This window comes from Streptomyces albus subsp. chlorinus (genome assembly GCF_013302895.1).
Lineage (GTDB): Bacteria > Actinomycetota > Actinomycetes > Streptomycetales > Streptomycetaceae > Streptomyces > Streptomyces chlorinus.
Genome location: NZ_VJOK01000001.1, coordinates 5718109 through 5765850, shown reverse-complemented (window position 1 = coordinate 5765850; position 47742 = coordinate 5718109). Strand labels below are relative to the sequence as shown.

Below are 47742 nucleotides of genomic sequence, written 5' to 3'. Positions count from 1 at the left end.
TTCCACCCCTTCTCGGTCCTTCGCTCCTCCCCCGGCCCCCGGCCGGGGGAGGAGCCGCGACCGCCTCAGCCCCGTTCGGGACCCGTGGCCACCGGGCGGCGTGGGTCCGCGCTCCACTCGCTCCAGGAGCCGACGTAGAGGGCCGCGTCGATGCCCGCGAGGTGCAGGGCGAGGACTTCCTGGGCGGCCGAGACGCCCGAGCCGCAGTAGACGCCGACCTCCGTGCCCGCCGCCGCCCCGAGCGCCTCGAAGCGCTCCGCGAGGGCCTGCGGGGAGCGGAAGGTGCCCGCGTCGGTGAGGTTCTCCGTGGTGGGGGCGCAGACGGCGCCCGGGATGTGCCCGGCCACCGGGTCCAGCGGCTCGACCTCGCCGCGGTAGCGCTCCGCGGCGCGGGCGTCCAGGAGCACCCCGCGGCGGGCCAGGGCGGCGGCCTCGTCGGCGGCCAGGGTGGGCAGGCCGCCCGGCGAGGGGGTGAAGTCGCCGGGCTCTGGGTGCGGAGTCCCCGTGTCGAGTTCCTCGCCCTCGTGGTGGGCCTCCCATGCCGCCAGACCGCCGTCCAGCACGCGGACGTCCGGGTGCCCGGCCCAGCGCAGCAGCCACCAGCAGCGGGCCGCCGCCCAGCCACCGCCCGCTCCCCCGGCGTCGTAGACGACGACCGGGCGGCCGGCGGTCACACCCGCGCGGCGCATCGCGGCTCCGAGGACGCCGGGCGACGGCAGGGGGTGGCGGCCGGTGCCCTCGCCGGCCGGGCCGGCCAGCTCGCTCTCCAGGTCGATGTAGACGGCGCCGGGCAGGTGCCCCTTCTGGTACCGCGGCAGGCCGGGAGGGCCGCCCGGCTCGTAGCGCACGTCGAGCAGCACGGGCGGGGTGCCGGCGGCCAGCTCGCCCGCGAGTTCGGGTACGGAGATGATGGCTGTCATGGCGCCATCTTCGCGCAGTCGCGGCGCCGCCGGACCGGGGTGGGGGGCAGGGCACACGGATCGGGGATTCTCGGCCCGAAGCGGAGAAAAGCGGCGCGGCCGGGGAGCGCGGCACGACAGGTGGTGACAGCATCTGCACTGAGCGCGTAGTCCCCACGCCGCGGCAAGGACGCCGGGGCAGCACTTCCACCGCACGACCGCATCGATGATGGTCAAGGAGCGAAGCAGAATGACGGAGGCAGCGACTCGGCTACGGCACACACCCGGAGCGCCCGCGTGGGCGAGCCTGATGGTGCACGGGCTGGATGTCGGCAAGGAGTTCTACCAGGGCCTGTTCGGCTGGGAGTTCCGCGCCGGGCCGCAGCAGCTGGGCCCGTACGTGCGGGCCGTGGCGGGCGGCCACGAGGTGGCGGGGCTCGGGAAGAAGGCGGCGGGCAGACAGCTGCCGGTGGCGTGGCTGCCGTACATGGCGAGCGCCGACGCCGACGAGACGGCGGACAGCGTCCGTTCGTACGGCGGGACCGTGGCGGTGGGGCCGCTGGACGCGGAGACGGCCGGGCGGATGGCCATCGTCTCCGACCCACACGGCGCACCGTTCGGCATCTGGCAGGACACCCAGTACCCGGCCCTGGGGACGGCCCCGCCGGGAACGCGGGGGGCGCCGGTCTGGTTCGAGCTGGTCACCCGGGAGACGGCCCTGGTGGTCAAGTTCTACCAGGCGGTGTTCGGTTACGACGCGGAGGTCGTCGAGGCGCCGGGCCTCGACTACCTGACACTGTGCACGGACGGCCGCCCGGTGGCCGGTATCCACGGGGTGGGGGACGCGCTGCCACGACACCGGGGGCCGCACTGGCGCACCTACTTCGCCGTCGAGGACCCGGATGCGGTGGCCCGGCGCGCGGGCGAGTTGGGCGGGCACGTGGTGCGGCCGCCGAACGACTCGCCGTACGGGCGCCTGGCGACGCTGGCGGACCCGGAGGGCGCGCACTTCAGTGTGATCCGGCCCGTGGCGCCGCGGTCGTGACTCCACGGCTGGGCGGCACCGGCGGCCCCGGCGGCGCGGCGGGCTCGTCGACGGGCAGCACGTCGGGCGAGAGCGCCCCGGCGCCCGCCGCGGCCGCCGTGAGGCGCCTGCGGTGGTGGCGGCGGCACAGCACCTCGTAGCCGACCTCGCCGGTGGGCTCGCCCACGTCGCCGACGACGACCTGCGCTCCCTCGACCACCATCCGGCCGCCGACCGTCCGCGCGTTGTGGGTGGCGCGCGCCCCGCACCAGCACAGCGCCTCGACCTGGAGGGTCTCCAGCCGGTCGGCCAGCTCCATCAGCCGCTGCGAGCCCGGGAAGAGACGGGTGCGGAAGTCGGTGGCGATGCCGAACGCGTACACGTCGATGCCGAGTTCGTCCACGACACGGGCGAGCTGTTCGACCTGCTCGGGCGAGAGGAACTGGGCCTCGTCGACGATGACGTAGTCGGTGCGCCCGCCGGCGGTCAGGTGCCGCACCAGGTGCTGCTGGAAGTTGAGGTCCTCGGCCACCTCGACGGCCTCGGCCACCAGACCGAGCCGGGAGGAGAGCCTGCCGGTGCCCGCACGGTCGTCCCGGGTGAAGATCATGCCCTGCAGTCCGCGTGCCGAGCGGTTGTGCTCGATCTGAAGGGCGAGCGTGCTCTTCCCGCAGTCCATCGTTCCGGAGAAGAACACCAGCTCTGGCATGGCGGTTCGAGGCCTTTCCACGTCGGGGGGAACACGAGCGGGGGGGGGGGTAGGGGGCGGCGGGGAGGGGGACGGCGAGCCGTCAGGTGCGGACCTCCAGGAGCGGCACGAGCTGTTCGGCGGGGGTCGCCGAACCGTGCATCCCGATCAGCTCGGACTCCTTGGGCTCGCGCCGGGTGGCGACGACCGCCACATCGTCGCGCATCGCGGCGACGACATCGCCGAGCCGGCCGCGCACGCGCGGCTCCACGGCGGGGCCGAACCAGCCCAGTTCGACGGCCTCCTCGCGGGTGGCCACCCACGCCTGGTCCGCGAGCACCTCGCGCCAGACGGCGTACACGTCACCGGCCGCGCCCGGGACGGCGTAGACGTGCCGCATCCGGCCCTCGCCGCCGAGCTGGGCGACCCCGGCGCTCAGTTCCCAGTCCTCGTCGAAGTCGAAGCGGGCTCCGGGGTGTGCGGGGATGTCCACCATGCCGTGGTCGGCGGTGATGTACAGCGCCGCGCGGGGCGGCAGTTGCTCGGCGAGGCGCTGCGCGAGCCGGTCCACGTACATCAACTGGCCGCGCCAGGCGTCCGAGTCCATGCCGTAGCGGTGCCCGTTGCCGTCCAGCTCCGCGTAGTAGGTGTAGACGAGGGCGCGGTCGGAGGCGGCGAGGCGTTCGGCGGCCAGGTCCATGCGGTCCTCGGCGGCCATCCGGCCCAGGAAGGTGCCGCCGGACAGGGCGATCTTGGTGAGCGGGGTGTGCTCGAAGTGCGGTGCCGTCACCTGGCAGGTGCCGATGCCCGCGGCCGCGGCCTGCTGGAAGACGGTGGGGTAGGGCTGCCACACGTGCGGGTCGGTCCACGGCTGCCAGCGCAGCTGGTTCATGATCTGCCCGGTGGCCGGGTCCAGCGCCGTGTAGCCGGGCAGCCCGTGTTCGCCGGGGACGCGTCCGGTGCCGACGGAGGCCAGCGAGGTGGCCGTGGTGGAGGGGAAACCGGAGGTGATCGGGCGGCCCGTGCCGCCCGCGGAACTCGGCAGCAGCGAGGTGAGGAACGGCGCCTCGTCGGGGTGGGCTCTTACCGCCTCCCAGCCCATGCCGTCCACCAGGAAGACGCAGGCGCGGTCGGCGGGTTCCAGGGGCAGTCCCGCCGTCATGCCGGGGACGCCGAGCCCGGCGGCGACGGAGGGCAGCAGGTCGGACAGGGAGCCGGAGCCGTAGCGCGGCACCGGCGCGGTGCGCGGGTCGAGCGGGGTGTCCGACGGGGCGGTCCCGTGCGGGGCCGTACCGAGCGGGTGGGGGGTGTTCTCCGGCGTCACTGCGAGGGTCCGACCCGGGTGCCGGCGGTGGCCTCGGACAGTGCCTGGGCGAAGGCGAGGGTCTGACGGACGGTGTCGGGGCCGTCCCCGGCCTCGCTGACCCGCAGGGAGAGGTCGTCGGCGGTGGCGGAGCCCGTGTAGCCGTGGTCGGCCTCGCAGTTGGGGTCGCCGCAGGTGGCCGGCTCCATGTCGAGCCGCGAGACGGCGCCCCAGCCGATGGTCAGGACCACTTCGCGGGGCAGGGTGCCGGGCGTGTAGGACTCCGGGTTGGCCACCACGCGGGAGAGGACGACGGAGGAGATCCGCTCCAGTTTGACCGACTCGGTGGAGGTGGTGGCGTACGGCGACGGCGAGGTGCCGTCCGCCGCCTGCTCGTCGGTGTGGCTGACGAGGAAGCGGGTGCGGGTGAGCACCAGGACCGTGACATGGCGGCGCACCTCGTTGGAGTCGAACGTCGTCTCCTGGTGCACGAGGTAGGAGGCCACAGGCTCCCCGCCCACCGCCGCCTCGACGGCCTCGGCCACGAGAGCCGGGTAGTAGCCGCTGCGTTCGATCGCCTCGCGCAGCCCCTGGGTCGTCGTACCGGTCTTCGCCATGACAGCCATCCTACGGGGCCGCACGGCGGCTCAGCCCCTGCCCGTTCCCCCGGGTACGCCCCCCTGCCCGCCGCGCCCGCCGTCAGTACGCCGGGAGCCTGCGGGCGCCCAGGTCGGGGCGGTGTCCCGGGTCGGCGACGCGGACGGCGGCGCCCAGCACGGTCACACCGCGTGGGGCGACCACCACCGGATCGAGTTCCACGGCGACCACCTGGGGATGGTCGTCCATCAGCAGCGAGACGCGCAGCAGCACCTCTTCGAGGGCCGCCGTGTCGGAGGGCTCGGCGCCGCGCCAGCCGAACAGCAGCGGCGCCGAGCGGATCGCGCGCACCAGTTCCGCGGCCTCCTTGTCGGTGACGGGCACCAGCCGGTGCGCCGTGTCGCCGAGCAGGTCGGACGGGGTGCCCGCGAGGCCGAAGGAGAGGACGGCGCCGATGGCGGGGTCCAAGGTGCCCCGGATGACGGTTCCGACACCGCGCGGGGCCATCGCCTGGACGACGGGGCGCAGCTCGCCGGGGGCGCCGAGCGCCCCGGTCAGCTCCGCGTAGGCGCGGCGCAGCCCCGCCTCACCGGCGATGTCCAGCCGCACGCCGCCCAGATCGGCGCGGTGCCGCAGGTGGGGCGCCGTGGTCTTGAGCGCGACGGGGTATCCGAGGATGCGGGCCGCCTCGGCGGCCGTGTCGGCGTCGGGCGCGGGCAGGGTGGGCTGGACCGCGATGCCGTAGCAGCGCAGCAGCCGCGCGGTCTCCTCGTCGGTGAGGGTGCGGCCGCGTTCGGGGGAGGCAGGCGTCGCGGCGGCCAGCAGCCGGTCTGCGGCGGACTCGTCGACCTCCAGGTCGGGAACCTTGCCGGGGGTGGCGGCCTCCGCGCGCCACCGGGAGTAGCGCACCGCTTCGGCCAGGGCCCGCGAGGCGCGCTCGGGTGTCGGGTAGGAGGGCAGGCCCCGGGCGGCGAGCGCCTTCTGCAGCCCCTCCATCGCCAGATGGACGACGGCCACCGGTTTGCGCGCGGCCTTCTCCCCGGCCGCGACGGCGTCGGTGGCCTCCCGCAGCGCGTCGGCGAGGGCCTCGACCTGGCCGTCGGGCGGGGTGTCCGGGCGGTGGGTGCCGACGCCGCCGGGCAGTTCGGCGGGGACGGTGGGGATGACGGTGACGAGCACGGCGTCGGTGGCCGCGTCGGCGAGGGCCTCGCGCAGCGCCCGGCCGAAGTCGCCCGGCGCGGCCGAGCCGGGCAGCGCCGTCACCGGGCGGGGGCGCAGCCCGTCGTGCAGGCACGCGTCGTAGGTCAGCAGGCTCATCGCCTCCGTGTTGCCCACGATGCCCACGTGCGGTCCCGCGGGCGGCGGCTGCTCCGCGAGGAGCACCCCGGTGTCCAGCAGTTCGGTGAAGCTGTCGACCATGAGGACGCCCGCCTGGCGCAGCAGCGCGTAGACGGTGGCGTCCGGGGTGCGGGAGGCGGGCGCGGCGTGCCCGGGCGGCGGCGCGCTGCCCCGGTGCCGGGCTCCCTTGACGACCACGACGGGCTTGCGGGCCGCCGTGCGCCGGGCGAGGCGGGTGAACTTGCGCGGGTTCCCGATGGACTCCAGGTACATCAGGACGACATCGGTGTCCGGGTCCTCGTCCCAGTGCTGGAGAAGGTCGTTGCCGGAGACGTCGGCACGGTTGCCCGCGGAGACGAACGAGGAGGGGCCGACGCCGCGCCGGTCGAGCCCGTCGAGGAGGGCGACGCCGATGGCGCCCGACTGGGTGAAGACCCCGATGCGGCCCCGCGCGGGCATCCGGATGGCAGGGGTGGCGTTCAGCCGCACGTCCGCACCGGTGTTGACGAGTCCGAGCGCGCCCGGACCGATGAGCCGCATGCCGTAGGAGCGGGCGAGCCGCACCAGGGCGCGCTGCTCGGTGCGGCCGACCCCCTCGGAGAGGACGACGAGGCCCTGCACGGCGGCCTCCCCGCAGTCCCCGACGGCCGCGCGGAGCTGGTCGGCGGGAACGGCGAGCACGGCCAGGTCGACCCGCTCGGGGATCTGCCGCACCGACCGGAAGGCGGGCACCCCGGCCAGTTCCGCCGGGCCGTGCGGATCGAGCGCGTGGTTGACGGCGTAGACGCGCCCGGTGAAGCCTCCCGTGCGCAGGCTGCCCAGTGCCGCCCGCCCGGCCCCGCCCGGGGTGCGGCTGGCGCCGACGACGGCGACCGAGCCGGGGGCCAGCAGGCGGGCCACGGAGCGGGCCTCGGCACGCTGTTCGCGGGCCCGCATGACGGCGAGGGAGCGCTCGGTGGGCTCCAGGTCGAGGGTGAGGTGGACCGAGCCGTCCTCGAAGCTGCGCTTCTGGGAGTAGCCCGCGTCCGTGAACACCTTGATCATTTTGGTGTTGGCTGGCAGCACCTCCGCGGCGAACCGGCGGATGCCGCGTTCCCGGGCGACCGCGCCGATGTGTTCCAGGAGCGCGGAGGCCACTCCCCTGCCCTGCTGGTCGTCGCGGACCAGGAAGGCGACCTCCGCCTCGTCGGCGGGCTGGCCCGCGGGGCGGCCGAGGTGGTCGATGCGGTCGTAGCGGACGGTCGCGATGAACTCTCCGCCGATGATCGCCGCGAGACCGACCCGGTCCACGTAGTCGTGGTGGGTGAACCGGCGCACGTCGCGGTCGGACAGCCGCGGGTAGGGCGCGAAGAAGCGGTAGTACTTCGACTCGTCGGACACCTGTTCGTAGAAGCTGACCAGCCGTTCCGCGTCGTCGGGCGTGATCGGCCGGACCTGGGCGGTGCCCCCGTCGCGCAGCACGATGTCCGCTTCCCAGTGGGTGGGATAGGCGCGCTCCTCGGGGGTCGGCATGGGGCCAGCGTACGGCGGAGGGGCGTACGCGGGGGCGCGCGGTGCTCGCGTCGTATCGTCGCGGTGCACGCGGACACGCGTGCGAGACTGGTCTAGACAACCTCACCGACCCGAAGGGCAACACCATGGTTGAGCGCCGCGTCACCGTCGGCTGGGCCGAGGGGCTGCACGCCCGCCCCGCCTCCATCTTCGTCCGTGCCGCCTCCGCCTCCGGGGTCCCGGTCACCGTCCGGAAGGGCGAGGGCAACCCCGTCAACGCGGCCTCCATGCTCGGCGTCCTGGGGCTGGGCGCCGAGGGCGGCGAGGAGATCGTCCTGGCCTCCGAGGCCGACGGCGCCGAGGCGGCCCTCGACCGCCTGGCCAAGCTGGTCGCCGAGGGGCTGGAGGAGCTGCCCGAGACGGTCTGACCGGACGGTGCGTCCGGGCCGTCGCCGCGGACGCGTACGAGGGGGGCGCCGCACCTGATGGTGCGGCGCCCCCCTCGTCGTTCCCGGGCCGTTCCCGGGCGGAGAAAGGAGGGGCGAAGGGACCTGGTGGTCCCTTCGCCCCTCACAGAGGACCGCCGCGAGGACGCGAGCCCGGACAGCCGGTCAGATCTTGACGCCGTGCTGGCGCAGATAGGCGATCGGGTCCATGTCGGAGCCGTACTCCGGGCCGGTGCGGGCCTCGAAGTGCAGGTGCGGACCGGAGGAGTTGCCCGTCGAGCCGGACAGGCCGATCTGCTGGCCCGCCTTCACCGTCTGGCCGACGGACACGCCGATCGAGTTGAGGTGGCCGTACTGCGTGTACGTGCCGTCCTTGTGCTTGATGACGATGTTGTTGCCGTAGGCCCCGCCGTTGCCGGCCTCCACGACCTCACCGGCGGCCACGGACCGGACCGGCGTGTTCATGCCCGCGTGGAAATCGATACCGGTGTGGCTGCCGGACGACCACATGCCGCCGCCCTGCTTGTAGCCGGTGGAGACGTAGGAGCCCTCGACGGGCAGCACGTACTGGTCGAGCTTCGCGCGCTCGGCGTCCCTGGCGGCCTTCAGCTTCGCCTCGTGCGCCTTCTGCGCCTTCTCGGCGGCGGCCTTGCGCTTGGCCTCGTCGGCCTTCCGCTTGGCCTCGGCCTTGGCCCTGGCGGCCTGTTCCTTCGCCTCGGTCTCGGCCTTGGCCTGCTCGGCCGTGAGCACCTGGTCGTAGGCCTGTTCGTCCAGCGTGTCGGAGATCGGGGCGGCGAGGGCCTCCCGCACCTGGGGGCTGTGCTGGATGCCGCTCTGGTTCTGGCCGCCACCGCTCGCGGCGAAGGCCGGGGAGGCGATGGACCCGACGACGCCCACGGTGGCGAGGCCGGCTATACCCGCCGCTCCCGCCGAGGCCTTGCGAGCCTTGCTCGGACGCCTGTGCTTGCCGGTGGCACGGGTGAACGCCATACGGAGGCGTACTCCTTTCCTTCCTTCTCGCCTACCGGGTTAGCTGACGGGTTCGGAGCAGGAAGGTCTCCTACGGACCGCCTCGTGCGAGGCCGTCCGATTCACCCCATGGGACTCGGTTGGGTCCCCGGTCCCCCTCGGGCAGTTCCCCTCGGGGATTCGGCGATCGCTGCCCGTCGGCCGCGGGTGCGGTCACTTCTGACGGACAGCGCCAACGACGCTAGACGTGGCCAACTCCGAGCGGCAAACGAATCCCCGCGTTTGTCATCTTCGCCACACTCCAACTCGCCACAACCGCAGCGGAAACGGACATCAGGAAGGGCCCGGAAGGAGTAATTCCTCCTCCCGGGCCCCGGTTTCCCCCACCGCGGCCGGGGTTCCCGAGCCGTTTCCAGGCGGTCTTCCGGGCGCCCTGGAGACACCCGCGAGCCGCCCCCGGCGCCCTCCTCGCGGCCGTCGCCCGGCGGGGAACGTGCCTCAGGAGCCGGAGACGACCGTGACCTCGCCGAGGCCCAACTCGCGTACAGGTTCGGTGATCTGGGACGCGTCACCGACCAGCACCGTCACCAGCCGGTCGGCCGGGAACGCGCTGACGGCCGCCGCCGTGGCCTCCACCGTGCCGGTCTCGGCGAGTTGGGCGTAGAGCCGGCCCTGGTAGTCGTCCGGCAGGTGCTGCTCGACCTGGTCGGCCAGCGTCCCGGCGACCGCCGCCGCCGTCTCGTAGCGCAGCGGCGCCACGCCCACCAGGTTCCGCACCGCCACGTCCCGCTCCTCGTCGGTCAGCCCCTCGGCCGCCAGCACGCGCAGCACCTGCCACAGGTCGGCCAGCGCGGGACCGGTGACATCCGTGGCGACCGAGCCGCTGATGGCCAGCAGCGAAGCGCCCGTCCCGTCCTCCGCCGAACGAAGCACCTGGCCGAAGGCGCGGACACCGTAGGTGTAGCCCTTCTCCTCCCGCAGCACCCGGTCCAGCCGCGAGGTGAGGGTGCCGCCCAGGCAGTAGACGCCCAGCAGCTGGGCCGGCCACACGCGGTCGTGCCGGTCGGGACCGACGCGGCCGATCAGCAGCTGCGTCTGCACCGCGCCGGGCCGGTCCACGATGACGACCCGTCCGGTGTCGTCGGCGGTGATGGGCGGCATCGGGCGGGCCTCGGCGGCCGAACCCGTCCAGGCGCCCAGCGTCTCGGCGAGCGCGGCGTCCAGATCCACGCCCTCCAGGTCGCCGACCACCACGGCCGTGGCGGTCGCGGGGCGCACATGGGCCTCGTAGAAGGCGCGGACGGCCGCCGCGTCGATGCGCCGCACCGTCTCCTCGGTGCCCTGCCGGGGCCGCGACATCCGCGACGCGGCGGGGAAGAGCTGCCGCGACAGCTCCTTGGCCGCGCGGCGGGCCGGGTTGGCCAGCTCGTGCGGGATCTCGTCCAGCCGGTTGGCGACCAGCCGTTCGACCTCGCTGTCCGGGAAGGCGGGGGCGCGCAGCGCGTCGGCCAGCAGGCCCAGCGCCTTGGGCAGCCGGGAGACGGGGACCTCCAGCGAGACCCGCACCCCGGGGTGGTCGGCGTTCGCGTCGAGGGTGGCGCCGCAGCGCTCCAGCTCGGCGGCGAACTCCTCCGCCGTGTGCTTGTCGGTGCCCTCGCTCAGCGCGCGGGCCATGATGGTGGCGACCCCGTCCAGCCCCTCGGGCTCCGCGTCCAGGGGCGCGACCAGGTTGACCTCGACGGCGACGACCTGCTGGCCCGGACGGTGGCAGCGCAGCACCGTCAGCCCGTTGGGAAGTGTGCCGCGCCCGGGGGTGGGGAAGGCCCACGGCTTGGGGGTGCCGCTGGGCGGCTGCGGGTGGAACTCCATGCTCTTTCCTGCCGTTTCCGCGACGGCCGCGGGGTTCGTGCTCGCCGGTGTCTCGCTCACTGCCCGGCCTCCTCGTCGTCGTTCGCCAGCGGTTCGTACACGAGAACGGCGCGGTTGTCCGGGCGCAGCCGCTGGGCGGCCACCTCGCGCACCTCCTCGCGCGTGACCTCCAGCACCCGCTGGACGGCCGTCAGCGCCAGCTGCGGGTCACCGAAGAGCACGGCGAAGCGGCACAGTTCGTCGGCACGGCCCCCGACCGTCGCCAGCCGGTCCAGCCACTCGCGCTCCAGCTGGGCCTGGGCGCGCTCCATCTCCTCCTCGGTGGGGCCCTCCTCCGCGAAGCGGCGCAGCTCCTCGTCGACCGCCGCCTCGATGTCGGCGACCTCGGCGCCGCTGGACGCCTTCACATCCAGCCAGCCGAGCGAGGGGGCGCCCGCCAGCCGCAGCATCCCGAAGCCGGCGGCCACCGCCGAGCGGTCGTGCCGCACCAGCCGGGAGTAGAGGCGGGAGGACTCCCCACCGCCGAGCACGGTCAGCGCCAAGTCGGCCGCGTCCGCGCCGCGCGTGCCGTCGTGCGGCAGCCGGTAGGCGGCCATCAGCGCGCGGGAGGGCACGTCCTCCTCCACGACCTCGCGCTTCTCCTCGCCGATCAGCTCGGGCAGCGAGCCGTCGCGCGGCGGCTGCTTGCCCCCGTGGCCGGGGATGGAGCCGAAGTACTTCTCGACCCAGGCGAGGGTCTGCTCCGGGTCGATGTCACCGACGACGGACAGCACGGCGTTGTTGGGCGCGTAATACGTGCGGAAGAACTCCTGCGCGTCCTGGAGCGAGGCCGCGTCCAGGTCCGCCATGGAGCCGATCGGGGTGTGGTGGTAGGGGTGGCCCTCGGGGAAGACCAGCGCGGTCATCCGCTCGAAGGCCGTGCCGTACGGCACGTTGTCGTACCGCTGGCGGCGCTCGTTCTTGACGACGTCGCGCTGGTTCTCCAACGACTCCTCGTCCAGCGCGGCCAGCAGGGAGCCCATGCGGTCGGCCTCCAGCCACAGGGCCAGCTCCAGCTCGTGCGCCGGCATCGTCTCGAAGTAGTTGGTGCGCTCGAAACTCGTGGTGCCGTTGAGGGAGCCGCCCGCGCCCTGCACCAGCTCGAAGTGCCCGTTGCCCTTCACCTGGGCCGAGCCCTGGAACATCAGGTGCTCGAAGAGGTGCGCGAGGCCGGTGCGGCCCTTCACCTCGTGACGGGATCCGACGTCGTACCAGAGGCAGACAGCGGCGACGGGGGTCTGATGATCCTCGGAGAGCACCACACGCAGGCCGTTGGCCAGCCGATGCTCCGTCGCTGTCAGCCCACCGGTGGCCGGCGGGGGCGTGGCCGTGTGACCCATGGGCGTGGAGTCCCTTCCGCTCGCGGGGGTTTCCCGGCCCGGTGCCGGGAACTGCCGGCCGCCTGTTGCGCCTCACGCGACCGGCGGCCCTGTCACTGTATGCAACCACGCCGACAAGGTGCGAAGTTCCCGTACGGTCTACCGAGCAGCCGCCTGTCAGTAGGGCGGTCCACAATGAGGCACAGCGCAAGAGCGCCAACACGACAGCTCGCCAGTACGACAGCCACAGCGCAAGAGCGACAGCACAAGAGCGACAGCACGAAGCAGCGAAGGAGCCGCAGCCGCGATGGCCCGCCGCAGTAAGAGCCGTACACCGGCACCGGAGCCCGGAGAGGACTTCGAGGAGCGCATCCTCGACATCGACGTCGTCGACGAGATGCAGGCCTCCTACCTGGAGTACGCGTATTCGGTCATCTACTCGCGCGCTCTCCCCGACGCCCGCGACGGGATGAAGCCCGTGCAGCGCCGGATTCTCTACCAGATGCACGAGATGGGCCTGCGCCCCGAGCGGTCGTATGTGAAGTGCGCCCGCGTGGTGGGCGAGGTGATGGGAAAGCTCCACCCGCACGGTGACTCCGCCATCTACGACGCGCTGGTGCGCATGGCGCAGGACTTCTCCATGCGGCTGCCACTCGTGGACGGGCACGGCAACTTCGGCTCGCTGGGCAACGACGACCCGCCGGCGGCGATGCGCTACACCGAGTGCCGCTCCGCCCCGGCCGCGGGCCTGATGGTCGAGTCGATCGACGAGGACACGGTCGATTTCGGCGCCAACTACGACGGCAGCGAGCAGGAGCCCGTCACCCTCCCGGCCGCCTATCCGAACCTGCTGGTCAACGGCGCCTCCGGCATCGCGGTCGGCATGGCGACGAACATGGCGCCGCACAACCTGACCGAGGTCATCGCGGCGGCCCGCCACCTGATCAAGCATCCGGGTGCCGACCTGGAGACCCTGATGGGCTTCATCCCGGGCCCGGACCTGCCCACCGGCGGCAAGATCGTCGGCAGGGAGGGCATCCAGGACGCCTACCGCACCGGGCGCGGCTCCTTCAAGATCCGCGCGACGGTCTCGGTGGAGCAGGTCACCGCCCGCCGCAAGGGCCTGGTCGTCACGGAGCTGCCCTTCGCCGTCGGCCCGGAGAAGGTGATCTCCAAGATCAAGGACCTGGTCAACGCGAAGAAGCTCCAGGGCATCGCGGACGTGAAGGACCTGACCGACCGCGAGCACGGCCTGCGGCTGGTCATCGAGATCAAGAACGGCTTCAACCCCGAGGCCGTCCTCGGCCAGCTCTACAAGCTGACGCCGATGGAGGAGTCCTTCGGCATCAACAACGTCGCCCTGGTGGACGGCCAGCCGCTCACCCTCGGCCTCAAGGAGCTGCTGGAGGTCTACGTCGACCACCGGTTCGACGTGGTGCGGCGCCGCAGCGAGTTCCGGCGCGGCAAGCGGCGCGACCGGCTGCACCTCGTCGAGGGCCTGCTGGTGGCGCTCGTCGACATCGACGAGGTCATCCGCATCATCCGGTCGAGTGAGAACGCCGCCGAGGCCAAGGCCGCGCTGATGTCCCGCTTCCAGCTCAGCGAGATCCAGACCCAGTACATTCTCGACACCCCGCTGCGGCGGCTGACGAAGTTCGACCGCATCGAGCTGGAGGACGAGCGGGACAACCTCAAGGCGGAGATCGAGAAGCTGACCAGCATCCTGGAGTCGGACGCGGAGCTGCGCAAGCTGGTCTCCTCCGAACTGTCCGCCGTCGCCAAGAAGTACGGCACCCCGCGCCGCACCGAGATCCTGGACTCCGCCGAGGCACCGCTGGCCTCGGTTCCGCTGGAGGTCGCCGACGACCCGTGCCGGGTGCTGCTCTCCTCCACCGGGCTGCTGGCGCGCACCGCCAACGGCGGCATGGACTTCACCGAGCCCGCCAAGCGCGCCAAGCACGACGTGATCGTCTCCGCCGTGCCCGCCACCACCCGCGGCGAGATCGGCGCGGTCACCTCCCAGGGGCGTCTCCTGCGGATCCAGGTCGTGGACCTCCCCCAGCTCCCCGAGTCGGCCTCCGCGCCCAGTCTCTCGGGCGGGGCACCGGTGTCGGAGTTCCTCTCCCTGGAGAACGACGAGACACTGATCTGCCTCACCACGCTGGACGAGTCCTCGCCGGGCCTGGCGATCGGCACCGAGCACGGCGTCGTCAAGCGCGTGGTGCCCGACTACCCGGCGAACCGGAGCGAGTTGGAGGTCATCACCCTCAAGGAGGGCGACCGTATCGTCGGCGCCGTCGAGCTGCGCACCGGCGAGGAGGATCTGGTCTTCATCACCGACGAGGCCCAGCTGCTGCGGTATCCGGCGGGCCAGGTGCGTCCGCAGGGCCGCCCGGCCGGCGGCATGACCGGCATCAAGGTCGGCCAGGACGCGAAGGTGATCTTCTTCGGCGCGGTCGACCCGGCCTCCGACGCCGCCGTCTTCACGGCCGCCGGAGCGGAGGGAACGCTCGACGACGCGCTGAGCACGGCCAAGCTCACGCCCTTCGACCAGTACCCGCGCAAGGGGCGCGCGACCGGCGGCGTGCGCTGCCAGCGCTTCCTCAAGGGCGAGGACAGGCTGCGACTGGCCTGGGCGGGCCCGACCCCCGCGATGGCCGCCACCAAGTCCGGCTCCCCGGCCGACCTGCCCGAGGTCGATCCCCGCAGGGACGGCTCGGGGCTCCCGCTGAAGAAACAGGTCGCCGCGGTGGCCGGTCCCGTGTAGTCCGGCACGGCCGGGCCACCGGCGCGGCCACTGGCGCGGCGCGGGCCGCGGACGGTACGGGCACCGGACGGTACGGGCAGGGTCCCGGGCAGGCGGCACGTCCGCCCGGGGCCCTGTCTTTGCGACCGGTGGGCCGGTGAGCCGACGGACCGGTGAACTGGCGGGCCCGTGAGCCGGCAGGCGGTGGATCGGTGAAGACCGGTCAGCGCGGTGCGGCGGGTCCCGGGGGGTGCGGCAGGTCCGGGACGGTGGCGCTACGGCTGGGGCCCGGAGCCCGGCGCGGCAGAGTCGGAACCGGGTGCGGCGGAACCGGAACCGGAGCCGGACACGGCGGGGTGGACGGGAGCGCGGGTGTCGTCGTACGGATCCTCGCCGTATCCGTACGGATCGTCGATCCTGGAAGCGGCGTACGACTGGTGGGGCTCGTACCTGTCGTCCGGGTCGCATGTGTCATACGGGTCATACGGGTCGGGCGCTCCGTCCGCGTCGCGCGTCCCGTACGGCCCGGACCCGGCGGTTCCGGTCCCGTCGGTGCCCGGCTCCGCGCCGCCCTCCGGGGCCTCGGCGGCATCGTGGCCGGCCCGGTCGCCGTCCCCCTCCGGGGCGTGAGCCACGTAACGGAGCACTCCCCACATCGCCCGCTCGTCCGGCGCCCCGGCATCCGCGTGCACGTTTGTGTCCGTGTCCGTGTCCGCGTCCGTGTCCGAGCCCGCCACGCAGGCGCGGAGTCCTTCGCGCAGGGCCGCGCCGTCCACCCCTGAGCCGATCATCACCAGGTCGGTGCGCCGCTCCTGCGAGCGGGGCCGCCGCTCCGGGGCGAACCGGAGGAAGCCGCCGACAGCGTGCATCTCGTACACGTTGTCGGGGTCGGCGGCGCCGAAGTCGACATAGCCCTTCATCCGGTAGAGCCCCTCGGGCCTGCTGTCCAGGAAGTCGAGGAAACGGCGCGGGTCCATGGGCTCGGCGGCGGTGAACTCCACGGCCTCGTAGGCGGCGTGCAGGTGCTGCGCGTGATCCGCACCGTCACGTCCGCGGGCCTCGCCCGCACTGCCCCCTTCACCCTCTTCGTCCCCGTACAGCAGCGTGTCGAACGACAGCTGCTCGACGGGCGGCCGTGCCCGGTGTACGCGGTCGAAGAGCAACTGCGGATCGACACGGCCGAACGTGGCGGGCACCACGGGGGTCCCGGGGGCGAGCCGTTCCAGTTCGGCACGCAACGCCTCCTGCCGCTCCGCGGGGACGCGGTCGGCCTTGTTGAGCACGAGCAGATCGGCGGCGCCGACATGGCGCTCCAGCTCCGGATGGCGCTCGCGCACGGCCTCGAACTCCGCGGCGTCCACGACCTCCACCAGACCGCCGTAGACGATGTGCGGGCTGCCGCTGGCCAGCACCATCCGGATCAGCGTCTCGGGCTCGGCCACCCCGCTCGCCTCGATCACGATGACGTCCATACCGGCCGAGGGCCGGGCGAGCACCTCCAGCACCTCGTCCATGTCACTGGTGTCGACGGCACAGCACAGACAGCCGTCCGAGAGGGAGACCATCGAGTCCACCTGGCCCGAGACCGCCATGGCGTCGATCTCGATACTGCCGAAGTCGTTGACGACGGCACCGATACGGGTGCCTCTGGCCCGGCGGAGCAGGTGGTTGAGGAGAGTGGTCTTCCCCGAACCGAGGAATCCGGCGAGTACGACCACCGGGATCCGGCCGCCCACCGCGCCTCGCCGCTCGCTGCCCGCCACGCCGCTGTCCACGCTCCGCGCTCCTCCTGCCCGGGACCCGGCGGCGTCCGACACCCCCGCCGGCTTCCGTTCCGACTCTTCCGGTCCGTCCGGCCGATCCGGCCGATCCGGTGCGCCTGATCTCCTCGCCCACCTGGCCGCACAGCCCGCCGTACCCACTGAACCGGCCCGCAGCCCGGAGCGGCCGGCCGAGCGTGCCGGTCACTCGCGCCTGCTGTCCGCTCCCGCCATCCGCTCCTGACGGCAGGGCCGTCGGCCGGACCGGACAGCCGTACCAGTCGGCGGGGCCGGACGGTCACCGATCGTCCCCGTAGAGCGAGGGCACCGGGCCGCCGGCGCGGATCCCGCCGTTCCGTCACCGGCGCGGTGTCCGCCGGACGGGTGCCGATCGTACCGAACATCGCGATTCCGGTTTCCGCCTGTACGAGCCAGCGGCGCTCCGGGGTCGTGCGGGCCGGCCGGTGTCGTCGCGTCGCGCACGGGGTGGCGACGCAGGTTAGGCTCACCTGCGTGAGCACGTGCGCGACAGCCTCCCGGGCGCTGGCCGAATCCCTCGCCGGGACGGCGGCGACAGCCCGCACCTGGCTGCTGATCGAGCAGCCCGGCCCCTGGGGGCAAGGCGCTGACCCAGAGCCGTCTCGACCCGGAACTCGGCAGGGCACTCGACGCGGCGGCGGGTGCGCACGGTGGGCGGGTCGCACTGATCCGCCGCCCCGGACGCCACCCGGACCGCTCCCCCGCAACGGGCTCCACGGGCACGGGCTCCCCCGCCGACGGTCACCGCGTCTACCTGGCCCGTACGGTTCCCGGCGACAGCTGGGTCCGCACGGCCGTCCTGCCCGGCGACGGCGGGCTGGAGGCGCTGCGCGCACTCGACTTCGCCCTCCTGGACGACCCCGCGCGGAGCGTCGGGAACGGCACGGCACCGGACGGCCCGCGCTGGGAGCCGTACCGAGGCGACCCGCTCGCCCTGGTGTGCACCAACGGCAAACGGGACCGCTGCTGCGCCCTGCTCGGCAGACCACTCGCGGACGAACTCGCCGCGTCCGGCGGGGCGAACGTCTGGGAGATCACCCACATCGGTGGCCACCGCTTCGCCCCGACCCTGCTGGTGCTGCCGCACGGCTACGCGTACGGCCGTCTCGGCGCCGTCGCCGTCAAGGCCGTACTCGACGCGGTACGCGACGGCCATGTGACGCTGGAGGGCTGCCGCGGCCGGTCGGCCTGGGACCGGCCGGGACAGGCGGCGGACCTCGCGGTACGGGAGCGTACGGGCGAGACGCGGGCCGACGCGGTGAGGGTGGTGGCCTCGCACGAGGAGCCGGAGACCGGACACCGGTACGTGACGGTCGCGCACCAGGACGGACGGCGCTGGCACGTCGTCCTCACCGAGACGGCCGACGGCCCCGCGCTCCCCGCGAGCTGCGGAGCCGCTCCCGCCAGTCCCGTACGGCTGGAGGTAGAGCAACTCACGCGCGCGGAGACGACGCTGCCCGGCTGAGCCCTCGTGCCCTCCCGACCGCCGGACCTCCCGACCGCCGGACCTCCCGACCTCGCGGCGAGGGGCCGGAGCGGCTGGAACGAGACCCGGCTGACGGTCACCGGTGGGGGCGTGCGGACATCCGTCGCGGGGCTCGTGCGGCACCACGGTGGCTGGATACGGTCCGGCTGGGTCTCCCCTTGGGAAGACCGCCCCCGTCCCCTCCCCGCCCCGAGGTCGCCCGTGTCCCCCTCCGGCACGCCGCCGTCCCCCGACATGCCGACGTCCACCACCGCCACGTCCACCACCGCTGCGGCGTCCACCGTCGCTGCGGCGTCGTCCGTCGCCAAGGCGCCGTCGGCCGCTTCGGCGTGGTCCGCCGACGGCCCCACAGCCCAGGGCGGCGCCGTCCGCCATCCCCGCGGCCGGCGTCCTTCCCGGCTCCCCCTCCCCGGCTGGCCGCGACGCGTGTCCTCACAGGTGCTGCTCATGCAGCTCGCCGTTGTCACCGGAGTGACCGCTGTCGCGACAGGGCTGTTCCTCGCCCCGTTCAGCGCCCAGCTCGACGACCAGGCGTCCCGCCGCGCGCTCGCCATCGCGCAGGCGACAGCCGCCGAGCCGGGCCTGGACGAACTGGTGACCGACGGCGCTGGCCCCTCCCGCCGCGGGCCCGTCCAGCGGCTCGCCGAACGGACACGGCGCGCCACCGGGGCCAGCTACATCGTGGTCATGGACACCCGCGGCATCCGCTGGTCCCACGCCGAACCCGCCCGCATCGGGGAGCGCGTCTCCACCGACCCGGGCCCCGCGCTGGCGGGCCGCCAGGTCCACCACATCGACGAGGGCACCCTGGGCAGGTCGGCCCGGGGCAAGGTCCCGCTGCGGGACGACACGGGCCGGGTGGTGGGCGCCGTCTCGGTCGGGATCGCCTACGACAGCGTGCGCGACCGCTTCACCCGCGCCGTCCCGGGACTGCTCGCGTACGCGGGCGGCGCGCTCGGCGTCGGCGCGCTGGCCGCGCTGCTGGTCTTCCGCCGCCTCCAGAAGCGCACCCACGACCTCGCCTTCTCGGACATCACCGCCCTCCTGGCCGAACGGGAGGCGATGCTGCACGGAATCCGCGAGGGCGTGGTCGCACTGGACGCGGGCGGCAGGATCCGCCTCGTCAACGACGAGGCACAGCGGCTGCTCGGTCTGACGTCAGGAGACATCGGGCGCACCCCGTTCGAGGCGCTGGGCCCAGGACGCACGGCCAGGCTGCTGGCGGGCGAGGTGCCAGGGGCCGACGTCCTGACCGTCAGCGGCGGCAGGGTCCTGGTCGCCAACCGGATGCCCACCAAGGACGGCGGTGCCGTCGCCACACTCCGCGACCGTACGGAGCTGGAACTGCTCGGCCGCGAACTCGACGGCTCCCAAGGCTTGATCGACGCCCTGCGCGCCCAGGACCACGAACACGCCAACCGCCTGCACCTCCTCCTCGGGCTGCTCCAGCTCGGCATGGTGGAGGACGCCGTCGCATACCTGAGCGAGGCGGTGGGGGTGCACCGGGCGACGGCCGAGGAGATCTCCGCACACATACAGGACCCGCTGCTCGCGGCCCTGCTGGTCGGCAAGGCGACGGTCGCCGCCGAGCGCGGCGTCGCCCTGCGGATCGCACCGGGCACCCTGCTGCCCGACCGGGTGGTGGATCCCTCCGAACTGGCGACCGTGCTGGGCAACCTCGTCGACAACGCACTGGACGCGACAGCCGGCTGCGACGGGGGCAGGGTGGAGGCGCTGCTGCGGCAGACACCGCAGCACGGACAGGACGAGCACAGGGAGGCCAGTTCTGGGACGGCCGCCCCCAAAACGGCCGACCGAAGGAGACCCGCCGGGCTCACCCTGCGGGTGAGCGACAACGGGCCCGGCATCCCACCGGAGCGCCGCGAGGCCGTCTTCACGGAGGGCTGGTCCACCAAACGGCCCCCGGCACACGGCCGGCGCGGACTCGGGCTGGCACTGGTGCGGCGCCTGGCGGAGCGGCACGGGGGTACGGCCGAGGTGGGTGAGAGCGCGGACGGTGGCGCGGAGTTCACGGTCACCCTGCCCGAGGCCCTCCACCCCGAGCCGCGCGCCGGGAGCGGCCCCCGGGACGAGGCCGCCCCTCCAGGCGGCGGGCCCGGCGGCGCTCCCGGCCGCGGTTCCGCCGGGCTCACACCGCGCCCGCACCGGTGAGGGAGCGCACCTCCGTCTCGGCGTACCGCGCCTTGTCGGGGCGCTCACGGGACAGCAGGGTGCCGAGCCAGCCCGCGAGGAAGCCGAGCGGGATGGAGACCAGGCCGGGGTTCTCCAAGGGGAAGCAGGCGAAGTCCAGTCCGGGGAAGAGCGCCTGGGGCGAGCCCGAGACGACGGGAGAGAGCGCCGTGAGCGCGACCGCGGGCAGCAGCCCCCCGTACACGGCCCAGAGGGCGCCCCGCGTGGTGAAGCGCCGCCAGAAGAGGGCGTACAGCAGTACGGGCAGGTTGGCGGAGGCCGCCACCGCGAACGCGAGCCCCACGAGGAAGGCCACGTTCCGCTCCCGTGCGAGCAGCCCGAGTCCGACGGCCACCGCTCCGATGACCACCGCCGCGCCCCGCGCGACGGCGACCTCGCCCTTCGCGGCGCCCGCTGTCCGCTTCCCTGCCCGGGCCCTGCCCGCTGCCCACGCCCTTGCCCGCATCGCGCCCGCGCCCGTACCCGCGACCGGCTCCATGCCCGTGTCCGCCCCTGCGTGCGGCACCGTGTCCGTGACCGCGCCGTGCGGCGGGTGGGGTGGCCGGCGCCGCCGTGGCGACGAGGCGTACAGGTCATGGGCCACGGCCGCCGAGGCGGCGAGGGTGAGACCCGCGACGACGGCCAGGACGGCGGCGACGGCGATCACGGCCACCAGCGCCGCCAGGGCCGCGCCTCCGGTGGAAGCCGCCCCGCCGCCCAACGCGAGGGACAGCAGCGGCATCGCGGTGTTCCCCGCCGGGCTCGACCCGCGTACAGCGCCGGAGCCCACGAGCGCCGCCGTCCCGAGCCCGAGGACGACGGTCATCAGGGAGAAGCCGCCGATGAGACAGACCGCCCACACGACCGAGCGCCGCGCGGCGCGTGCGGTCGGCACGGTGGACAAGCGCGCCAGAATGTGCGGCAGTCCGGCCGTCCCCAGTACCAGTGCCAGCCCGAGGCTGACGAAGTCGAGCCGCGCTGCCCACCCCTCGCCTCCGTACCGCAGCCCGGGTGCCAGGAAGTCCGCACCGTGGCCGCTGCCCCTCGCGGCGGCGACCAGCAGGCCGCCCAGGTCGCCGCCGAACCGCAGGAGCACCAGAACGGTGAGCGTCAGCGCCCCGCCGATCAGCAACACCGCCTTGCCGATCTGGATCCAGGTGGTGGCCCGCATACCGCCGCAGGAGACGTGGACGACCATGAGCGCGCCCACTCCCAGAACCGTCCAGGTGTACGCGGCCCCTCCGGCTTGCCCGAGCATCAGCGCGACCATGGTGCCGGCTCCGACCACCTGGGCCACCAGGTACAGCAGCGAGACCGTGACCGACGAGCAGCCCAGGGCGATCCGCACGGGCCTGACCCGCATCCGGGCCGCGACCACGTCCGCCGGCGTGAACCGGCCGCAGTTGCGCACCGGTTCCGCGACGAGGAGCAGCACCATCAGCCAGCCCGCCAGCAGACCGACGGAGTAGAGCATTCCATCGTAGCCGTAGAGCGCGATCAGCCCGGTGATGCCCAGGAAGGACGCCACCGACAGATGGCCCCCGGCCATGGCGAAACCATTCTCCATGGGGGTGAGGAGCCTGCCGACCGTGAAGAACTCCTCGGCGGAACCACGCCGTCGGCCCGCCCGGATGGTGACGGCCAGCGTCGCGGCGACGACGGAGGTGAAGAGCACCAGCACCGACGCCTGAGGACCACCGCTCACCGTGCGCCCTCCGTCACGCCCGCGCGCTTACCCGCACTCGTACCCGTTCCCGTACTCCGCGTCATGTCCTGCGTCACCCAGCGCAGTTCCAGTGCCGGCCGGTCCCGCCGGTGCCGTGCGTGACGAACGTACGCCCAGGTGAGCAGAGAGATGGTCGCGAACTGCGCCAGCCCGGCGGCCATCGCCACATTGAGCGCCCCCGCCACCGGCCTCGCCATCAGCTCCGGGGCACTGACCGCGAGCACCAGGTAGCCGAGGTACCACAGCAGGAACGCCGCACTGACGGGCAGCACGAAGCGCCGGTAGCGGCGGCGCAGTTGCTGGAACGCGGCAGAACGCTGGACGACCGGATACACATCCAGCGCTTCGGGCGCAGCCTGCTGTGGCGGTACGGATTCCGACCGCTGTCCTGGCATCCGTACCGCCGACGTCACCGATCGTCCGGACAGCGCGGTGGAAGGGGCGTCACGGAATGGAGGGGTGTCACGGAGCGGAAGGGCGTCACGGAGCGGAGCGGCGTCACGGAATGGAGGAGTGTCACGGAAAGGAGGGCCGTCCGCAGACACATTGTCGTACCAGGGGTCGTCGAGGCGCATGCCACAGCATGGGGGCAACCTTGTGTCCCAGTTCAGCCCAATCCGCCCGGCTTCACCTCTTCAGGTGACGGGACGCCCAAACACCGTCAACGAAAACCGCCGACTCACGCTCCATGGCCGCGCCGTCCTGGAGCGGCCGTCCGGGAACTCCTGTGCGGAGTTCCCGAACGGCCGTCGCGCTCACTCAGGCGCTGTCTCTCGGGAGGAGACGGGCGCGCGGGGGGTCAGTCAGACGTCGATACGGGAGCGGTCCAGCGTGGCCGCCGAGGAGCTGATGAACTCCCGGCGTGGCGCCACCTCGCTGCCCATCAGCAGATCGAAAGCCCGCTCGGCCGCCTCCAGATCGCTGATGTTGATGCGGCGCAGGGTGCGGTGCCGCGGGTCCATGGTGGTCTCCGCCAGCTGGTCGGCGTCCATCTCACCCAGACCCTTGTAGCGCTGGATGGAGTCCTTGTAGCGGATCTTCTTGCTCTCCAGCTCCAGCAACGTCTGCCGCAGCTCGTTGTCCGAATAGGTGTACAGGTACTTGTCCTGCCCCTTCTTCGGGTTGACCAACTCGATCCGGTGCAGCGGCGGTACGGCCGAGAAGACGCGCCCCTCCTCGACCATCGGCCGCATGTAGCGCTGGAAGAGCGTCAGCAGCAGACAGCGAATGTGCGCACCGTCCACATCGGCGTCGGCGAGGAAGATCACCTTCCCGTAGCGGGCCTGGTCGATGTCGAAGGTCCGTCCGGACCCGGCTCCTATGACCTGGATGATCGACCCGCACTCGGCGTTCTTGAGCATGTCCGAGACGGAGGACTTCTGCACGTTGAGGATCTTGCCTCGGATCGGCAGGAGCGCCTGGAACTCCGAGTTCCGGGCCACCTTGGCGGTGCCGAGCGCGGAGTCGCCCTCCACGATGAACAGTTCGGTGCGGTCGATGTCGTCGGAGCGGCAGTCGGCCAGCTTCGCGGGCAGTGCCGAGGATTCCAGCGCGGTCTTCCTGCGCTGCGCCTCCTTGTGCTGCCGTGCGGCGATCCGGGTACGGGCCGCGGCGACGATCTTCTCCAGCACCGCGCGCGCCTGCGCCTTGGCGTCCCGCTTGGAGGAGGTCAGGAACGCCTTCAGCTCCTTGGAGACCACCTGCGCGACGATCCGCGAGGCGGCCGAGGTGCCCAGCACCTCCTTGGTCTGCCCCTCGAACTGCGGCTCGGCCAGCCGGACGGTCACCACCGCGCTCAGCCCTTCGAGGGCGTCGTCCTTGACGACGTCGTCGTCGGCGACCTTCAGCAGCCTGTTCGCCCGCAGCGCCTCGTTGACGGTCTTGGTGACGGCCCGCTCGAACCCCGCGACATGGGTACCGCCCTTGGGGGTGGCGATGATGTTCACGAACGACTTGAGCGTCGTGTCGTACCCGGTCCCCCAGCGCAGCGCGATGTCCACACCCAGTTCCCGCTGCACCTCGGTGGGGATCATGTGACCACGGTCGTCCAGCACGGGCACGGTCTCCTTGAAGGTGCCCTGCCCCTGGAGCCGCAGCACGTCGCAGACCGGCTTGTCCGGGGCGAGGTACTCGCAGAACTCACTGATGCCGCCGTCGTAGTGGAACGTCTCCTCCGCGACGCCTTCCTCCTCCAGCCCGCGCTCGTCCCGTACGACGATCGTCAGGCCGGGCACCAGGAACGCCGTCTGGCGGGCCCGCGCGTGCAGCGTCTCCAGGGAGAGCTTGGCGTCCTTGAGGAAGATCTGCCGGTCGGCCCAGTAGCGCACCCGGGTGCCCGTACGGTTCTTGGGGATCTTCTTCGTCTTGAGCAGCCCGCTGGCCGGATCGAAGGGCGCGTCCGGACCGGACTCGGTGAAGATCCCCGGCACACCGCGGCGGAAGCTGATGGCGTGCGTGCGGCTGTTGCGGTCGACCTCCACGTCCAGACGGGAGGAGAGCGCGTTGACGACGGAGGCGCCGACACCGTGCAGACCGCCGGAGGCCGCATAGGAGCCGCCTCCGAACTTACCGCCGGCGTGCAGCTTGGTCATCACGACCTCGACACCGGACAGACCGGTCTTGGGCTCGACGTCGACCGGGATGCCGCGGCCGTTGTCCCGGACCTCGACCGAACCGTCGTCGTGCAGGATCACCTCGATCCGGTCGCAATAGCCCCCCAGGGCTTCGTCAACCGAGTTGTCGATGATCTCCCAGAGGCAGTGCATCAGCCCCCGGCTGTCGGTCGAGCCGATGTACATACCCGGCCGCTTGCGGACAGCCTCCAGTCCCTCCAGGACGAGCAGATGCCGCGCGGTGTAATTGGAACCGCCCTCGCGGTCTGCCCCGGTCAGCAGTGCGGTGGACGGCACGGACATGTCGGCGGTCACGCGGTTCGCTCCTCGCTGAATTCTGCTTGAGACGGCTGGGTCGCCGCGTCAGAGGGTACCGAGGCCCAGGACGGCACGTGCTGCACGACCCAGGAGACGGATCAGGAGAACCGCCATGCTAGCCCACATTCGATATCCTGTTCGATAACCCGCCTGGGTGACACACACATCACGTTCCCATCCAGGCATGAACCGTTTAGGCTCCGGGCACGTCCTCCACAACGAAGGAGGAAACCCCCCGGAGTCGGACGACAGCACAACGGCACGACGAAGGCCCGCCAGCGCCACTGACGGGGCCCGCCACCACCCACCGTCACAAACTCCACGACAGTCCGAACACAACAGACGGAAAACCCCAACCCCTGCAATACGGCCCATTCGCCGCCACCCGGCAACTATCCGGCCTCCCGGCCAAAAAAGTCCGGGAATGAAGGCCAGTGCGGGAACGTTTTCGGCCTGGTTGGATGTTGACCCTGGTACGACAGCTCGTCGAGCTAGAGAAGAGGCGACGTGACTACAGTTCTGACCCCCGCGACCCCGCTGACGGCAGCCGACCGCTGTGACCGCTGCAACGCCCAGGCGTACCTTCGCGTCGTCCTGGTGAGCGGCGGCGAGCTGCTGTTCTGCGCCCACCACGGCCGTAAGTACGAGCCGGAACTCAAGAAGATCGCCGCGGAGATACAGGACGAGACGGAGAAGCTCACCGCGACTCCCACCGCCGGCGAAGAGGAACGGTGACCTGCTGAGCTGACGCCCTCGCGTCCGCGTCCGACGAGCTACCCGGCACAGGCCGGAACCGGCGGACGGCCCTCCCGCCCCCAGGGAGGGCCGTCCGCCCTCGTCATTTCGGACCACTCCGGCCCATGGCGGCCCATGGCCGGGACCGACCGGGCCCAGGCCCTGCCGGAAGGCCCCCGGTCAGAGTCTGGACCCCAGCCGTTTCTCTGTCCGGGCCCAGCCGTTCCTCCGCATCCCGATCGGCTCAGAGGCCCCCTCAGCTCCCCGCCGGCACGGCCGTGCGCTCCTCGGCGCGGAGGAAGGGCTGCATCGCTGAGATCCGCGTATAGACCCCCGGACGGCCCCGCTCACCGCAGCCGATCCCCCAGGAGACCAGGCCCACGAGCTTTCCCTGGGCGACCAGGGGCCCGCCGCTGTCCCCCTGACAGGCGTCCCTGCCGCCCTGCTTCACCCCCGCGCACAGCATCGTGTCGCGGTCGTAGGTGCCCTCGGCGGAACCCGGGTACGCCTGCTCACAGTCCGCGTCGGCCAGCACGTTCACCCGGGCGGCATGCAGCGTGGACGCGTAGTCCCCGCGCCCCGTCGTGTCGCCCCAGCCGTAGACCGTCGCCCCGGTTCCCGCCTGATAGGCGGGGTCGGCCTGCTGGGCCATCGGGAGGACGGCGCTCTGCGGCAACGGGGAGGCAAGCCGCAGCACAGCGATGTCCCCCCGGTTCGTCTTCGGGTCGTAACCCGGGTTGACCTTCGAGGACTCGACGGCGACCTCCTTGCCCGTCGTACCCGTCAGGTCCCCGCGTCCCGTGATGATCCGCAGGTCGGTGACCTGCGAGGGATCGGCGCCCAGGACCTCACGGCTGAGGCAGTGCGCCGCGGTGACCGCCGTCCGCGGCCCGACGACGGCGCCGCCACAGAACTGCCCCGAGCGCTGGGGGCCGAACCGGGAACGGCTCGAGAGCGCCACGGCCCACGGGTGGCTCTCGGCGCTCACCGCCGAGCCTCCGATCACGGCACGGTCGGGGTCCTGCTCGTGCGCCGCGGCCTGGGGGACCGCGGGGGCCACCAACGCCGCTATGAGCGCCACTCCCAGCACGAAGGGGCGACCTCCCGGGCCTTCCTGGGTGCGTGGGGCGCGTGTTCGCTTGCAGCGCATCGCTCGCATGAGACCGACCTCCTGACCGTACGGAACTCCGTGACTACCCAGGGTGTTCCGCCCGCACGCCGCGCGCATCCCGGGCGACCGTGAGTGGGTGACACGGCGCCCGAACGGTGGTTCGGGCGCCGAGGAGATGTGGGTACCCCATGCGCCGAGAGGCCGCAGGCATGAACCGGGTACGTCGCGGAAGTGCGCGGGCATAGCGGAGGTGTGCGGGCACCGCCGAGATGCTGGGGGCATCGCCGAGATGCATGGGGGCATGGCGGAAGTGCGCGCTCCGGCACAGACGGATGCCGGAGGTCGGCAGACGTGTTCGTGGGTTGGCGGACGTGTGTCGGAGGTTGGCGGACGTACGTGGAGGTACGCAGGTGTCCGTACGCGCAGGTGGGCGGGCACGACGAGGCCGGACGGGCCGGGTGGAGGCCGGGGCGGACAGCGCGAGGGCGAGACGGGGACAGCACGAAGGCGAGACAGTACGAAGGCGGCGTACAGCACGGCGAAGGCCGGTGAAACCCCTGGTGGGGTCCACCGGCCTTGGCCGTGCTGTTTCCGCGCCTCTCCGCGTCCTCCTCGCCGTCCTGGCACCGTCTCACGGCGGCACCAGGACGAGGCCCTGTGCGATCAGTCCAAGTAGTCCCGCAGGACCTGCGAGCGCGAAGGGTGACGCAGCTTGGACATCGTCTTCGACTCGATCTGCCGGATGCGCTCACGCGTCACGCCGTAGACCTTGCCGATCTCGTCCAGCGTCTTGGGCTGGCCGTCGGTCAGACCGAACCGCATGGACACGACGCCCGCCTCACGCTCGCTGAGCGTGTCGAGGACCGAGTGCAGCTGCTCCTGCAAGAGGGTGAAGCTGACCGCGTCGGCCGGAACGACCGCCTCGGAGTCCTCGATGAGGTCACCGAACTCGCTGTCGCCGTCCTCACCCAGCGGAGTGTGGAGCGAGATCGGCTCACGGCCGTACTTCTGGACCTCGACGACCTTCTCAGGCGTCATGTCCAGCTCCTTGGCCAGCTCCTCCGGGGTGGGTTCGCGGCCCAGGTCCTGGAGCATCTGGCGCTGCACACGGGCGAGCTTGTTGATGACCTCGACCATGTGCACCGGGATGCGGATGGTGCGGGCCTGGTCGGCCATGGCGCGGGTGATGGCCTGGCGGATCCACCACGTCGCGTAGGTGGAGAACTTGTACCCCTTCGTGTAGTCGAACTTCTCGACCGCACGGATCAGACCGAGGTTGCCCTCCTGGATCAGGTCCAGGAAGAGCATGCCGCGTCCGGTGTACCGCTTGGCCAGGGAGACCACCAGACGGAGGTTGGCCTCCAGCAGGTGGTTCTTGGCGCGGCGGCCGTCCTCGGCGATGATCTCCAGCTCCCGCTGCAGCTTGGGAGCCAGCTTCTCCTCGGCGGCCAGCTTGTCCTCGGCGAAGAGACCCGCTTCGATCCGCTTGGCCAGCTCGACCTCCTGCTCCGCGTTGAGGAGCGGGACCTTGCCGATCTGCTTGAGGTAGTCCTTGACAGGGTCGGCCGTCGCACCGGCAGCGGCGACCTGCTGGGCCGGGGCGTCGTCCTCGTCGTCGTCGGAGAGGACGAAACCCTCGTTCTCGTTCTTGACCTCGGCGGCGGGGCCGTCGTCGGCACCGGGCTTGCCCGACGCCTTGGCGGCGAGGTCCTCCACCATCTCGTCCTCGCCCTCGAGGAGTTCGTCGACGACGGACTTCTTGGCCGCGGTCTTCTTGGGAGCGGCCGTCTTCTTGGCGGCGCTCTTCTTCGCCGCGGTCTTCTTGGCCGCGGCCTTCTTCGCGGGCTTGGGCGCGCCCTCGCCGGCCTCCTGACCGGTTGCCGCACCGGCCGCGGCACCCGGGACAGGAGAGGAGGGAGCAGCCGGAGCCGCGGGGGAGGCAGCCCTGGCGGGGGCGGCCTTCTTGACCTGAGTGGTCTTGGCGGCCACCGTCTTGGTGGCCGTGCGCTTTGCCTGGGTCTTCGCTGCGACGCTCTTGCGGGTGCGTTTCGGCGCCTCGGCTGCACTCACCATCAGCGTCACACCCTCCTCGTCGAGGATCTGATTGAGGCTGCGCAGAACGTTCTTCCACTGGGTCGGCGGAATCTGGTCAGCCTCGAAGGCCCGACGTACGTCGTCGCCGGCGATCTGCCCCTCAGCCTTCCCCCGCTCGATGAGCGCCATCACGGACTCGGACTCGGCGATCTCCGCAGGGAGAGTACGGGATGTGCTGGCCGACACGAACAACCTCTCGGAACGATGGAAACGGCGGACCGCCGGCGGGGATGAACCGACGGCGCGGGCGGAGCAGTGGAGAAATAACGGTGCAGACAAGAGCCCCGAAAGGGGCGCCCGTATTCCCTCCTCGGCTGTCACCTCTTGAGTCATCGCGTGGGGGCGGGAAGCGTTACGCCCATTTCACGTGGCCCGAGTCACATCCTGTACCCACCTATATACGGAGAAACCCGGATCAAATCTCCTCGACGACGAACCGGGCCGGATTGTGGGTACACGTACGAACGGCACCAGAGGTACACCACCGGCGGCCCGGCACGCACGCCGTACTGGTACCCGGACCGGGCACAGGTGGTGCGCCCGCAGGTGATGCGCGTGGGGTCGCGGTGACGACGTCGGGATCGGGACCCGACGGGCTCGCTGACGGCCACCGCCCGGTCCTGGGACCTCGGCCTTCCCCGAGTGGCCGCTTCCCTGCCGTGGCTGCCTTCGTGGCGTGACGCCTTCGTGCCGTGGCCGCCTTCGTGCCGTGCCGCCTCCGTGGGGTGGCCACCCGGCGGGGCAGTCGCGGGGAGGGCGCTGCTTGCTGGGGTGCCGTTGGGCCGACGCGGTCGCTTGAGCGTTCTCGGACGACCGAGTGACGGGGTGACCGTGTCGAGGCGACCGGTAGCCGGCGACCGACGGCCGATGTCCCGTGCCCGGCGGCCGGGCGGGGTCCGGAAAACCAGGCGGCAGCCTGGCGCCGACAGGACGACAGGACGAGGAGGTCGACAGGACGAGGAGGCGGATGAGGACGCGGACGAGAGGGCCTCGGCCCTGGCGGACCGGCCGGACCACCAGGTGAGCCGGACCACCAGGTGAGAAAGGGCGGGGATGGCCCGCACGCCCCAAACATGCGTCCGGCCACGCCCTCGACACGCGGTCAGGCCCACGGCCCTCCATCCGCCCCCTGGCCGCCCGATGACGAGCGCACCCCCACTCCCACCCAGCCTCGCCGCTCGCTCCGCTCCAGTACTGAGCCCCGGGAAGCGGGACGGGAGCGGGTGGAACGGAGAGTCACGGCAAGCGGGCGGTGAACGGAGACCGGCGACTCTGGCCAGGCGCGGGGTCGATGGTTCAGCAGCGACGAGACATCGGCTGCTGTACGAGCAGTCCTCGCCGTCCCAGCGCCTTCCCCTATCCGCTGTCAGCCGTACCAGCCCCGTCAACCGCGTTGGCCGTATCGGCGGGTTCGGTGATCCGGACACCCCCCCGAGCGCCCCGGGCCGGTTGCCCGGGGCCAGGAAGGCCGCCCCGGGCCGGTTGCCCGGGGCCAGGAAGGCCGCCCCGGGCGACACGACCCGGCACCGGGCCGGAATGCTCCGCGAACATCACGAACGCCGCGAGCCCCCGGGAACACCAGGAGCGCCAAGAACACCGGGGGTCACGGGAACACCGAGGTCGGGAAGGTCGGGCAACCCGTCGAGCAGGCTCACACACCCGCTCTTCCGCTCCGGTTCACTCGCGCTCCCGGCGTAGCATCGTGCGCTCCCTTACCTCGGTGGCCCGGAATCCCGACGTTCCGCACCTCGGCGTCCCACGCTTCGGCGCTCGGTTTCCCGTGACCCGTCCGCGGCCGAGGGGCTCAGTGCTCACGGGGCGGAGGCACCACATGGTCCGCGCCACCGGACGCGCCCGTACCTCCTGCCTGCCCCGACTGACCGGCCGCCGCGGGGACACCAGGAGCCGTCGCCTGTGCCGACTGTCCCGCCTGGGCCGCCTGCCCTGGTGCCGCCGCGGGGGCCGCCTGCCCGGCGGGCACCGACTCGGTGGGGGCACCCAGCACCTGCCGCATGGCGGTCTCCGCGACACTCGCCTCACCTGCCGCGAGGGCCTCGGCCACCCGTCGGTGGTACGTGACCACGTTCTCGGTGGGGTGCTCGCAGCAGGCGGTCGGCCCACCGGAGACCTGGAGGGCCGAGGAGACGATGCCGGAGAGGTGCTCCAGCATCCGGTTGCCGGCGGCCTGGAGGACCAAGCCGTGGAACTCGGCGTCGGCCCGGGAGAACGTCAGGGTGTCACCCTGGGCCTGCGCGTGGTTCATGATCTCGACCATGTCGACGAGGCGCTGCTGTACGTCGTCGTGGCTGTGCCCCGCGGCGAGCCGCGCGGCGAGGGGCTCGATCGTCCAGCGCAGCTCGCACAGCTCGCGCCGTTGCCCCTCCCGCTGCGGGCCGAAGGCTCGCCACTCGATGATGTCGGGATCCAGCAGATTCCAGTCACTGACCGGCCGGACCCTGGTGCCGACGTTGGGGCGCGCGCTCACTAGCCCTTTGGCCTCGAGCACACGCAGGGACTCGCGTACAACTGTCCGCGAGACTTCGAAGCGCTGGCCGATCTCCTCAGGGACGAGCGGGCGGTCGGCGCCCAGGTCGCCCGAGACGATCATCTGGCCGAGCTGCTGGACGAGTTGGCCGTGCAGGCCCCTGCCACGGCTACCGGACGCACGTCGGTTCACACGGTTCATATCAGCCTCGGAACCCTCCCACGCCGAGGCGCTGGTGGTGGTACGCGCCGTCCCCGTGGACTCGGCGTATGCGTAGCGGTCCAGCTCGCCCGGGCCGACGAGGCCTGTGTCGACGGAACGAGCCGCGGTCATCATGGAGTGCGCAAGGGTAGTCACGACAACTTGTGTCGGCCTAGGTCAGCATCGTCTTGAGGGCTTTGGTGAAAAGCACACGAAAGGGTGATCGCTGACTCCCTTACAATTGACGCCTTATCGGAAAGAACGGACCACATCACCTGTGGTCAGAGCCACCTGCCCGCTGAGCGAGCCGGATTGGCGCAACCGACGTGTGAACCTCTCGTTGTTTGGGCCCTTTTCGACATGCGGGACCACCAACCGGGCCGAAGTCGTGGCTCGTCGACGAAAGTGGACCACGGGCACCGCACCCGGGCAGTCCCGGCCGGCTCGACGAGTCGGTCGGACCGACCCAGGCCTTCACCGCCGTCTCGGCCGCCCCCTGACGCAGGTGAGAACGTAGGCGCAGAACAGGACGGTCACCGACAAGGTGAGAGCCCGACCGACCGGTTGGGATGCGATCTGGCCTGCCACCGACCCCCACTGCTCGACCGCTGAAGGCCAGGGGAAGAGCAGGACGGAACGCAACCGTTCCGGCAGCCCCTCGAACGACTGCCCCTCCGGCCCGACCGCCACCTTCCGCACCAACGGCGCGACCAGCAGCGGCACCGCGACAACCGCAGCCGCGCCCAGAAGCGTTGACCGGAAAACGCCTGCGGCCAGAAGTCCGGCCCAGGCACAACCGACGCAGAGCGCGAACACCGCGAGCACCTGCACCCCCAACGAGGGCGCCATATCTGCCGCTCCCGGACCGCTCGGCACGGAGAAGCTGGTGAGATTCGCCGGGTCGAAGCTGTTGGCGGGGAAGGTGAACGCGCCGCTGTCCGCACCGTAGAAGAGCGTCAGCGTGGCGCCGTTGAGCATAGCGGTCGCCACGCAAAGGGCCACAGCCGTACCACCCGTCACCGCGAGCTTGGCCGCCAACAGACCGAGTCTCCGTGGCACCGGCACCTGCGCCGGCACAAGAGCCGGGTACCGGAACTCCTGCCCGAATGCCGTCGCCCCCACCAAACCGGCCACCAGTGCGGCCGGCGGCACGAAGAAGGGCGAACCGGGAGGCCATCCCGTCAGCAGTTTGATCCCGGGGGCGAGACCCGTGTCCGGATCGGCCTCCGCGCCGACACCGACACCCGCGACCACCACCGAAACGATCAGCCCCGCCAACAGCGAGAGCCCCAACAGCACCCAGGGCGTGCGGACACCGAACAACCGCCGCAGCTCGTACCGCACCGGCGCGATCGGCCCCGGCCGACGCACCACAGGCGACACCGGCAGCACGACCGCGGCGTCCTTTCGAGCCGTACCGTTCGCCGCTCCTCCCTCCTCCGACACACCTGCCTCCGCCCCGGCGGTGACGGCCCAGACCCTCCGGACCAGTGACCACACACCCGGCACGTGTCCGGCCATGCCACCACGCGTCCGCTTCCCCGTCGCCCCCCGGGCGTACGCTGCCGAACTCTTCGGCTCGGAACCTCGCCCCGGCTCCTCGCCCTCGCGTGCCAAGCCCTCCCCAACCCGACCCCGCGCAACCCCACCGGCCCGATCCGGGCTTGCCGGAGCCCTTCCCTCCGGCCGCGAAACGGTCTCATCGCCCAGATGCTCGTCCGGCCCCGAGACCGGAGTGGAGGGCGCGGCAGGCCCCGACGCGTCAGTAGCGGTCGAAGCGGGGGCAGAGGCCGAACCCTCTGCCGGGACTGAGGCCGATGCCGTGGACGTAACCGAGGCCGGCGCTGTGGTCGGTGCCGTGGCCGAGGGCGGGGCCGTTGCTGGGCGGCCCGTCGTCACTTGTGGCAGCGGTTGCGATTCACCGGACGGACTCCCTTCGGCGCTCCGGTACTTCCCCGGCACCGTGGGTACGAGCGCGTCCTCCGAATCAGTGCCGCGATCAGCAGCCGACTCCCGGTGTTCTCCGCTCCCCTCCTCCGCAACGTCCCGTTCCCCGGCCTCCGGACGCCCGGTCTCGGTACCCGGTGCGCCATCCGCATGCGGAACCACGCCGGGTTCCGCGCCCCCTGCGCCCCTTGTCGCTCCCTCAGCCGCGGTCACACTGCCGCGGGCCGGCGTGTAGGCACCCGGTGCGGGAACCGAGGCGTGCCCGGAACTGATGGCGCTCCGGTTCTGTGCCGCCCCCGCGCCGTCAGTCCGCTCGACCTCCACCGCGCCCGCACAACCACCCTCCGCATCAGCCCGCTTCGTGTCCTCCCCGGAAGGCCCCGCGGGGCAGGTGGTTGGGCTGGTCCCCGGCGTCCGGGACGAGTTCCGGCCATCCGCTCTCATCAAGGGCCCGGGCCGGGAGGTATCCCCCGCGTCCCCCACCTCGTCCGTCAACTGGTGCACGAGGATGCCGTGCCTATAGGCCATCTCCCCCACCGTCGCGCAGTCCGTTCCGTACACGGAGATCCGGCTCCCCCCTTCACACACCACTTCAACCGCCGCCCTTCCCTTGCGAGTTCGCTCCGTACTCCGTGCCTCCTGCGAAAGCACGGCTGCGAAGCGCTCCGCATGCGGCGTCCTGACCGCGACCCGAGGACGCAGCCGCGTCCGTGAGAAGTCCGCCGCGTCCTGGTCCGCGACCAGCCTGCCGTCGTCGATCGACACCACACGGTCGGCGATCCGTGCGGCCTCCCGCGGGTCGCGCGAGGCGACCAGGACCAGCCCGCCCTGCTCCGCATAACCCCGCAACAGCCCGTGCAGCCAACTGGCCTCCCGCGGCGAGAGCCCCCGAGTCGGCTCGTCCAGCACCAGCGTGTGCGGGTCACCCAGCAGCGCCGCGGCCATCCCGAGTCGGCGGTCCATCCCCAGCGAGAAATTCCCCAGCCGCTCTTCGGCGAGACCGCTGAGCCCGACCACCTCCAGTACTTCATCGGCCCGCTCCACCGGCACCCCCGCGACCGCGGTCAACATCCGCAGATGGCCGCGGGCGGTACGGGCCGGATGCCCTGGGACATCACCCAGCAGGACCCCGATCTCCCGGGCCGGATACGGGATCCGCTGTACCGGCCGGCCTCGGAAGAGCGCCACACCGCGACCTGGAACGAGTTGCAGCATCAACCGCAGCGCTTCGCTCTTACCCGAACCAGCCGGGCCCAGCAGCACCGTGACGTTGCCGGAACGCGCCTCGAAGGTGAGGTCGTCGACGTGCGGCAGGCGCTTGCGCCGGGCCGTGCTGGTGAGTCCGATGGCCTGAATCATCGCTTCTCCCGCAGAACGCATGGCGGACGCACCACTGCAAGATAACGCGATATTTCCGACTTTCCGGGTAAGCCGCTCGCCCGACTCCCGCAGTGAGACGGAGCGGACTGCCTACGGACTCCCCCTCCGGACGGCAGCCACGCGGCGATGCCGGGCTAGATCTCCGGGCGCAACATGGGCGGGTTGAGCAGCGTGGCTCCTCCAGCACGGAAGAGTTGCGCCGGACGGCCACCCTGCCGGGTCGTCGTCCCACCGGTCGGCACGAGGAAGCCAGGCGTTCCCGTCACCTTCCGGTGGAAGTTCCGCGGGTCGAGCGCCACGCCCCACACCGCCTCGTACACCCGCCGCAGCTCGCCCACCGTGAACTCGGGCGGGCAGAAAGCGGTGGCGAGCGAGGAGTACTCGATCTTGGAGCGCGCCCGCTCCACCCCGTCCAGCAGAATGCGGTCGTGGTCGAAGGCGAGCGGCGCCTGCTCGGCGTCCCAGCCGTTGGCATCCACCGGCCCCAGGAGCGTGTCCGTCGGCGCCCACCTGGCGCTGCGCGCGTCCCCGCCCGCGATGGGAGCGGGGAGGTCGGGCGCGAGAACGAGGTGGGCGACGCTGACCACCCGCATCCTCGGGTCACGGTCGGGAGCGCCGTAGGTGGCGAGCTGTTCGAGATGCACCCCTGGCCCCTCGGGGGCGTGTGGACGCAGCCCGGTCTCCTCGGCAAGCTCGCGCGCTGCCGCCGCCTCAAGATCCTCGTCGTCCCGTACGAACCCCCCCGGCAGTGCCCACCTGCCCTGGTAAGGAGGCTCCCCCCGGCGCACGACCAGGACACAGAGCGCGTCTTTGCGGACTGTGAGCACCACGAGGTCGACGGTGACGGCGAAAGGCGGGAAAGCCGATGGATCGTAGGGCATGGCGTGATCATAGTCGTCTCCCTGACGATAAACAGTGGCTTCGCGAGCGCCATTGACACCTCCTTCCTCGGCCTGAGCAGGTCCCGATGGATCTCAGAAGGCACTTCCCGCGCCGCCATCGGTCTCTCCTTCCTCCTTCTCACCCTCCTCTCCGTACCGCCGCCCCTCACGCTCCGCCCGGAGGCAACGGCGCACCAGCTTGGGGTCGAGTCCTTCGTTGCAGGCGTGATGCAGGAGCTGCGCCAGCAGGTAGTCCGGGTCGACTCGTAGGGCCAGGCCCAGGGAGACCCTGGCGGTCGGCACGTCGCCGCCCGACCAGGCGACCCAGCCCGCGAGCGTGAGGAGAGCTGCCGAGTAGACGGCGTACGGCCCCGGGCAGCGGCGGGACAGCGCCCGCCAGAGGCGGAGAGCGGGGGCGACATCCACTTCCTCCATCCACTCGGCCGCCTGGTCACGCGTCTCACGGTCCTGGAGCCCGAGAATCACCGCCGCGCACTCGTCGTGGCTCAGCAGACCGTCGTCGTGCGCGTCCTCACCCGACGGTGTGGCGGCCTTCGGGGCACGACGCTGAAAGCGCTCCAGAAGTTGCCCGAGAAGGGCCAGGGTCTCGGTCCGCACCTGCTTCCTGTCCTCGTCCCTGAGCATGCGAGGGGTCAGTTGGAGGCTCAGGCTGTCGAGCGCCCGCTTCTGTTCGTCGGAGAACGGCGGCCCGAGTGGGGTCAGCCGTTTCTCCATCTCCCGCAGTGATCCGTGCATGGGAATCCCGGCATACGCCGCGGCGGCGGCCATGGCCGAGGTACCGGACCGGCCCAGCGGGACCCCCTCAGGTGGGCAGCACCGCTGGTCAGGGCAGCAGTAGGAGAAGTACCGCCCATCCGAGAGGCACAGGGCCTCGTAGACGGGCATCTCCCGTTTCCCGCAGGCGAGGCGGAGGTCCTGGACAAGTGGGCGCAGCCGTTCCATGACCTCCCGGCCGTTGCTCCCTTCGTCCGGCTCCTGACAGAGGAAGACCAAGGCGCCGTCGGGCCTGGCTCCGCGGGCTCGCGCGCTGACGTCAAGACACTCCGCGATCTGCGGTGCCAGTGCCGCCCGGCCGCCTTCGGTATCGGGAATGCCGATCCTGAGCCGGCCGCCGAAGCGGCCACGTTCGCCGTGGAGAGCCACCACGACGAGGGAGTCGTCCGGATAGAAGCCGAGGAGGTAGGGCAACGCCTCGGCGAGTTCGGCAGGCTCGCGCAGGGAGACGCTCACCTGTCCGGTGCCGGGCGTGATCGGTTCGGTGCCGCCGGTTTCGCGGTCGTGCTGTGTCATGCGTCGACAGTGGCCGAGATCGCAAATACGACGGCGCGACTTATCCACAGCCAAACCGACTCGTATGTTCGTCATACAAATCGTGAGTTATCCACAACCCGATTCTTCGAAGACTCCGGGCATCGGGTTGCATGGACGCATGAGTGACACACAGCTGCGACGAGAAGCCGACTCGGTGCTCGCCGACCTCGTCGGCGACCGCTCAGGCGCGGCCCGGCTGCGCACGGACCAGTGGCGAGCCATCGAGGCGCTCGTCGCCGAGCGGCGGAGGGCACTGGTGGTCCAGCGCACCGGCTGGGGCAAGTCCGCGGTGTACTTCGTCGCGACCGCTCTCCTGCGCAAGCAGGGCGCGGGGCCGACCGTGATCGTCTCCCCGCTGCTGGCGCTGATGCGCAACCAGGTCGGGGCCGCCGCGCGGGCCGGCATCCACGCACGCACGATCAACTCCTCCAACCCGGAGGAGTGGCGGACAATCGAAACGGAGGTCGCCGCGGGAAGCGTCGAGGTCCTGCTCGTCAGCCCGGAGCGCCTGAACAACCCGGACTTCCGCGACAACGTGCTCCCCAGCCTGACCGCCTCCACCGGCCTCCTGGTGGTCGACGAGGCCCACTGCATCTCCGACTGGGGCCATGACTTCCGGCCCGACTACCGCCGACTCCGCACCATGCTCGCCGAGCTGCCCTCCGGGGTTCCGGTGCTGGCGACCACCGCGACGGCCAACGCACGTGTCACAGCCGATGTCGCCGACCAGCTCGGCACCGGCGGCCCGGACGGCGAAACCGGTGGCCCGGCCGGCACGACCCCCGCGCTGGTGCTCCGCGGCCCCCTCGACCGAGAGAGCCTGAGCCTGCACGTCCTGCGGCTGCCCGACGCGGCGCACCGCCTCGCCTGGCTGGGGGAACACCTCAAATCCCTGCCGGGTTCGGGCATCATCTACACCCTCACCGTGGCGGCCGCGGAGGAGGTCACGGCTTTCCTGCGCCAGTGCGGTCACGAGGTGACGTCCTACACGGGCAAGACCGAGAACGCGGACCGGGAGGCCGCCGAGGCCGATCTCCTCGCCAACCGCGTGAAGGCCCTGGTCGCAACCTCGGCCCTGGGGATGGGCTTCGACAAGCCGGACCTGGGCTTCGTCGTCCACCTCGGCTCGCCCTCCTCTCCCATCGCCTACTACCAGCAGGTGGGACGCGCCGGCCGAGGCGTGGACCATGCCGAGGTCCTGCTGTTCCCCGGCCAGGAGGACGAAGCGATCTGGCGGTACTTCTCCTCGCTCGCCTTCCCGCCCGAGAAGCAGGTACGTCGCACACTCGATGTGCTGGCTGAGTCGGACCGTCCCATGTCGCTCCCGGCTCTCGAACCCCGCGTGGAGCTGCGCCGCTCCCGGCTGGAGATGATGCTGAAGGTCCTCGACGTCGACGGTGCGGTACGACGGGTCAAGGGCGGGTGGGTCGCCACCGGCAACCCGTGGCACTACGAGGCCGACCGCTATGCCTGGGTGGAACGCCAGCGCCAGGCGGAGCAGCGAGCGATGCGTGAGTACGCCGAGACCCCCCGGTGCCGGATGGAGTTTCTGCGGCGCCAGCTCGACGACGAGGAGGCGACCCCCTGCGGCAGGTGTGACAACTGCGCAGGCAGCAGGTTCGAGGCGGACGTCGACGAATCCCTCGTGGCTGCGGCCCGCGGCGAGTTGCGCAGGCCCGGCGTGCGGGTCGAACCGCGGAAGATGTGGCCGACGGGTATGCCCTCGGTCGGTATGGACCTCAAGGGCCGGATCCCCGAGCAGCACCAAGCGGCATCCGGGCGCGCACTGGGCCGGCTCTCCGACATCGGCTGGGGGAACCGGTTGCGCCCGCTCCTGTCGGCACAGGCGGGCGACGGTCCGGTCCCCGACGATGTGCTGCACGGCGCGGTGACGGTTCTCTCCGACTGGGCCAAGGGGCCCGGCGGATGGGCTTCGCAGGGTCCGGATGCCGCAGAGCGGCCCGTGGGGGTCGTGGCGATCGAGTCCCGCACCCGCCCGCAGCTGGTGCGGTCCTTCGCGGAGCGGATCGCCGACATCGGACGGATGCCTCTTTTGGGCGCGGTGGCCTGCCGGGACGAGTTCGGCCTCCTGAACGGACCTCGCAGCAACGGAGCCCAGCGCCTCCGCGCGGTGCACGAAGCTCTTGAGATGCCACCGGAGCTTGCCGCGTCCGTGACGGCCGCGAACGGACCGGTCCTGCTGGTCGACGACTACACCGAGACGGGCTGGACCCTCGCCGTGGCCGCCAGGATGCTCCGCCAGGCCGGCGCGAAGGAGGTGCTGCCCTTGGTACTGGCAGTGCAAGGCTGACCCTCGGAGACACGGAGACACGGAGACAACCGATGGCGGACGGCAGGCGGACGCTCAGCAGACCAACGGCTCTTCCTCCCGAACCACCGCCAACCCATCTACCCCGTCAGCCCACGATCCGTCACCCTCCACGAGACGTGACCCATGCTCGATCCGTCGCAGTCACAATCACCGTCACAGTCACCGGTCTGTCGCCCGTCCTCGATCGGATCCGCGCGGCAGAACCGTCCATATCTCCCTCAACCGGAGGAGGCACAGAAGGGGAAACAAGAAGCGCTGCGGGAATAAGGGGAGAGACAGCCGCAGGAGGCCCGGTGCTGCTCTTCGCGTTCGTCGCCGCGCCCCACAGCGCCTTGGAGCGCTGCGGCACGCACGGAGGGAAGCACCACGGACGGAGGGAGCAACGTGGCCTTCGGTTCTGCTTCAGCTCCCACTCTCGGAGCCGCATCGGGACACAGGCGCGTTGTCCAGCCCTCCCAATGGGCAGCCGCTGGTATCCCCTCGCCATATGACCCCGAAGCTCTGGTGACCAGTCTCCACCGACTGCACCTGCCTCGTCCGCCGACCGTGGTGGTCGGTGTACTCGGGCCGGGCGAACGGCTCGTCGCCAGCGCGTCGTTCGCTCCCGGTGCCACGCGGCCGAACGGCTGGGAGTACCGCAACGACCTGCTGGACCAACTGCGCCGGATCGTCCCTCACGATTTACGCCGCCGGGTTCCCGTACGCACCGCGGTACTGCTGTGCTGCCGGTTCGGTGAGCCCGAATGGACACAACTGGACGGTGCGTGGATGTGGGCCCTGCGTGACGCCTGCACGCTGCACGGGTTGCGCTGCGGGGCCTATCTCACCCTGACGCCTTCGGGGTGGCAGGTACTCGGAGGGGACGAAAGCGGCAAGCGACCCTCGGCCGGTCCGGTGGCCGGGCGGCGGAACGACGGCACGGAAGCGCCGCCGGCGGACACGGCGGACCAGGTGATGCGGGCCTCCGTTCCACGGGCCACGGCGTGATCGCGGGCCGCAGTCGTCACCGCGACCATGGCCGGGGTGACGACTGCGGGGTCACAGCAGGGCGCGCAGGCGTTCGGGGTCGCCGCAGACGATGAGCTGTTCGGTGGCCTTCTCCAGGGCCGCGGGCAGTGCTGCCGCGACCTCGGGGTCGGTGCCGCCGTTCACCGCGAGCAGCACGATGGGGCGCTGAGCCGTACGGGACACGGAGGAGGTGTGGGCGCAGAACACGTCCTCGGCATCGCCGAGTTGGCGCCAGTAGGCGTCCTCGCCGAAGGAGAGTTCGTGCTCGGCCCACGGGTGCTGCGCGCCTGTGGTCAGTACGAGTATCTCTCCGGGTGCGCGACCGTCGTCGAGGAGTTTGTCGACGGTGTCGTCGGCGACCTCGACAGCGGTCGCCTCGGTGGCGGCGACGAGTTGGATCTGGGCCGTCCCGGCAGCCGGGGCGGCGGGCTTGGACTGCTGGTCCGGCGAATTCCCTCGGCTGGGCGCGCCGGGACGGCCGGGGGTGTTGGGGCCCTTGCTGTCGGTGCGCGGCGGTGCGGGGCGCGGCACAGGACGTGGGCCGGGAATGGGGGCTGCGGGGCGCGGTGCCTGCGGGGTTCGGGACGCTCCCGCTGAGGCGCGGGTGCCCGGGACGCTCTCGTAAATCTGTGGCTCCTCGGGAGTGAGAGGCATGAGGTGTTGTCTATCAAATGAAGGAATCAGCAGTGTCAGCGGGTTCGGCATGCGGGGCTATTCCCCGGATGGTTTCCGGTGCCGTGTGACAGTGCCGTCCGGCTGGGGTTCAGAAGAGGCCGATCTGTTCTGCGGGCTCGCTCCGGTTGCGCTTGAGGTGCTTCCAACGGGTCAGTGCGTCCATATAGGCCCAGGAGAGCCGATGGTGCGGGGTGGGTCCGCGCTTTTCCAGGGCCGCCTTGTGCACCGGGGAGGGATACCCGGCGTTGTCCTGGAAGGCGAACTCTTCGTGCTCCCGGGCGAGTTCGGCCATGAGGGCATCGCGGCGCACCTTGGCGATGACCGAGGCGGCGGCGACGGCGACACACGTCTGGTCGCCCTTGATGACGGTGCGGACCCGCCAGGGCGCTCCGAGGTAGTCGTGCTTGCCGTCCAGGATGACGGCGTCGGGGCGCTGCGGCAGGCCCTCGAGGGCGCGTACGGCGGCGAGCCGGAGAGCTGCGGTCATGCCGTGCTCGTCGATCTCCTCCGGGGTGGAGTGGCCGAGGGAATAGGCGGTGACCCACTTGGTCAGTTCCTCGGCGAGTTCGCTGCGGCGCGGCTCGGGGATGAGTTTGGAGTCGGTGAGACCGGCGGGAGGGCGGCGCAGTCCTGTGATCGCGGCACAGACCGTGACGGGTCCGGCCCAGGCCCCGCGGCCGACCTCGTCCACTCCCGCGACGATCTTGGCGCCGGTGGTGGCGCGGATCGAGCGCTCGACGCGATGGGTTGGAGACTCGTACGGCATGGCAATACCAAGCGTATCCGCTAGGGGGGCGGCGAGTTCAGGGGACTCCGCAAAAGGGAGGGACGGGGGGACGGAAAGGCGCGCGATGATCGCGGAAGGGGGCGAATTGGTGACGGAGAGTCCGCGTAATGGAGCTGGGTGTTTCCGCTTGCGGAGGTTACCGCGAGTTCACCTCAGCGTTTCAAGGAGCCAGGTCGGAAATGCCTCGGTCCGTTCGTCCCATTCCCGGGGCGGCGCGGAGACGGGTCCGCCGGCCGCGAGGACGCCGCCGACGATGGCGCAGGTGGTGTCCACGTCGCCGCCGGCATCGGCAGCGGTCCAGCAGGCTCCGCGGAAATCGCGCAGGTGGCGGGCGGCGGTCCAGAGGGTGAAGGGAACGGTGTCCTGGGCGCTGGTATGCCGTCCGCAGCCCAGAACGGCTGCGACGGTGCCCACGTCGGCGTAGTCGAGCAGGTCGATGGCACGGCGCAGTCCCGCGTGGACCGCGCTGCGGGGAACGAGTTCCAGGACCTGTGTCAGGAGGGTCTCGGGGGTGAGCTGCTGTGCGCTCGCGCCATCCGCGTGTCCACCACCGGCCGGACCGGCGGCCCCATGGGGGTTGCCGCCGTGGCCGGTGGCGTCCGCGCCGTGCTGTCGAAGCTGTCGAACGGCGTCGGCGCCGACGAGGGCGGCAGCCGCGGCGACGGCGCGGGTTCCCGCGACCGCTTCGGGGTGCCGGTGGGTGACCTCGGCGGAGCGGGCGGCCTCGCCGGCCGCTCGTTCCGGGTTGTCGGCGTACCAGGCGCCCAGCGGGGCCACCCGCATGGCGCCCCCGTTGCCCCAGGAGCCCTGGCCGTCGAACAGAGAGGAGGCCAACTCGCGCCAGTCGCCGCCCTCTTGGCGGATGAGGCGCAGCATCCGGTTCACCGCGGGGCCGTAGCCGCGGTCGAAGTCGTGGTGTTCGGCGAAGGAGGCGGCCAGTGCGTCCTGATCGACGTGACCGTGCCCGGCGAGCACGGCGGCGACGGAGGCTGCCATCTCGGTGTCGTCGGTCCACTGCCAGGGGCCCGGGGGCACCTCGCGGCGGCGCAGGAAGGGGAGGTTGCCGGGGACGAAGAACTGTGAGCCCAGGGCGTCGCCCACGGCAAGGCCGCGCAGGCTGGCCAGGGCGCGGGCGACCCGCTCACCGCGGGAGGGGACAGGGGTTCGAGCGCTCATGTTCCGACGATGTTAGCCGTATGCCCCGTACGGGCGGGGCGCCTGCCAGCGTTCGAAGGGGCGATCGAGGTGGTAGCGGTTGTCGGCGCCGAGGAGAAGGGTGCGCATCTCACCGTTGCCGGGGTTGGAGAGGCACTCGAACTCTTCCACGGTCCAGTGGAACCAGCGCATGCAGAACAGCCGCATGGTGAGCCCATGGGTGACGAGCAGGACGTTGGGAGGGTTGTCGGAGGCCTCGAAGCTGCGCCACAGGCTTTCGAGGAAGGCACCGACGCGGTCGTAGACGTCGGCTCCGGACTCGCCCTGTGCGAAGCGGTAGAAGAAGTGGCCGTAGGCGTCACGGTACTTCTTCTGCTGCCGCACGTCCTCCCTGTCCTGCCAGTTGCCCCAGTCCTGCTCGCGCAGCCGGGGCTCCTCCCGTACCCGCATCTGGTCAGGGCCGATGCCGAGAGCAGCGAGGGTCTCGCGGGTGCGCCGGTAGGGGGAGACGTAGGCGGAGACGCGTTCGCTGCCGAATATTCGGCGAAGGTGTTCCCCGGCTTCCCCGGCCTGCCGCCGTCCGCGTTCGGTCAGTGGCAGAGCGTGGTCGGGCACGCGCTCGTAGATGGTGTCGTCGGAGTTTCCCTCCGACTCACCGTGCCGGAGGAGGACGATGCGCCGAGGACGTGCCATGAACTCCACCCTAGGTCAGACGGTCCAGGACGGCTCCAGATCGATGACGTCCCCGGCGACGTGTGTGACGTCCGCCCCCGTCTGGGCACGCAACGCCAGCCGCTCGACGCGCTCGACCCGGTACTTTCCGTACTCGGCGGTCGAGTCCCACATGGAGAGGACGAGAAACTCGTCCTCGGTGTTCGCCTGCGCGAAGACTCCGCGCAGCATGCCGGGGGAACCGGCCATCGCGGGGTTCCACACCTTCTCCTGCATCAGGATGTAGTGCTCGATCCGTTCGGGACGTACCCGGCAGTGGGCCACGCGCAGCAGGTCGGCATCGGTGAAGACCGGCCGGAAGCCGGTCTTTACATCGAACCGGTATTCGAAGAGCCGGACCTGCATGTCCTTGTACGTGCCGATCTGCGCGGCGTGCAGCCGGTCGTGCGAGCGCGCCATGAAGGAGTCGTAGAAAGCCCGGCTCTCCCAGAAGCCGAAGAGGTGCACGACCCCTTCCCGGGTCCGGCTCCATCCGCCGCCCTGGCCCCGGAAGCCCGGCTCCCCGAGCAGTCCGGCCCATTTCCGCTGTGCCCGCGCGAACCCCGGGCGGTCGACGACGGTGCAGCGCATCCACTTGACCAGCACCGCGCTATCGTACGGCCATCCCGGCGACCCCTCGTCCCGAGCGGCGGACCGGTCCGACTCCGCACTGATGTTCCCCTCTCCCCGCTCCCCTCCTCCGGTTTCTCACCGTCTGCCCCCGGCCCCGGCCCCGGCACACACCGGCCCCGGCACACACCGAGGCGGGGACCGGCCCTTCAGCCGGCCCCCGCCTCGGATCGCGATGCCCAGCCTCGGATCGCGATGCCTATCCGGGAGGCGGGACGCCTGTCGCGGCGTCCACCCGAGCGCGGCCTGCCCCGACGCGGCTTGCCCCGACGCGGCTTGCCGGGACAGGCCGCGCTCGGGACCCGGAGCCGGGCGCGACCTCAGCCGCGGTCAAGCCCCCGCGACGCGCTCAGCTGCAGCCGCTCGTCGAGCCGCAGCCCTCGCACAGGTAGCAGCTGCCGGCGCGGCGCATCTTGGTGCCGCACGAGAAGCACAGCGGGGCGTCGGCGTTGAGGCCGAGCTGCATCTCCAGCAGCTCCGTGGAGTTGTGGGCCTCACGCGGTGCCGGAGCGGGGGCTTCCGGTTCGGTGACCGTGCGCTGCGCGTCCTTGGCGTCCTTGGCCTCTTCCCGCGGGGTCACCTGCGGGCTCTGCTCGGCCTTGGGGGCGGACTGGGCCAGCGCGTCGGCGTCGAACTCCTCCTCGGTCGCCTCGTAGGAGCCGGTCTCCAGGTGCCGCTGGCGCTCGGCCGCCGAGTGGATGCCGAGGGCGGAGCGGGTCTCGAACGGCAGGAAGTCCAGCGCCAGGCGGCGGAAGATGTAGTCGACGATCGACTGCGCCATCCGCACATCGGTGTCGTCCGTCATGCCGGCCGGCTCGAAGCGCATGTTGGTGAACTTCGAGACGTAGGTCTCCAGCGGCACGCCGTACTGGAGGCCGACGGAGACGGCGATGGAGAAGGCGTCCATCATGCCCGCGAGGGTGGAGCCCTGCTTGGACATCTTGAGGAAGACCTCACCGAGGCCGTCGTCCGGGTAGGAGTTGGCCGTCATGTAGCCCTCGGCGCCACCCACCGTGAAGGAGGTGGTGATGCCGGGCCGGCCCTTGGGCAGGCGGCGGCGGACCGGGCGGTACTCGACCACCTTCTCCGGCTCGGCCTCCGCCTTCTTCTCCTCCTTGGCCTTGGCCGACAGCGGCTGGCCGACCTTGCTGTTCTCGACGTAGACGGCCAGCGCCTTGGTGCCGAGCTTCCAGCCCTGGAGGTAGATCTCCTCGACGTCCTCGACGGTGCTGCTCGCGGGCATGTTGACCGTCTTGGAGATGGCGCCGGAGAGGAACGGCTGGGCTGCCGCCATCATCCGCACGTGGCCCATCGGGGAGATGGAGCGCTCGCCCATGGCGCAGTCGAAGACCTCGTAGTGCTCGGGCTTGAGACCGGGCGCGTCCACCACGTTGCCGTGCTCGGCGATGTGCTCGACGATGGCCTCGATCTGCTCGGGCTGGTAGCCGAGGCGCTTGAGGGCCTTGGGGACCGTGTTGTTCACGATCTGCATCGAGCCGCCGCCGACGAGCTTCTTGAACTTGACCAGGGCCAGGTCGGGCTCGACGCCGGTGGTGTCGCAGTCCATCATCAGGCCGATGGTGCCGGTCGGGGCCAGCACCGACGCCTGCGCGTTGCGGAAACCGTTCTTCTCACCGAGCCGCAGGACGTCCTGCCACGCCTCGGTGGCGGCCGCCCACACCGGGGTGTCGAGGTCGTCCATGCGCGTGGCGGCGTCATTGGCGTCGCTGTGCTGCTTCATGACGCGCTTGTGCGCTTCGGAGTTGCGCGCGTAGCCGTCGTACGGGCCGACGACGGCGGCGAGTTCGGCCGACCGCTTGTAGGAGGTGCCGGTCATCAGGGAGGTGATGGCACCGGCGAGCGCCCGGCCGCCGTCGCTGTCGTAGGCGTGCCCGGTGGCCATCAGCAGAGCGCCGAGGTTGGCGTAGCCGATGCCCAGCTGGCGGAAGGCGCGGGTGGTCTCACCGATCTTCTCGGTCGGGAAGTCCGCGAAGCAGATGGAGATGTCCATCGCGGTGATGACCAGCTCGACGACCTTGGCGAACCGCTCGGCGTCGAAGGACTGGTTGCCCGCGTCGTCGTCCCGCAGGAACTTCATCAGGTTCAGCGAGGCGAGGTTGCACGAGGAGTTGTCCAGGTGCATGTACTCGCTGCACGGGTTGGAGGCGGTGATGCGGCCCGTCTCCGGTGAGGTGTGCCAGTGGTTGATGGTGTCGTCGTACTGGATGCCGGGGTCGGCGCAGACGTGGGCGGCCTCGGCCATCTTGCGGAAGAGCTTGCGCGCGTCCACCTCCTCGACGGTCTCGCCGGTCATGCGGGCACGCAGGGCGAACTTGGAGCCCGACTCGACGGCCTTCATGAACTCGTCGGTCACGCGCACCGAGTTGTTGGCGTTCTGGTACTGGACGGAGGTGATGTCCTCGCCGCCCAGGTCCATGTCGAAGCCCGCGTCGCGCAGGGCGCGGATCTTCTCCTCCTCCTTCACCTTGGTCTCGATGAAGGCCTCGACGTCCGGGTGGTCGACGTCGAGGACGACCATCTTGGCCGCCCGGCGGGTGGCGCCGCCCGACTTGATGGTGCCGGCGGAGGCGTCGGCGCCGCGCATGAAGGAGACGGGTCCGGAGGCGTTTCCGCCGGAGGAGAGGAGTTCCTTGGAGGAGCGGATGCGGGAGAGGTTCAGGCCGGCTCCCGAGCCGCCCTTGAAGATCATCCCCTCTTCCTTGTACCAGTCGAGGATCGACTCCATCGAGTCGTCGACGGACAGGATGAAGCAGGCGCTGACCTGCTGCGGCTGCTTGGTGCCGACGTTGAACCACACCGGGGAGTTGAAGGCGAAGATCTGGTGCAGCACGGCGTACGCCAGCTCGTGCTCGAAGATCTCGGCGTCCGCCGGGGAGGCGAAGTAACCGTTCTTCTCACCGGCGTCCCGGTAGGTCTTCACCACACGGTCGATCAGCTGTTTGAGGCTGTTCTCCCGCTGGGGGGTGCCCACGGCGCCGCGGAAGTACTTGCTGGTGACGATGTTGACCGCGTTCACCGACCAGAAGTCGGGGAACTCGACGCCACGCTGCTCGAAGTTGATCGAGCCGTCGCGCCAGTTGGTCATGACGACGTCGCGGCGCTCCCAGGTCACCTCGTCGTACGGGTGTACTCCGGGGGTGGTGTGGATGCGCTCGATGCGCAGTCCCTTGTTCGCCTTGCCGCCCTTCGCGCGGGAACCGCGTGCCGGGCCGCTCGTCGTCTCTGTCATTCCGCCTCCCTGTGTGGGGCATAACGCCCCAACATGCCCCGGTTCTTCCCCGAGAACTGTGCCTGTCTGGTGACCCGGACACGGTGCGTGCCCAGGCCAGGTCTCTGTGTGTGCCGGGCCCGTCCCGGCCTGCCGGCCCCCGCGCGGCGCCGGTCGCCGCTCAGTCGGC

At 71.5% G+C, this 47742-nt stretch carries 30 protein-coding genes, 2 pseudogenes and 1 riboswitch; of the genes and pseudogenes, 8 read left to right on the top strand and 24 right to left on the bottom strand.

Going from position 1 to position 47742, the window contains the following annotated elements; all coding sequences use genetic code 11:
* Positions 1 to 65: 65 nt before the first annotated feature.
* Positions 66 to 920, bottom strand: coding sequence for a sulfurtransferase (locus FM076_RS25185; RefSeq protein WP_173873203.1), 855 nt, complete (start codon positions 918 to 920; stop codon positions 66 to 68).
* Positions 921 to 1149: 229 nt separating this feature from the next.
* Here FM076_RS25185 and FM076_RS25180 point away from each other — a divergent pair, with 229 nt between their 5' ends.
* The gene (locus FM076_RS25180; RefSeq protein ID WP_173873202.1) at positions 1150 to 1944 is read left to right on the top strand and encodes a VOC family protein; all 795 of its coding nucleotides are present in this window, start codon (positions 1150 to 1152) and stop codon (positions 1942 to 1944) included.
* On the opposite strand, the gene FM076_RS25175 is transcribed toward FM076_RS25180, so the two are convergent.
* From FM076_RS25175 to FM076_RS25160, 4 genes are all read right to left on the bottom strand, one after another.
* Positions 1910 to 2632, bottom strand: coding sequence for a thymidine kinase (locus FM076_RS25175; RefSeq protein ID WP_173873201.1), 723 nt, complete (start codon positions 2630 to 2632; stop codon positions 1910 to 1912). The two genes, FM076_RS25180 and FM076_RS25175, sit on opposite strands and share 35 nt — an antisense overlap.
* Positions 2633 to 2714: 82 nt before the next feature.
* A complete protein-coding gene (locus FM076_RS25170; protein ID WP_428815010.1) occupies positions 2715 to 3935 on the bottom strand; it encodes an alkaline phosphatase family protein in 1221 nt (406 codons plus the stop codon).
* Complete coding sequence (locus FM076_RS34150; protein ID WP_173873200.1) at positions 3932 to 4531, bottom strand: DUF5998 family protein; 600 nt, start codon at positions 4529 to 4531, stop codon at positions 3932 to 3934. The genes FM076_RS25170 and FM076_RS34150 overlap by 4 nt, the downstream gene beginning before the upstream one ends.
* Positions 4532 to 4613: 82 nt before the next feature.
* Positions 4614 to 7361 carry a bifunctional GNAT family N-acetyltransferase/acetate--CoA ligase family protein gene (locus tag FM076_RS25160; RefSeq protein ID WP_173873199.1) on the bottom strand — a complete coding sequence of 916 codons (2748 nt, stop codon included), beginning with the start codon at positions 7359 to 7361 and terminating at the stop codon, positions 4614 to 4616.
* A gap of 125 nt (positions 7362 to 7486) precedes the next feature.
* Between FM076_RS25160 and FM076_RS25155 the strand changes: the two genes are divergently transcribed.
* Positions 7487 to 7768 carry an HPr family phosphocarrier protein gene (locus FM076_RS25155; RefSeq protein ID WP_173873198.1) on the top strand — a complete coding sequence of 94 codons (282 nt, stop codon included), beginning with the start codon at positions 7487 to 7489 and terminating at the stop codon, positions 7766 to 7768.
* A 183-nt stretch (positions 7769 to 7951) separates the two neighbouring features.
* Here FM076_RS25155 and FM076_RS25150 read toward each other — a convergent pair whose 3' ends face one another.
* The 3 genes from FM076_RS25150 to FM076_RS25140 form a co-directional block, all read right to left on the bottom strand.
* Positions 7952 to 8776 carry a M23 family metallopeptidase gene (locus FM076_RS25150; protein WP_173873197.1) on the bottom strand — a complete coding sequence of 275 codons (825 nt, stop codon included), beginning with the start codon at positions 8774 to 8776 and terminating at the stop codon, positions 7952 to 7954.
* 14 nt (positions 8777 to 8790) lie between these two features.
* Positions 8791 to 8951, bottom strand: a riboswitch (cyclic di-AMP (ydaO/yuaA leader).
* A 302-nt stretch (positions 8952 to 9253) separates the two neighbouring features.
* On the bottom strand, positions 9254 to 10624 hold the full coding sequence (locus tag FM076_RS25145) for a M16 family metallopeptidase (protein WP_173874988.1): 1371 nt from the start codon (positions 10622 to 10624) through the stop codon (positions 9254 to 9256).
* A 56-nt stretch (positions 10625 to 10680) separates the two neighbouring features.
* Positions 10681 to 12003, bottom strand: coding sequence for a M16 family metallopeptidase (locus FM076_RS25140; RefSeq protein WP_173873196.1), 1323 nt, complete (start codon positions 12001 to 12003; stop codon positions 10681 to 10683).
* Positions 12004 to 12289: 286 nt separating this feature from the next.
* Between FM076_RS25140 and FM076_RS25135 the strand changes: the two genes are divergently transcribed.
* Positions 12290 to 14749, top strand: a complete 2460-nt coding sequence (locus tag FM076_RS25135; RefSeq protein WP_173873195.1) for a DNA gyrase/topoisomerase IV subunit A — start codon at positions 12290 to 12292, stop codon at positions 14747 to 14749.
* A gap of 527 nt (positions 14750 to 15276) precedes the next feature.
* On the opposite strand, the pseudogene FM076_RS25130 reads toward FM076_RS25135, so the two are convergent.
* Positions 15277 to 16464: pseudogene (locus FM076_RS25130) on the bottom strand (CobW family GTP-binding protein); the annotation flags it as partial.
* 537 nt (positions 16465 to 17001) lie between these two features.
* On the opposite strand from FM076_RS25130, the pseudogene FM076_RS25125 reads away from it, so the two are divergent.
* Positions 17002 to 17992, top strand: a pseudogene (locus FM076_RS25125) (sucrase ferredoxin).
* Positions 17993 to 18460: 468 nt separating this feature from the next.
* Positions 18461 to 20185 carry an ATP-binding protein gene (locus FM076_RS25120; protein ID WP_243274631.1) on the top strand — a complete coding sequence of 575 codons (1725 nt, stop codon included), beginning with the start codon at positions 18461 to 18463 and terminating at the stop codon, positions 20183 to 20185.
* On the opposite strand, the gene FM076_RS25115 is transcribed toward FM076_RS25120, so the two are convergent.
* From FM076_RS25115 to FM076_RS25105, 3 genes are all read right to left on the bottom strand, one after another.
* Positions 20163 to 21908 (bottom strand): cation acetate symporter, encoded by a 1746-nt coding sequence (locus FM076_RS25115; RefSeq protein WP_173873193.1) that lies wholly within the window; start codon positions 21906 to 21908, stop codon positions 20163 to 20165. The genes FM076_RS25120 and FM076_RS25115 overlap by 23 nt on opposite strands.
* On the bottom strand, positions 21905 to 22504 hold the full coding sequence (locus tag FM076_RS25110; RefSeq protein ID WP_243274630.1) for a DUF485 domain-containing protein: 600 nt from the start codon (positions 22502 to 22504) through the stop codon (positions 21905 to 21907). The genes FM076_RS25115 and FM076_RS25110 overlap by 4 nt, the downstream gene beginning before the upstream one ends.
* Positions 22505 to 22732: 228 nt before the next feature.
* Positions 22733 to 24856, bottom strand: a complete 2124-nt coding sequence (locus FM076_RS25105; RefSeq protein ID WP_173873191.1) for a DNA gyrase subunit B — start codon at positions 24854 to 24856, stop codon at positions 22733 to 22735.
* A 510-nt stretch (positions 24857 to 25366) separates the two neighbouring features.
* Here FM076_RS25105 and FM076_RS25100 point away from each other — a divergent pair.
* Positions 25367 to 25594, top strand: a complete 228-nt coding sequence (locus FM076_RS25100; RefSeq protein ID WP_173873190.1) for a DUF7455 domain-containing protein — start codon at positions 25367 to 25369, stop codon at positions 25592 to 25594.
* Between the two features lie 256 nt (positions 25595 to 25850).
* Here FM076_RS25100 and FM076_RS25095 read toward each other — a convergent pair whose 3' ends face one another.
* The 6 genes from FM076_RS25095 to FM076_RS25070 form a co-directional block, all read right to left on the bottom strand.
* Entirely contained in the window at positions 25851 to 26681 is an 831-nt protein-coding gene (locus FM076_RS25095) for a serine protease (protein ID WP_243275090.1), read from the bottom strand.
* Positions 26682 to 27368: 687 nt separating this feature from the next.
* Positions 27369 to 28985 carry an RNA polymerase sigma factor gene (locus FM076_RS25090; protein ID WP_173873188.1) on the bottom strand — a complete coding sequence of 539 codons (1617 nt, stop codon included), beginning with the start codon at positions 28983 to 28985 and terminating at the stop codon, positions 27369 to 27371.
* Between the two features lie 1618 nt (positions 28986 to 30603).
* Positions 30604 to 31620 (bottom strand): FadR/GntR family transcriptional regulator, encoded by a 1017-nt coding sequence (locus FM076_RS25085; RefSeq protein ID WP_173874986.1) that lies wholly within the window; start codon positions 31618 to 31620, stop codon positions 30604 to 30606.
* A gap of 339 nt (positions 31621 to 31959) precedes the next feature.
* A complete protein-coding gene (locus tag FM076_RS35375) occupies positions 31960 to 34791 on the bottom strand; it encodes an ATP-binding cassette domain-containing protein (RefSeq protein ID WP_173873187.1) in 2832 nt (943 codons plus the stop codon).
* Between the two features lie 155 nt (positions 34792 to 34946).
* Entirely contained in the window at positions 34947 to 35693 is a 747-nt protein-coding gene (locus tag FM076_RS25075; RefSeq protein WP_173873186.1) for an NUDIX hydrolase, read from the bottom strand.
* 93 nt (positions 35694 to 35786) lie between these two features.
* Positions 35787 to 37004 (bottom strand): DUF4192 domain-containing protein, encoded by a 1218-nt coding sequence (locus FM076_RS25070; protein WP_173873185.1) that lies wholly within the window; start codon positions 37002 to 37004, stop codon positions 35787 to 35789.
* 139 nt (positions 37005 to 37143) lie between these two features.
* On the opposite strand from FM076_RS25070, the gene FM076_RS25065 reads away from it, so the two are divergent.
* Positions 37144 to 39336, top strand: coding sequence for a RecQ family ATP-dependent DNA helicase (locus tag FM076_RS25065; protein WP_173873184.1), 2193 nt, complete (start codon positions 37144 to 37146; stop codon positions 39334 to 39336).
* Positions 39337 to 39741: 405 nt separating this feature from the next.
* On the top strand, positions 39742 to 40344 hold the full coding sequence (locus FM076_RS25060) for a hypothetical protein (protein ID WP_173873183.1): 603 nt from the start codon (positions 39742 to 39744) through the stop codon (positions 40342 to 40344).
* Between the two features lie 51 nt (positions 40345 to 40395).
* Here the strand turns inward: FM076_RS25060 and FM076_RS25055 are convergent, their stop codons facing one another.
* The 6 genes from FM076_RS25055 to FM076_RS25030 all read right to left on the bottom strand — a co-directional run bounded on the left by FM076_RS25055 (position 40396) and on the right by FM076_RS25030 (position 47573).
* Complete coding sequence (locus FM076_RS25055) at positions 40396 to 41019, bottom strand: hypothetical protein (RefSeq protein ID WP_173873182.1); 624 nt, start codon at positions 41017 to 41019, stop codon at positions 40396 to 40398.
* A 109-nt stretch (positions 41020 to 41128) separates the two neighbouring features.
* Positions 41129 to 41806, bottom strand: coding sequence for a ribonuclease HII (locus FM076_RS25050; protein WP_173873181.1), 678 nt, complete (start codon positions 41804 to 41806; stop codon positions 41129 to 41131).
* Positions 41807 to 41974: 168 nt separating this feature from the next.
* A complete protein-coding gene (locus tag FM076_RS25045; RefSeq protein WP_173873180.1) occupies positions 41975 to 43003 on the bottom strand; it encodes an ADP-ribosylglycohydrolase family protein in 1029 nt (342 codons plus the stop codon).
* A gap of 12 nt (positions 43004 to 43015) precedes the next feature.
* Entirely contained in the window at positions 43016 to 43675 is a 660-nt protein-coding gene (locus FM076_RS25040) for a histidine phosphatase family protein (RefSeq protein WP_173873179.1), read from the bottom strand.
* Between the two features lie 15 nt (positions 43676 to 43690).
* Positions 43691 to 44299, bottom strand: a complete 609-nt coding sequence (locus FM076_RS25035) for a DUF4937 domain-containing protein (protein WP_173873178.1) — start codon at positions 44297 to 44299, stop codon at positions 43691 to 43693.
* Positions 44300 to 44672: 373 nt separating this feature from the next.
* Positions 44673 to 47573 (bottom strand): vitamin B12-dependent ribonucleotide reductase, encoded by a 2901-nt coding sequence (locus tag FM076_RS25030; protein ID WP_173873177.1) that lies wholly within the window; start codon positions 47571 to 47573, stop codon positions 44673 to 44675.
* Positions 47574 to 47742 lie beyond the last annotated feature (169 nt).

Coding starts and splice junctions, on each gene's coding strand:
- FM076_RS25160 (WP_173873199.1), bottom strand. CDS start 7,361: ATGCCGACCCCCGAGGAGCGCGCCTATCCCACCCACTGGGAAGCGGAC.
- FM076_RS25150 (WP_173873197.1), bottom strand. CDS start 8,776: ATGGCGTTCACCCGTGCCACCGGCAAGCACAGGCGTCCGAGCAAGGCT.
- FM076_RS25185 (WP_173873203.1), bottom strand. CDS start 920: ATGACAGCCATCATCTCCGTACCCGAACTCGCGGGCGAGCTGGCCGCC.
- FM076_RS35375 (WP_173873187.1), bottom strand. CDS start 34,791: ATGATTCAGGCCATCGGACTCACCAGCACGGCCCGGCGCAAGCGCCTG.
- FM076_RS25155 (WP_173873198.1), top strand. CDS start 7,487: ATGGTTGAGCGCCGCGTCACCGTCGGCTGGGCCGAGGGGCTGCACGCC.
- FM076_RS25140 (WP_173873196.1), bottom strand. CDS start 12,003: ATGGGTCACACGGCCACGCCCCCGCCGGCCACCGGTGGGCTGACAGCG.
- FM076_RS25040 (WP_173873179.1), bottom strand. CDS start 43,675: ATGGCACGTCCTCGGCGCATCGTCCTCCTCCGGCACGGTGAGTCGGAG.
- FM076_RS25120 (WP_243274631.1), top strand. CDS start 18,461: ATGCAGCTCGCCGTTGTCACCGGAGTGACCGCTGTCGCGACAGGGCTG.
- FM076_RS25030 (WP_173873177.1), bottom strand. CDS start 47,573: ATGACAGAGACGACGAGCGGCCCGGCACGCGGTTCCCGCGCGAAGGGC.
- FM076_RS25175 (WP_173873201.1), bottom strand. CDS start 2,632: ATGCCAGAGCTGGTGTTCTTCTCCGGAACGATGGACTGCGGGAAGAGC.
- FM076_RS25070 (WP_173873185.1), bottom strand. CDS start 37,004: ATGACACAGCACGACCGCGAAACCGGCGGCACCGAACCGATCACGCCC.
- FM076_RS25075 (WP_173873186.1), bottom strand. CDS start 35,693: ATGCCCTACGATCCATCGGCTTTCCCGCCTTTCGCCGTCACCGTCGAC.
- FM076_RS25110 (WP_243274630.1), bottom strand. CDS start 22,504: ATGCGCCTCGACGACCCCTGGTACGACAATGTGTCTGCGGACGGCCCT.
- FM076_RS25065 (WP_173873184.1), top strand. CDS start 37,144: ATGAGTGACACACAGCTGCGACGAGAAGCCGACTCGGTGCTCGCCGAC.
- FM076_RS25085 (WP_173874986.1), bottom strand. CDS start 31,620: ATGATGACCGCGGCTCGTTCCGTCGACACAGGCCTCGTCGGCCCGGGC.
- FM076_RS25045 (WP_173873180.1), bottom strand. CDS start 43,003: ATGAGCGCTCGAACCCCTGTCCCCTCCCGCGGTGAGCGGGTCGCCCGC.
- FM076_RS25145 (WP_173874988.1), bottom strand. CDS start 10,624: ATGGAGTTCCACCCGCAGCCGCCCAGCGGCACCCCCAAGCCGTGGGCC.
- FM076_RS25135 (WP_173873195.1), top strand. CDS start 12,290: ATGGCCCGCCGCAGTAAGAGCCGTACACCGGCACCGGAGCCCGGAGAG.
- FM076_RS25055 (WP_173873182.1), bottom strand. CDS start 41,019: ATGCCTCTCACTCCCGAGGAGCCACAGATTTACGAGAGCGTCCCGGGC.
- FM076_RS25050 (WP_173873181.1), bottom strand. CDS start 41,806: ATGCCGTACGAGTCTCCAACCCATCGCGTCGAGCGCTCGATCCGCGCC.
- FM076_RS25180 (WP_173873202.1), top strand. CDS start 1,150: ATGACGGAGGCAGCGACTCGGCTACGGCACACACCCGGAGCGCCCGCG.
- FM076_RS34150 (WP_173873200.1), bottom strand. CDS start 4,531: ATGGCGAAGACCGGTACGACGACCCAGGGGCTGCGCGAGGCGATCGAA.